This window comes from Paenibacillus sp. AGC31 (assembly GCF_057334655.1).
In genome coordinates this window covers 1-57,671 of the sequence record NZ_JBHFJH010000040.1, presented here as the reverse complement: position 1 = coordinate 57,671, position 57,671 = coordinate 1, and the positions used below count along the sequence as shown (strand labels likewise).

General features: G+C 44.8%; 53 protein-coding genes and 1 other annotated feature (1 of these 54 running past the window's edge). Of the genes, 15 read left to right on the top strand and 38 right to left on the bottom strand.

All coding sequences use genetic code 11. The annotated features are described in order from the left end of the window. From ACE04G_RS25170 to ACE04G_RS25135, 8 genes are all read right to left on the bottom strand, one after another. A protein-coding gene (locus ACE04G_RS25170) for a GntR family transcriptional regulator (protein ID WP_091020712.1) crosses the window boundary here: on the bottom strand, positions 1-342 show its 5' portion. The gene continues 333 nt to the left of window position 1, outside the view; 342 of the gene's 675 nt are visible here — the first part of the coding sequence; it begins with the start codon at positions 340-342; its stop codon lies off the left edge, out of view. A 102-nt stretch (positions 343-444) separates the two neighbouring features. Continuing rightward, positions 445-2,079 (bottom strand): ABC transporter substrate-binding protein, encoded by a 1,635-nt coding sequence (locus ACE04G_RS25165; protein WP_221821683.1) that lies wholly within the window; start codon positions 2,077-2,079, stop codon positions 445-447. Positions 2,080-2,126: 47 nt separating this feature from the next. Further along, complete coding sequence (locus ACE04G_RS25160; protein WP_036613592.1) at positions 2,127-2,999, bottom strand: carbohydrate ABC transporter permease; 873 nt, start codon at positions 2,997-2,999, stop codon at positions 2,127-2,129. Positions 3,000-3,011: 12 nt separating this feature from the next. After that, positions 3,012-3,941 carry an ABC transporter permease gene (locus ACE04G_RS25155; RefSeq protein WP_339177159.1) on the bottom strand — a complete coding sequence of 310 codons (930 nt, stop codon included), beginning with the start codon at positions 3,939-3,941 and terminating at the stop codon, positions 3,012-3,014. A 588-nt stretch (positions 3,942-4,529) separates the two neighbouring features. Continuing rightward, entirely contained in the window at positions 4,530-5,321 is a 792-nt protein-coding gene (locus ACE04G_RS25150) for an HAD family hydrolase (protein WP_221821684.1), read from the bottom strand. Positions 5,322-5,349: 28 nt separating this feature from the next. After that, on the bottom strand, positions 5,350-5,859 hold the full coding sequence (locus ACE04G_RS25145; protein ID WP_017688037.1) for a hypothetical protein: 510 nt from the start codon (positions 5,857-5,859) through the stop codon (positions 5,350-5,352). 125 nt (positions 5,860-5,984) lie between these two features. Further along, a complete protein-coding gene (locus ACE04G_RS25140; protein ID WP_017688036.1) occupies positions 5,985-6,194 on the bottom strand; it encodes a DUF896 domain-containing protein in 210 nt (69 codons plus the stop codon). Positions 6,195-6,289: 95 nt separating this feature from the next. Beyond that, positions 6,290-6,667 (bottom strand): LysM peptidoglycan-binding domain-containing protein, encoded by a 378-nt coding sequence (locus tag ACE04G_RS25135; protein ID WP_076210088.1) that lies wholly within the window; start codon positions 6,665-6,667, stop codon positions 6,290-6,292. Positions 6,668-6,963: 296 nt separating this feature from the next. Here ACE04G_RS25135 and lexA point away from each other — a divergent pair, with 296 nt between their 5' ends. Further along, complete coding sequence (lexA, locus tag ACE04G_RS25130; RefSeq protein WP_017688034.1) at positions 6,964-7,590, top strand: transcriptional repressor LexA; 627 nt, start codon at positions 6,964-6,966, stop codon at positions 7,588-7,590. A gap of 105 nt (positions 7,591-7,695) precedes the next feature. Here the strand turns inward: lexA and ACE04G_RS25125 are convergent, their stop codons facing one another. Continuing rightward, on the bottom strand, positions 7,696-8,997 hold the full coding sequence (locus ACE04G_RS25125) for an aldehyde dehydrogenase (protein WP_221821686.1): 1,302 nt from the start codon (positions 8,995-8,997) through the stop codon (positions 7,696-7,698). A 1,474-nt stretch (positions 8,998-10,471) separates the two neighbouring features. Here ACE04G_RS25125 and ACE04G_RS25120 point away from each other — a divergent pair. Continuing rightward, the gene (locus ACE04G_RS25120) at positions 10,472-10,939 is read left to right on the top strand and encodes a hypothetical protein (protein WP_221821687.1); all 468 of its coding nucleotides are present in this window, start codon (positions 10,472-10,474) and stop codon (positions 10,937-10,939) included. 297 nt (positions 10,940-11,236) lie between these two features. Next, positions 11,237-11,590 carry a tyrosine-type recombinase/integrase gene (locus tag ACE04G_RS25115; RefSeq protein ID WP_449003961.1) on the top strand — a complete coding sequence of 118 codons (354 nt, stop codon included), beginning with the start codon at positions 11,237-11,239 and terminating at the stop codon, positions 11,588-11,590. Positions 11,591-11,735: 145 nt separating this feature from the next. Here the strand turns inward: ACE04G_RS25115 and glnA are convergent, their stop codons facing one another. From glnA to ACE04G_RS25020, 19 genes are all read right to left on the bottom strand, one after another. After that, entirely contained in the window at positions 11,736-13,064 is a 1,329-nt protein-coding gene (gene glnA / locus ACE04G_RS25110) for a type I glutamate--ammonia ligase (RefSeq protein WP_076210082.1), read from the bottom strand. A gap of 129 nt (positions 13,065-13,193) precedes the next feature. Next, positions 13,194-13,607 (bottom strand): MerR family transcriptional regulator, encoded by a 414-nt coding sequence (locus ACE04G_RS25105; protein ID WP_017687924.1) that lies wholly within the window; start codon positions 13,605-13,607, stop codon positions 13,194-13,196. An 82-nt stretch (positions 13,608-13,689) separates the two neighbouring features. Further along, positions 13,690-14,943 (bottom strand): methionine gamma-lyase family protein, encoded by a 1,254-nt coding sequence (locus tag ACE04G_RS25100; protein WP_339177174.1) that lies wholly within the window; start codon positions 14,941-14,943, stop codon positions 13,690-13,692. A gap of 84 nt (positions 14,944-15,027) precedes the next feature. After that, entirely contained in the window at positions 15,028-16,314 is a 1,287-nt protein-coding gene (hflX, locus tag ACE04G_RS25095) for a GTPase HflX (RefSeq protein ID WP_076210080.1), read from the bottom strand. A gap of 119 nt (positions 16,315-16,433) precedes the next feature. Next, positions 16,434-17,405: an AAA family ATPase gene (locus tag ACE04G_RS25090; RefSeq protein WP_036613563.1), complete on the bottom strand. Its 972-nt coding sequence runs from the start codon at positions 17,403-17,405 to the stop codon at positions 16,434-16,436. A 113-nt stretch (positions 17,406-17,518) separates the two neighbouring features. Further along, positions 17,519-18,082 (bottom strand): ribonuclease FAU-1 family protein, encoded by a 564-nt coding sequence (locus ACE04G_RS25085; RefSeq protein WP_062835000.1) that lies wholly within the window; start codon positions 18,080-18,082, stop codon positions 17,519-17,521. Positions 18,083-18,369: 287 nt separating this feature from the next. Next, on the bottom strand, positions 18,370-21,051 hold the full coding sequence (locus tag ACE04G_RS25080) for a PBP1A family penicillin-binding protein (protein WP_449003960.1): 2,682 nt from the start codon (positions 21,049-21,051) through the stop codon (positions 18,370-18,372). Positions 21,052-21,222: 171 nt separating this feature from the next. Continuing rightward, positions 21,223-21,465 (bottom strand): RNA chaperone Hfq, encoded by a 243-nt coding sequence (hfq, locus tag ACE04G_RS25075; protein ID WP_017687918.1) that lies wholly within the window; start codon positions 21,463-21,465, stop codon positions 21,223-21,225. Between the two features lie 373 nt (positions 21,466-21,838). Beyond that, positions 21,839-22,807 carry a tRNA (adenosine(37)-N6)-dimethylallyltransferase MiaA gene (miaA, locus tag ACE04G_RS25070; RefSeq protein WP_449003959.1) on the bottom strand — a complete coding sequence of 323 codons (969 nt, stop codon included), beginning with the start codon at positions 22,805-22,807 and terminating at the stop codon, positions 21,839-21,841. Continuing rightward, positions 22,788-23,573 (bottom strand): class I SAM-dependent methyltransferase, encoded by a 786-nt coding sequence (locus tag ACE04G_RS25065; RefSeq protein ID WP_307411327.1) that lies wholly within the window; start codon positions 23,571-23,573, stop codon positions 22,788-22,790. Before ACE04G_RS25065 ends, miaA begins: the two co-directional genes overlap by 20 nt. A gap of 17 nt (positions 23,574-23,590) precedes the next feature. Then, a complete protein-coding gene (gene mutL, locus ACE04G_RS25060) occupies positions 23,591-25,807 on the bottom strand; it encodes a DNA mismatch repair endonuclease MutL (protein ID WP_221821697.1) in 2,217 nt (738 codons plus the stop codon). A gap of 21 nt (positions 25,808-25,828) precedes the next feature. Next, positions 25,829-28,630, bottom strand: coding sequence for a DNA mismatch repair protein MutS (mutS, locus tag ACE04G_RS25055; protein WP_221821699.1), 2,802 nt, complete (start codon positions 28,628-28,630; stop codon positions 25,829-25,831). 385 nt (positions 28,631-29,015) lie between these two features. Continuing rightward, complete coding sequence (locus ACE04G_RS25050) at positions 29,016-30,266, bottom strand: putative amidoligase domain-containing protein (protein ID WP_260632778.1); 1,251 nt, start codon at positions 30,264-30,266, stop codon at positions 29,016-29,018. 201 nt (positions 30,267-30,467) lie between these two features. Continuing rightward, the gene (locus tag ACE04G_RS25045; protein WP_017687912.1) at positions 30,468-31,028 is read right to left on the bottom strand and encodes an outer spore coat protein CotE; all 561 of its coding nucleotides are present in this window, start codon (positions 31,026-31,028) and stop codon (positions 30,468-30,470) included. Between the two features lie 75 nt (positions 31,029-31,103). Beyond that, complete coding sequence (locus ACE04G_RS25040) at positions 31,104-32,081, bottom strand: aromatic acid exporter family protein (RefSeq protein WP_221821701.1); 978 nt, start codon at positions 32,079-32,081, stop codon at positions 31,104-31,106. A gap of 346 nt (positions 32,082-32,427) precedes the next feature. Next, the gene (locus ACE04G_RS25035) at positions 32,428-33,219 is read right to left on the bottom strand and encodes an ABC transporter permease (RefSeq protein ID WP_370511416.1); all 792 of its coding nucleotides are present in this window, start codon (positions 33,217-33,219) and stop codon (positions 32,428-32,430) included. Positions 33,220-33,257: 38 nt separating this feature from the next. Beyond that, the gene (locus ACE04G_RS25030; RefSeq protein ID WP_221821705.1) at positions 33,258-34,052 is read right to left on the bottom strand and encodes an ABC transporter ATP-binding protein; all 795 of its coding nucleotides are present in this window, start codon (positions 34,050-34,052) and stop codon (positions 33,258-33,260) included. A gap of 29 nt (positions 34,053-34,081) precedes the next feature. Next, the gene (locus tag ACE04G_RS25025; protein ID WP_221821707.1) at positions 34,082-35,086 is read right to left on the bottom strand and encodes an ABC transporter substrate-binding protein; all 1,005 of its coding nucleotides are present in this window, start codon (positions 35,084-35,086) and stop codon (positions 34,082-34,084) included. Positions 35,087-35,245: 159 nt separating this feature from the next. Then, positions 35,246-36,760 (bottom strand): carboxypeptidase M32, encoded by a 1,515-nt coding sequence (locus tag ACE04G_RS25020; protein WP_221821709.1) that lies wholly within the window; start codon positions 36,758-36,760, stop codon positions 35,246-35,248. Positions 36,761-37,109: 349 nt separating this feature from the next. Between ACE04G_RS25020 and ACE04G_RS25015 the strand changes: the two genes are divergently transcribed. The 4 genes from ACE04G_RS25015 (at position 37,110) to ACE04G_RS25000 (ending at position 39,305) form a co-directional block, all read left to right on the top strand. Beyond that, positions 37,110-37,685, top strand: a complete 576-nt coding sequence (locus tag ACE04G_RS25015) for a beta-class carbonic anhydrase (RefSeq protein WP_036613541.1) — start codon at positions 37,110-37,112, stop codon at positions 37,683-37,685. 173 nt (positions 37,686-37,858) lie between these two features. After that, positions 37,859-38,425, top strand: coding sequence for a PadR family transcriptional regulator (locus ACE04G_RS25010; RefSeq protein WP_036613540.1), 567 nt, complete (start codon positions 37,859-37,861; stop codon positions 38,423-38,425). 98 nt (positions 38,426-38,523) lie between these two features. Then, the gene (locus tag ACE04G_RS25005; protein WP_221821710.1) at positions 38,524-39,021 is read left to right on the top strand and encodes a hypothetical protein; all 498 of its coding nucleotides are present in this window, start codon (positions 38,524-38,526) and stop codon (positions 39,019-39,021) included. 5 nt (positions 39,022-39,026) lie between these two features. Continuing rightward, positions 39,027-39,305, top strand: coding sequence for a YxcD family protein (locus ACE04G_RS25000; protein ID WP_017687903.1), 279 nt, complete (start codon positions 39,027-39,029; stop codon positions 39,303-39,305). A 156-nt stretch (positions 39,306-39,461) separates the two neighbouring features. On the opposite strand, the gene tyrS is transcribed toward ACE04G_RS25000, so the two are convergent. From tyrS to ACE04G_RS24960, 8 genes are all read right to left on the bottom strand, one after another. Beyond that, positions 39,462-40,724, bottom strand: coding sequence for a tyrosine--tRNA ligase (tyrS, locus tag ACE04G_RS24995; protein WP_036672932.1), 1,263 nt, complete (start codon positions 40,722-40,724; stop codon positions 39,462-39,464). A gap of 116 nt (positions 40,725-40,840) precedes the next feature. After that, positions 40,841-41,068 (bottom strand) — a binding site (T-box leader). A gap of 99 nt (positions 41,069-41,167) precedes the next feature. Beyond that, positions 41,168-41,617, bottom strand: a complete 450-nt coding sequence (locus tag ACE04G_RS24990) for a DMP19 family protein (RefSeq protein ID WP_221821711.1) — start codon at positions 41,615-41,617, stop codon at positions 41,168-41,170. A gap of 10 nt (positions 41,618-41,627) precedes the next feature. Next, entirely contained in the window at positions 41,628-42,080 is a 453-nt protein-coding gene (locus ACE04G_RS24985; RefSeq protein ID WP_221821712.1) for an Imm63 family immunity protein, read from the bottom strand. A gap of 91 nt (positions 42,081-42,171) precedes the next feature. After that, positions 42,172-43,641 carry a protein adenylyltransferase SelO gene (locus tag ACE04G_RS24980; protein WP_221821713.1) on the bottom strand — a complete coding sequence of 490 codons (1,470 nt, stop codon included), beginning with the start codon at positions 43,639-43,641 and terminating at the stop codon, positions 42,172-42,174. A 314-nt stretch (positions 43,642-43,955) separates the two neighbouring features. Beyond that, complete coding sequence (locus ACE04G_RS24975) at positions 43,956-45,272, bottom strand: nucleobase:cation symporter-2 family protein (protein ID WP_221821715.1); 1,317 nt, start codon at positions 45,270-45,272, stop codon at positions 43,956-43,958. A gap of 323 nt (positions 45,273-45,595) precedes the next feature. After that, positions 45,596-46,375, bottom strand: coding sequence for an NRDE family protein (locus tag ACE04G_RS24970; protein ID WP_221821716.1), 780 nt, complete (start codon positions 46,373-46,375; stop codon positions 45,596-45,598). Between the two features lie 45 nt (positions 46,376-46,420). Next, entirely contained in the window at positions 46,421-46,720 is a 300-nt protein-coding gene (locus ACE04G_RS24965) for a Dabb family protein (protein ID WP_221821719.1), read from the bottom strand. Between the two features lie 55 nt (positions 46,721-46,775). Further along, on the bottom strand, positions 46,776-47,357 hold the full coding sequence (locus tag ACE04G_RS24960) for a TetR/AcrR family transcriptional regulator (protein ID WP_221821720.1): 582 nt from the start codon (positions 47,355-47,357) through the stop codon (positions 46,776-46,778). A 223-nt stretch (positions 47,358-47,580) separates the two neighbouring features. On the opposite strand from ACE04G_RS24960, the gene ACE04G_RS24955 reads away from it, so the two are divergent. The 3 genes from ACE04G_RS24955 (at position 47,581) to ACE04G_RS24945 (ending at position 50,708) form a co-directional block, all read left to right on the top strand. Then, positions 47,581-48,696: an NADH:flavin oxidoreductase gene (locus ACE04G_RS24955; RefSeq protein WP_237174832.1), complete on the top strand. Its 1,116-nt coding sequence runs from the start codon at positions 47,581-47,583 to the stop codon at positions 48,694-48,696. A 225-nt stretch (positions 48,697-48,921) separates the two neighbouring features. Continuing rightward, on the top strand, positions 48,922-49,773 hold the full coding sequence (locus ACE04G_RS24950; protein ID WP_221821722.1) for an AraC family ligand binding domain-containing protein: 852 nt from the start codon (positions 48,922-48,924) through the stop codon (positions 49,771-49,773). After that, positions 49,770-50,708, top strand: coding sequence for a DMT family transporter (locus tag ACE04G_RS24945; protein WP_221821723.1), 939 nt, complete (start codon positions 49,770-49,772; stop codon positions 50,706-50,708). The genes ACE04G_RS24950 and ACE04G_RS24945 overlap by 4 nt, the downstream gene beginning before the upstream one ends. Positions 50,709-50,778: 70 nt before the next feature. Here the strand turns inward: ACE04G_RS24945 and ACE04G_RS24940 are convergent, their stop codons facing one another. Further along, on the bottom strand, positions 50,779-51,480 hold the full coding sequence (locus ACE04G_RS24940) for a pseudouridine synthase (RefSeq protein WP_221821724.1): 702 nt from the start codon (positions 51,478-51,480) through the stop codon (positions 50,779-50,781). Between the two features lie 204 nt (positions 51,481-51,684). On the opposite strand from ACE04G_RS24940, the gene ACE04G_RS24935 reads away from it, so the two are divergent. From ACE04G_RS24935 to ACE04G_RS24915, 5 genes are all read left to right on the top strand, one after another. Continuing rightward, positions 51,685-52,317: a DUF1963 domain-containing protein gene (locus tag ACE04G_RS24935; protein WP_221821726.1), complete on the top strand. Its 633-nt coding sequence runs from the start codon at positions 51,685-51,687 to the stop codon at positions 52,315-52,317. A 342-nt stretch (positions 52,318-52,659) separates the two neighbouring features. Continuing rightward, positions 52,660-53,868 carry an MFS transporter gene (locus ACE04G_RS24930; protein ID WP_221821727.1) on the top strand — a complete coding sequence of 403 codons (1,209 nt, stop codon included), beginning with the start codon at positions 52,660-52,662 and terminating at the stop codon, positions 53,866-53,868. Between the two features lie 92 nt (positions 53,869-53,960). Next, positions 53,961-55,199: an aspartate aminotransferase family protein gene (locus ACE04G_RS24925; RefSeq protein WP_221821729.1), complete on the top strand. Its 1,239-nt coding sequence runs from the start codon at positions 53,961-53,963 to the stop codon at positions 55,197-55,199. A gap of 236 nt (positions 55,200-55,435) precedes the next feature. After that, the gene (locus ACE04G_RS24920; RefSeq protein WP_221821730.1) at positions 55,436-56,485 is read left to right on the top strand and encodes a zinc-dependent alcohol dehydrogenase; all 1,050 of its coding nucleotides are present in this window, start codon (positions 55,436-55,438) and stop codon (positions 56,483-56,485) included. A gap of 70 nt (positions 56,486-56,555) precedes the next feature. Next, on the top strand, positions 56,556-57,293 hold the full coding sequence (locus ACE04G_RS24915; protein WP_449003958.1) for an HAD family hydrolase: 738 nt from the start codon (positions 56,556-56,558) through the stop codon (positions 57,291-57,293). A gap of 145 nt (positions 57,294-57,438) precedes the next feature. Here ACE04G_RS24915 and ACE04G_RS24910 read toward each other — a convergent pair whose 3' ends face one another. Next, complete coding sequence (locus ACE04G_RS24910; RefSeq protein WP_017687882.1) at positions 57,439-57,621, bottom strand: YjfB family protein; 183 nt, start codon at positions 57,619-57,621, stop codon at positions 57,439-57,441. Between the last annotated feature and the right edge of the window lie 50 nt (positions 57,622-57,671).

Below are 57,671 nucleotides of genomic sequence, written 5' to 3'. Positions count from 1 at the left end.
GTTGGTTTCAAGTCGAAATCTGAACTCTTCAGGAAAAGAAACACAAGCCAAAGTCACGATTTCCTTCTCCATCTTCTCCCGCATAAACCTGCCTTCTTCCACATGCTCCAGATTAATATGAGAGACAATTGTTCCACTCTGGGGAATAATGTCCAGCAGTTCTTCTTCAGCAAGCTTCATGAATGCTTCTCTAACGGGTGTTCTGCTCACCTGCAGTTCATCTGCAATCTCTTTCTCTGAAATCTTGGTACCCGGCTTAAGTTCCAGGTGAAGAATTCGTTCTTTTAACAGGTTATATGAATATGCCCGGGTCGAGCCTCTAATTTTTTGATTAAGTGACATGCCTTGACCTCTTTCTATCAGCCGTATTCATTCATCTTAGCACAAATTACCGTTCCACTTATATATCTGTGTGAAACGGTAATCTGGCCAACATCAACTATATTATTGCTTGTTTTCTTTGTAGGCTTTGTACGTATCATTTGCCAGCTTCAGATAATTAGATAACCCTTGACTCTCAAGCTCTTTGGCAAATGTATCGAATTCAGACAAGTCCCGCTCACCCAAGATAAATTTAAGTGTATTCTGATCAGAGTAGTCTTTCAGTGGTGTACTCAGAAGTGTCACCCGTTCACGGTCCTCTGAAGAGTAAGGAATCGGTGGTTCTGCCGGAATCACTTCCTTGGTATCCTTCATGTCTTGCTGGAATTTCAACTCTTCTTCACTAAACATGGATTGCAGCAGGTCTGTGGTACCCCCGTAGGCAAATACACCACCAGAGAAACCAAAGTCAATACGCAGATCCTTCGTGCCTTTTGGATTCAAACCATTGTAGTTCACATCTTCTACCAATTTGCGTTTTCCGCCCTCTTTGGTGAATGTTTCACCTTCAACGCCCCATTTGGCAAACTCTTGACCCTCATCACTGTAGTATAACCAATCCACAAATTGCATAATGGCTTTGAAGTTTTCGCTTTTTTGAATTTTCCCGGATATCATGACACCGTTTTCAAGTCTGGAGCCGGACATTAATTGCCCTTTTGGCCCACCAGGAACTGTAATTTTTGCAACTGAGTATTTACCTTCTCCCAGCGTTTTGTTCATATCATTTCGGTGCAGCACTACCGTTTGGGAATTACCATTAATCATGAATGATTTGCCGGATACAAATTTCTGTACAGCCTGATCATCATCCTGTGTAAAACTCTCCTTATCGAGTAATCCTTCGGATACCAACTTGTTAAAGTACGTTAGCATCTCTTTGTATTCTGGTGTTGTAGCCGTGTATACAAATTCATCCTGATCTTCCTTATACGTCAATCCGTTACCAAACCCCCATCCAGCCTTGGTTCCAAAACCAGTAGCAGCGATGTTCAACGTACTATTGAATTGGAAACGGTCCGAGAATGGAATGGAATCCGGGTAGATCTCTTTCAGCTTTTTGGCTGCATCATACAATTCGTCCCAAGTGGTTGGGATGGCGATGTTATTTTCTTCAAAGACATCCGTTCTTACGAGTAATGTGTAATCTGGCCATACTTCCTCATGCAGACCCGGGAGTACATAGTACTTTCCATCTTCCTGTCGCAGCCCTTCAAGTTCATCTTCCAATCCCCATTTTTCCACTTTATCCTTGAAGTTTGGCATCAAATCAATATAATCGCTAATCGGCAGTATCGCACCGGAGGACACAAATGCAGACTCTTCACCAGGATACGTTTTGGGAATAACCAGTGGTGCATCACCGGAGCTAATCAACAGAGATCTCTTCTGAGAGTAATCACTCATCGGTACAATCGTTGGCTCAAGCGTAACACCCGTCAGTTCGGTAATTTTATTAAAAAGTAACCAGTCTTTTTTATATGGATAACTAGGTTGATCACTATAGAGTATGGAGAGATTAAATGGCTCGGTCGCCTTGAATGTATCCCCTACATTGTACGTCTCCATCGCTGCCTTGGTTTGAACTTCAGTGACATCACCTCCAGGTCCGGTACCGCTGCTACATGCTGCCAGAACAACAGTCATCATTGTTGCCAACACCATTTTACCAACAAACTTACGTGGCTTTTGATTCATTTAGGTTATCCCCCTGAATTTGGTTTAGGTATTCTAGCTTCTACGTATTACTGTTTAACAGACCCTAACATGATACCGGTTACAAAGTATCTTTGGACAAATGGATAGATGGTGAGTATCGGCAAGATGGTTAATACCATCGTTACAGACTTAATATTGGCAGCAATCTGTGTCAGGTTATCAGCTGAGGTTGCACCGGCAGACGCCCCGCTGGTCGCTCCTGCAATCATATTGCGCAAATAAATGGTGACCGGGAACAGTTCTTTTTTGTCCAAATACAGAAAGGCTGGGAACCAGGAATTCCAATGACCTACTGCGTAGAACAGCACCATGGTTGCCATAACTGCTTTACTAAGCGGCAATATAATGCGTAACAAGATCCCGTAGGTGTTCAAACCGTCAATGGAGGCAGCTTCCTCCAGTTCTTCAGGCATATTTTCAAAAAATGACTTCATGATCAGCATGTTGTATATGCTAATTGCGCCAGGAACAACAAGTGCCCACATGGTGTTGTTGAACCCAAGGGAATTAATCAACACATAGTTTGGAATCAATCCACCACTAAAGAACATCGTGAATACGGCGAACATCGTCAGAAACTTGCGACCCATCAACCTCTTTTTGGACAGGGCATATGCGAAAATAGTCGTCATAAACATGGAGATTAATGTACCTACTACGGTGTAGATAATCGTGTTTTTATAGTTGGTCCAGAACATGCTGTCACGTGAGATTGTCTTGTATGTCTCTACATTGAATCCTCTTGGGAACAGACTTACCTTACCCGAATTAATATAGGACTCACTACTGAAGGATTGTGCCACGACATTTAAGAATGGATAGAGCGTTATAAATACCACGAACAGCAGAAAGATAACGTTGAATACTTTAAATACCTTGTAAGATCTGGATTCCTGCATGATGCTCCTCCTTTACCATAAGCTTCTTTGAGTCAGTCTGCGTGAGATGGCATTTACGGAGAACACCAGAATCAGACCGATCAGCGATTCGAACAAGCCAATTGCGGTAGCATAACTGAAGTTACTGGATTCCAGTCCAACCCGATACAGGTAAGTGGAGATCACATCAGATGTCTCGTAGATCAGCGGATTGTACAAGAGTAAGATTTTTTCAAATCCAACAGCCAGGAAATTACCCATGTTCAAAATCAATAAAGTCACAATCGTTGGCAAGATCCCTGGTAACGTTACATGAATCGTTTGCTTCCACCGATTGGCACCATCGATACGCGCAGCTTCATACAAAGAATCATCAATGGTTGTTAGGGCAGCCAGATAAAGAATTGCTCCCCAACCCATACCCTGCCATACCTCAGAAGTGATATAGATTGTTCTGAACCACTCAGCCCGCTGCATAAAAGGAATATTGTCTCCGGTGAAGAAAGCCACCAGTCCATTAATGGAACCATTCACTGCTGTCAGCTGCAGGATCATACCCGCAACGATAACGATCGACAGAAAATGAGGCAGATAAGACGCGGTCTGTACAAATTTTTTGAATCGTTTACTCTTCACTTCGTTAAGCATCAAGGCAAAAATGATTGGAACCGGGAATGTAAAGAGTAACGCAAGTCCGCCCAACATCAGCGTATTACCGAATACTCTCCAGAAGGTAGGGTCCTCAATGAACATTTTGAAGTACCTTAATCCAACCCACGTTTCTCCAAATATACTTCCCCCAGGAACAAAACGTCTGAACGCAATCACATTACCAATCATCGGCCCATATTTGAAAATAAGGAGATAAATGATGGGAAGGATTAACAGTGAATACAACTGCCAGTCTTTGCGGAACAAAGTTGCTGCCGTTCGTAATCTGCTCTCTTTACGTAAAGATGTCATGGTTAACGTTGTTTTAGCGGTTTCCGACTCCATTTGTTTTCACTCCGATCCAGGACTTGATAAGTAAGAGTAATTCATGTACAACTCCCATCGTTTCTCCTCTTGTAGAAGACAACAACTCCTTCAAATTCACCCCCACTACGAAATAGATAATTTCTAAATGTAAGCGATATCAATTTAATGTATTATGTAGAATCACACAATCCAAGGTGCTTCACATCATTAATTAGCACTTACTAAGTGGTGTGATCTCCAAATCCAAAGAAGCTTTCTCAAAATATTAAGCGCTTACAATCAATCGAAAATAATAAGCAATAACTCCCTGCTTCCATTTAATGAAGTAAGTCAAAAAGAAATTGCTTTAGGACAATCTAAATACTAGTCATACTAGTATGTTAGTTATATTCTAATCCAGCTTCCCCCTAATTTCAATAACTTTTAGTAAAAAAAATAGAGATCTCATTTAACAAGGTAATTTAGTCAACATGTTCAAATAAAAAAACATTGGTAACTTCAAGAACGACATCATCGTTCATTGAAGTTACCAATGTTTCAGGGTGCTGAGGAAAGATGTTATAGCTGATCTGCTTAGAAATTAGCAATAAGCTGATTTAATTCCGATAAATGCGTTATTTCATGGTCTGGCGCATACGTTTCATTGTTGGTCTTATGCTCACGGTTAATCCATACGGATTGGATGCCAGATGATAAAGCACCACGAATATCAGTCGTTAACTTATCCCCAACCATCATGCTCTCTTCGGGTTTAACACCCAGTTTACTCAAAGCATGTTCAAATATTGATGGATCCGGTTTTCCTTTTCCGAAGTTACCCGAGATAATAATCTCATCAAAGAAAGGAGTCAATTCAGGTACACCATCCAACTTCTCTTGTTGCAAAGCAGGACAACCGTTCGTTAACAACAACAGTTTGTACTTTCCTTGTAATTGACGCAAGGTATCCATCGTTTCTTCGTATACATGTGGTCTGGATCTCCGTTCTACTCCAAACTGTGCGGCCAGTTGTTCAGCAAGATCTTCCCGATCTATACCCAATTTCAACAAGCCACGACGCCAGGATTCTTTACGGTAAACTGGAGCAAGCTGTTCCAACTGACGGAACTCAGGCTGATCCCCACCAGTAAAGTTAGCCCATAGGCCTTCAAACGGATTGATTCCAATCATTTTAGTAAAAGAAAAGGTTTCATATGATTCATACAGTCCACGTGCCTCATTACGAACAGCTTCTTCAAGTTCTTCTGGTTTAACCCCAGTCTCTTTCGCTGCGATTAGACAAGTCTCATGAAAAGCTTCTCGAACACTACGCTCATCCCATAATAAAGTATCATCTAGGTCGAACAAAATCGCTTTTAACGCCATTCCGATCATCTACCCCTTTATGCAATAATTACTTTTCGACGGTTTCCACGGTGATCTGGTGTGCTTTTGCAAACTTCAGCAAACGTTCTGCAATCGCATCTGTATCGTAACGGTTCAATAACTTGGTAAACACCCATCTTTTCCCGCGACTGTTATGTTCGATAACAACTGTACCTGGTTCGATTCTGAATTTGACGATATCGTCAACCCCAATTGAACGTTCACGATTACCCTTCGTCGTTATAATCCGATTACTGCTAATCTTGATGTATGGACGACGAAGCATGAAGATGACTGCCAAAAATACGTAAAGCAGCATCGTCACCCAGTCCCAGGTTGTCATCGGAGCTTGCACAAGGAACGTGCTCATAAACAGATACAAAAAGGCGAGACCAATCAAAAATATAGGGAACAAAAGGCTGCGTCCCTTAAAGACTTCTTCGCCTGGTGTACCTGTGATTGGTTGACCACTTTTTTTGCGCTGCTGATTTAACTGCTTGGAATTTTTCTTAACCGTTCTCTCGAACGAACGCGACATGAGAATCCCCCTTATGTGTCTTTGTATCGGCTTACATAACTGTAAACCAACATTTCCCCCTATAAATTGCACACTCAAAATAACAGGAAGAAACCTAAATATCATAATGATATCATTAGGTTTCGTTAGTGTTTGAGTTTGCCTTGGTGGCCTTTGTCATTCTCATCATCAACAATCTCAATGGTATCCAGTTGTTGTCTGAAATTGCTGCGAATATTACTCAAATAAATCTCTCTTAGCTCGGCACGTTCGGCAAGTTCTTCCTCCGACAATCCAGTGGACTTTTGCTTACGAGCCAATTCGTTAATGCGTGCTACCAGACTATCTATATCCAAGCTTGTCCCCTCCAAAAATACAAAGTCATATTAACTTTGCCATTATAAAGGCAGCTTGTCAAGCTGACACGCGTTAACACTCATTGATGTGCATTTTATTCTGCAAATTGCGGTAGAGCTAGTACTTGTCCCACTTGGATGGAAGTCGTATGAAGTTGATTCACTTTCTTAATTGCTTCTATATAAATACGTGTATCCATATTCGTCGGTTTATGTTCCAAAGAAATACTCCATAATGTTTCCCCTTGTGAAACAGCTATCTTTCCTCCAGGCAGAACATCATTCTCATTGCCGGCAAATACAGTTAAAACAGTGCTGCATCCAATAAATATAATCATAGAGGTAATGGCTACCTTTAACATCCATGAAGAAATCTTGAAACGCGCTAAAACCTTCTTGTAGTTCCCTATGTTAGACTTCACCAGTTCCGAATTCATTGGTTCATAAATGCTTTGATAAGTAGAATATCTCATTAAATACCCGCCTCCAAACGTTTGTTCCTATCTGTTGAAATCAATATAACACGAACACTTGTTTTGTTCAATATATTTTTAGAACAATTGTTCGCTTCTTTTTAGAAGGAGCAATATCTTATTTCAAGTACTTTTTCAAAACATTTGCAGTATTATGCTCTGACTTTTGGCCAATTTCTGTTCTATAAGTTAAAAAACACTGATTTAAAGCTATTTTATTTAGAACTTATGTTTGTACGAACGGAGGTTCTATGTTATAATTTTCCCAAACGTTACTAAAATGGGGTTGATACGGTATGTCGAAGATATCCAGCAGGCAGCAGGCTATTCTGGAGTTTATACGAAATGAAGTCCGGTTGAAGGGGTATCCTCCTTCCGTACGGGAAATTGGTGAAGCGGTTGGACTTGCTTCCAGCTCAACAGTACATGGACATTTGGATCGTTTGGAGAAAAAAGGTTTGATCCGACGCGACCCTACCAAGCCAAGAGCCATTGAGCTTTTGAGCCAGGAAGAATCTGAGCATTCTCATCAATTTGCTCATAGCGTTGCACGTATTCCTGTTGTTGGTAAGGTTACAGCCGGGGTTCCAATCACTGCAACCGAGAACATTGAAGACTACTTCCCTCTTCCTACACACTATGTAGGCGAACAGAAAGTGTTTATGCTTTCAGTAGTGGGAGATAGTATGGTGGAAGCTGGAATCGTTAATGGAGATTACGTTATTGTCCGTCAACAGCAAACTGCTGATAACGGTGATATCGTCGTTGCAATGACTGAAGACGATGAAGCTACAGTGAAAACGTTCTATAAAGAGAAAGATCATATTCGCCTTCAACCGGAGAATGCGACCTTCGAACCTTTACGTTTGAAACATGTTAGTATTCTGGGTAAAGTCATTGGCCTTTTCCGAGATATTCATTAATATTTAACTTGAGTAACAAAATTAGATGTAATGAAATACGAAAGAGGTTGCCCTGATCAACAGGACAACCTCTTTTTTTCATGTTTATGTTATTTTTGCGGCTAATTATTCACTGCGTTTCAGAACACTCTTGTGATGCGAGAACACATCAAAGCTCTGTTGTCCGTGATATGAGCCCATACCGCTCTCTCCTACACCACCAAACGGTAGATAATGTGAAGTCATATGAGAAAGTGTGTCATTAATACATCCCCCACCGAAGGATACTTGATTCAGAACCTGATCCTGCAGTTGCTCATCCTGTGTGAAAAGATATAGCGCCAATGGTTTTGGCCGGCGAACAATCTCATCCAGCATAGGATCAAGGTCACTGTACGTAAATACAGGAAGAATCGGACCGAAGATCTCTTCTTGCATGACAGCTGATTCCCAGTTCACATCGCCAAGTACAGTCGGCTCAATGAACAACTGCTCACGTACAGAACGTCCACCAATCAGCGTTTTGCCATCTGTGAGGAATTTCGACAACCGATCAAAGTTACGCGCGTTGACAATGTGCGGGAAATCAGCATTCTGTAACACATCATCCCCAAATTTATCTTTGATCTCAGCGCCAATCAGATTGATCAATTCATCATGAACTTGTTCATGTACAAGCAAGTAATCCGGAGCAACGCATGTTTGGCCTGCATTCAAGAACTTACCACGAACAATACGCTGGGCCACCAGCTTCAGATCTGCATCGCTATGGACAATAGCAGGACTCTTACCACCCAACTCAAGAGTTACAGGAGTCAAATGCTCCGCAGCTGCCTTCATAACAATGCGACCAACACCTGTGCTGCCTGTGAAGAAAATATAATCAAACTTCTCTTTCAACAATGCTGTGCTTGCCTCAACTTCACCTTCCATAACGGCAATATACTCCTCAGGGAAGATCTCCTTAATCAGATCATACGTCAGACGAGATACGGCTGGTGTTAATTCAGAAGGCTTGATAACTGCACAGTTACCGGCTGCAATTGCTCCAATCAGTGGACCAAAGGCCAGTTGGAAAGGATAGTTCCAAGGTGCAATAATAAGAGCCACTCCGTATGGTTCAGGGTAAATGGTGCTCACCCCATCCGGCATATTCGAATTGGTTGGAACTTGTTTTGGTGCAGCCCATTCCTGCAGGTGTTCTAATGCAAAATCCAGTTCACCCAAAACAATGCGAATCTCGGAACCGTAAGCTTCCGCCTCAGATTTGTTCAGATCCGCCCGAAGTGCATCTTGAATCCGTTGCTGATACTTTTCAATTCCTTTTCTAAGCTGTTGAAGCGCATTAATCCGATATTCGATATTTTTAGTTTGTCCTGTATAAAAAAATGTACGTTGTTCTGTCACAAGTTGTTTTGCCTGATCCATATCAACATCTCCAATTAATTATTTAAAATTTAATTGTTCAAAATTTAATTAAAGTACACCTCTTCTATATGAAACTTTCAACATACTAATGAAACATCCATTTGTATGTAATCGACGATGGTTGGAATTTTGAAAGAGTGATTGTAAGTATACTTTATATTTCGTGACTATCAGAATTTCTAAGGAAGCATTATTAAAATCTTTTGCCTCCGACAGTTTAATCCATTATAGAAAGAATTCTAATTTCAGTTTCTCTTCAATAGCTTAGTTGATAAATAATAATGGTATTGTTCTATTACTAACATGAATTGATACAATTCTTTAAATAAAGAGAGTTTTACGGTTTACCATTATCTTAATCGACGAACAAACGTGTTTTGTTATATAAATGTAAGCCTTGGTTACAGATAAACACAGGAATGTTACGTGAGATGATGAAGAAGAATTCAGGGGACATTTGTGGCCAATTTGCTTTCAGATGATTTATCCGTTCCCGGCCACAATTTTTACAGCAGCAGATTATAATCCAACAACTACTCCTAAGAGCATTCTTTGAAGAAAGTGTTAAATAATATCAAATCAACCGCACTACTTCTATTATATGAGTCATCTAGTATCTCACTGATCCGATACATTTCATGCTGATCCAAATCTGTTAGAGTGGATATATTCTTAATAGTTGGAGGAATTTTTGGGAGGTCGTTAGTAGATTTGTAGGGTGAGAAATACAAATCACAACGTTATATATGTCATAATTTACATATAATTATATGGTATTTTTAGTTTTATAATTCATTAATTTAGGAGGTATTTACATAAAAAAAGAAACTAGCCACCATTGGAGCGCTCACTGCTATTGTAGCAAGTATTGCTGTTCCAGCATCACTTGCCACTCCCTCATCTTCTGTTCAAGGTTCTGTAACTGCACAAAGTGTAACGATTCAGGCGACGCAAAAATATGTGAGATATTCAGATGCTAACAATAAGTATGAAGATGCGAAGTATGTTCCAAAGACATATACTTATGCTGATGGAGTTTGGTATGGAGTACTCAACCTAGCATCGACTACCTATTCAAACGGATTATATTACGGAAACTATGAAGGTTACGTAACGAAAATCGAGTAATTTTATCATCATAATAATATTTACGTATATTAAATACAATAATAAAAGAAGGCTTCTGAATTCAATCAGAAGCCTTCTTTTATTACAGGGACATCTATAATTTAACAATTAGATTTTTTTAAAAATAACTTGTTTCTATCAATTCAATAAACAAAACATTTTAAAATAATAATTGCAAACCCAACATTTTACAATATTATTATTTACAAACAACAATTACATATGGTATATTTATCCATGGTTGGCCAACCTAATTGCGAGAGTCTCTTCGATATTTTTAATTTCAAATAATAACTTAAAACAGAATCTTACTCTATTGGTTCTAGTATATTTGGGAGGTTTGAAAATGAAAAGATTAAGAAAATTCTCTATTTCTGTTATGGCAACTGCTTGTTTATTGGCATTCGGTTCAAGTTCTGCATTCGCTAAAACAGGTTGGGCTGATTCCTTTCAGACAGCAGAAGTGATGTATTCAAGTGTTAGCCAGTCTTCCGGATTTAGCGCAACACAGTATTTAGATAGCATGAGCGACAACGATTTTTATGTAGTCGACAATACAAACGGTTCATCCGAAATCACATATTCTGTTATAGCCACTCCACCAGCGAACTTCGACATTGTTATGGGTGTTATTAAAATGAATGCAAGCGGTGCAATCTTATCCATTCAAATGGATAACTGGAATGGACGGGGATACCCAGAGGCAATTAGTTGGAATGCTAAACCTGGTGAGAAGGTTTACTTCAGAATCATGGATAACGGCATTAACAACTACAACGAACCTTATACAATTCAATTCACAAAAACCAGCTAGATAATATTGTCGTAGATGTTCAAATGGGTCCCCCGCAAAATTTGCAGGAGGGCCTTTTTTTATTTGGAGTACTTTGAAGGTATGGTTCATAGACTACCCGTGGCTCCATGCCAGTGTTTTTTCTGTAAGCATCTAGCAAACAACTCTATCAATTTGCTAATAGAGTCCTGTTTTTTCTTCTTTGTACTACTTTACCAATCTCCTCCTCCGGAGCTTTCACAAATGATTAGCTATCTTCCACTGAAATAAAAAGAAGAATTATACAATGACACCAAGACAGAGAATCCAGGAAGAAAAATAAAAATTACTACACATCTAGTAAATGACATCAAATTTCACAGAGAGTGGCAGGAACATAACAAAGGGATACTTGGGGATAGATACCACCATGACCTTGATCTGGTTCTATGTAGGGAAGATGGAAACTTCTTGCCCAATTCATTATTCAATGCCTTCTCCCGCATCTTACAACGTTGTGATCTCCCATCACGCCCCTTTCACTCTCTCCGACATACCTGCGCGGTTCTTTTTCCTGAGTCCGGGGCAGATATGAAATTCGTTCAAGAACAATTAAGTCACGGAAGTATTCAGATCACATCAGATGTATATGCCCACATCTCTGGCAAGATCCAGAAAAAGCAATATAGATAGATTTGAGAAATTCACTGAAGAAATTTTCGATTAGAAAAATGTTTTGTTGGCATTTTGTGGGCAATTTGATTTTTCTTTAAATATATAGGTACTTGCCCACAAAAAGAAAAACCCCTCAGCGCTAGAGCGCCAAGGGATTGAGCTATTAGTACAACGTAATATATTGATCGCGTTCCCATTGGTGGACTTGTGTGCGGTACATATCCCACTCAATTTCTTTCAGCTCATAGAAGTGAGCCAAGGCGTGGTCGCCGAGAGCGTCACAGATGACTTCGCTGCGGATCAATTCATTCAATGCTTCTTTCAGGTCAGCTGGCAAGCTTGGAATGCCTTCTTCCACACGCTCTTCTTCTGACATGATGTAGATGTTACGGTCAATTGGAGCTGGTAAGGAAAGCTCACGTTTGATTCCGTCCAGACCTGCTTTCAACAGAACAGACAGAGCCAGGTAAGGGTTAGCAGCCGGATCCGGGTTACGAACCTCAACACGTGTACTCAGACCACGGGAAGCTGGAATACGAATCATTGGGCTACGGTTACTAGCAGACCATGCTACATAACAAGGTGCTTCATAACCTGGTACAAGACGTTTGTATGAGTTCACAGTTGGGTTAGTAATTGCTGCAAACGCACGTGCGTGCTTCAGAGTTCCAGCCATGAAGTGACGAGCAGTTTTGCTCAGACCCAACTCGTCCGACTCATCAACAAATGCGTTCTCATTGCCTTTAAACAAGGATTGGTTACAGTGCATACCGGATCCGTTCATACCAAACAGCGGTTTCGGCATGAATGTCGCATGTAAACCATGCTGACGTGCAATCGTTTTAACAACGAGTTTGAACGTTTGGATCTGGTCAGCCGCTTTCAGAGCATCAGCATATTTGAAGTCGATCTCATGCTGACCTGGAGCTACCTCATGGTGGGAAGCTTCGATCTCAAAGCCCATTTCTTCAAGTGTGATAACGATGTCACGACGACAGTTTTCACCAAGATCCGTAGGCGCAAGGTCGAAATAACCACCTTGGTCATTCAGTTCGTTAGTTGGGTTTCCTTTTTCGTCTGTTTTGAACAAGAAGAACTCGGGTTCAGGACCAACGTTAAAGGAAGTGAATCCCATATCTTGGGCTTCCTTCAGGTTTCGTTTCAAGATGCCACGTGGATCTCCTGGGAACGGATTACCATCCGGAAGATATACGTCGCAAATCAGACGTGCAACACGGTTCTCTGCAACCCATGGGAAAATAAGCCAAGAATCTAGATCTGGATAGAGGTACATGTCAGACTCTTCAATACGTACATAACCTTCAATGGAAGATCCATCAAACATCATTTTGTTATCCAGAGCTTTAGTCAACTGACTCACAGGAATCTCAACGTTTTTGATAGCTCCAAGCAAATCAGTAAATTGCAATCGAATGAATCGTACGTTTTCTTCTTTCGAAATGCGGAGAATGTCTTCTTTTGTATAACTCACTATAACCTCTCCCTTTCTTATCTGCGTATTTGGCTTGCCTGTTATATTTGTACATTAGAAAGTTCCACGGGTCAAGGAGTCTCACACCAAAAGTGCATGTTTTCCCCTCACTCGCCAAGTTATGCGAATTTAGTTTTTATTAAAGAATCGGGAAAGCTCTCCCTGAATGAGAGATACTTGTCCTGGTCTCTTACCTGATACAAGCTGTTGCTTCAGCAAGCGGTGCAACTGCGTATCGGACAGCTCTCTGCGTTTAACTTCAGTATCCGGCGTGATAACTGTAGCTTCCTCGGATTCTTTTGAAACAGGATTCATCACTTGTTTGATCCCCGCGATGTTAACTCCTTTTTCAATCAAAGCCTTGATCTCTAGCAATCTCTCTACGTCATTAAAAGAGAATAACCGTTGATTACCTGACGTTCTCGCAGGAACGATCAAGCTGTGCTGCTCATAGTAACGAATCTGACGTGCAGACAGATCCGTAAGTTTCATTACAATACCAATCGGGAATAAGGCCATATTTCTGCGGATTTCATCACCCATGTTCATCAACCTTCCAGTCATCTATTCTTCACCCTATTGTACATTTAGTTATTACCAAGTGTCAATGACGTGTTAGATAAACTCACAATAATTTACGATCTTTCATAGTCTGTAACGCCATCAAAACGCCATATTTGACATGAGAGTACGTTAATCCGCCTTGCATATACCCGATATACGGCTCCCGAATAGGCGCATCGGCTGATAATTCCAGACTTCCACCCTGAATGAACGTACCTGCCGCCATAATGACAGGGTGCTCATAACCAGGCATATCCCAGGGTTCAGGAACCACATGACTATCCACAGCTGCTGCACGCTGAATCCCCTGCACGAAGGCGATCAGATGCTCAGCAGAGCTAAACTTAACAGCCTGGATCAGATCTGTGCGAGCTTCATTCCAGGCGGGTTTGGTTACAAATCCGGATTCAGCAAACATCGCAGCAGCAAACGTACTTCCTTTGATAGCTTGTCCTACAATTGTCGGTGCCATGTAAAGTCCTTGGTAGATGCCACGTGTTGTGCCCAGCATTGCTCCAACCTCTCCCCCAATTCCAGGGGCTGTCAGACGATAAGCTGCCAGCTGTACGTATTGTTCCTTCCCACATATGTATCCACCGGTTTCCGCAATACCTCCACCAGGATTCTTGATCAGTGACCCGGCCATCAGATCAACTCCGACTTCTGTCGGTTCATGTTCCTCTGTGAATTCACCGTAACAATTATCTACGAATACGATAACATCTTCCTTCAGTGCTTTAACACGCGTAACCATCTCAGCAATCTCAGCAACACAGAAGGAGGAGCGCCAGTCATAACCACGTGAACGTTGAATCCCAATGACTTTTGTAGCCGGTGTAATGTTTTTTTCAACTGCTGCCCAGTCCACTCCACCTTCATCAGTTAAGGCCGTCTCACGGTAACCGATACCAAAATCGCGTAATGAACCTGTGCCATCACCGGGTTTGCCAATAACTTTATGCAATGTGTCATAAGGCTTACCCGTGATGTACAATAATTCGTCCCCTGGGCGCAGCACTCCAAAAAGAGCTGTACTAATCGTATGTGTACCTGAAGCAAAATGAGGACGTACCAACGCGGCTTCCGCGCCGAAAACATCAGCATATACTTCATCAAGCACTTCACGCCCACGATCGTTATAGGCATAACCTGTTGAACCTGCAAAGTGAAAATCACTTACTTTTCGCTGTTGGAAAGCATTAATCACCTTCCATTGATTGTGATCTGTAATCCGATCAATCTGTTGCAGTTTTCCTTCAATCTGACGCTCCACTTGATGTTGAAGTTCAGATATTTCTGAATCAAAGCTTACCATCTTACTTCATTCCCCTTCATAGCACGAATCTGACGTTAAATATCTATTATCGTGTCAACTTATCACATCAATATGTCATGAGTATTACAATTCGATGAAATCTTCAAGCATATGACCAAATTTCTCATATTCACCTTTTTGTAATTCCACTTCATAAATTACATCATTTTCTTCAAAGCTGGTATCTACTACATCACCAATTTTGTAGAGGACGGACGTAAGATCACCACGTTCTGCCGGAATCCGGAAGCGCTTCGTGTCACCTGTAAGCTCTGTCTGGATCAATTCACGGATTTTAAGCAAATCGTCTGCGTCTAATGCGCTTACTTTGATATGGTCTTTATCCAATGGAAGCATCTCAAGCTGCTCTGGTGTGCACGCATCTTTTTTGTTATACAGGACTAACTGCGGCTTGTCCCCTGAACCAAGTTCTTGCAAAATTGTATTAACCGTCCGCATCTGATCTTCACGCATAGCTGATGAGGCGTCTACAACATGCAGGATCAGGTCTGCTTCATTCACTTCCTCCAGCGTTGCACGGAACGCTGCAATCAGATCATGCGGTAGATTTTGAATAAATCCAACCGTGTCGGTAAGGACGATTTCTTTTCCACTTGGAAGTTCCATCGTACGTGATGTTGGATCCAGAGTAGCGAATAGCTGATCTTGAATATACACATCTGCAGCCGTCAACTGCTTGAGTAAGGTTGATTTGCCAGCATTGGTATAACCAACAAGGGCCACCTGAACAATACCTGTTTTTTTACGGCGTTCACGATGCAACTTGCGATGACGAGTCAATTCTTCCAGATGACGCTTCAGATCATCGATACGACCACGAATGTGACGGCGGTCTGTCTCCAGCTTGCTTTCACCTGGACCCCTTGTTCCGATTCCGCCACCAAGTCTGGACAGGTTCTTGCCATGACCCGACAAACGTGGCAGCAAGTAGCTATGTTGAGCCAATTCCACTTGAATGATACCTTCTCTAGTGTTGGCACGTTGTGCAAAGATGTCCAAAATTAATTGGGTACGGTCAATAATTTTGAGATCGAGGGTTTCTTCCAGATTCCGAACCTGTGCCCCTGACAATTCCTGATCAAAAATAGCTGTAGTTGCTCCGAGTTCCTCTGCAATCGCACGGAGCTCTTCCACCTTACCTTTACCAATGAACCATTTGGTATCACGTTTTTCCCTGTTCTGAGAAAGTACACTTAGCACTTCCACTCCAGCTGTCTCGGCAAGTTTCACCAGTTCCTCTAAAGAGTACTCAGGATTGATACCTGTACGTTTTACATCATCCGTAACAAGACTAACCAAGACGGCGCGATCTTTTTTGACCATATCTGTATCATGTGTGCCATTTGTCATGTATATGTTCACTCCTTCTAATTACTAATCCATTAGTATTCATTACCACGAATATGCCATGGCATGCCTTAAGCCGAACCGGTTGGCCCGGCCGGCTGTTGTAAAAACTATATTATCGCTTACTTTCGCTCAAAGTTCAAATCCTCTGTACGGATTGTCATCAGCTCCAGTTTTCCTGGACTGCCTTCCGAATATTGTTCCAACAAACGAACCGCCTGATGCCTGATCGAACGCTCAATGGCATTACGAACGTATCTGGCGTTACTGAACGCATGCAGCGAATCATTTTTTTCCTGAAGCAAATGCTGCTTTAGTTTGAGTATGGTCTGAGGCATTAAAATATAATCACGCTCTTTGGCCATAATCTCAGAGATTTGAATCAACTGATCAATACTGTAGTCTGGAAACTCCACTTGAATGGGAAAGCGGGAAGGTAATCCAGGGTTCGTCTGAAGAAAAAAATCAATCTCATCTGAATAACCAGCCAATATGAGGATAAATTGGTTTTTATTATCTTCCATTGATTTTACAAGCGTATCAATGGCTTCCTTTCCAAAATCCTTCTCTCCACCGCGGGCCAAACTGTAAGCTTCGTCAATGAACAATATTCCACCGAGTGCCTTCTTGACCAGATCTCTTGTTTTCTGCGCCGTGTGACCAATATATTCTCCAACCAGATCCGCACGCTCTACTTCAATAAGATGCCCTTTACTTAACACACCCATCTTCTGAAAGAGTTTGGCAACGATTCTCGCAACGGTGGTCTTACCAGTCCCCGGATTGCCTTTGAAGATCATATGATACACGTGCGCACCACTAAGTAAACCTGCTTCAGTGCGCATCTGAGCAATCTGTAGGAAAGCATAAATCTCAAATACCAAGTCTTTGATATTTTCAAGTCCAACCAGTTGCTCCAGTTCACCCTGTATCTCCTGGAAGTGAGCATGTTTGGTTATACTCTTGGCTGCCTGTACTGCCGCTGCTTCATCTTTGACCAACATCTGAGGTTCCTGGTTACGCAACACAATATTAATTTGTCTGGATGGTCTGCCTCCTGGTTGCTCTCCTGCAGCCATGACCCGTCCGTTCATTCGCCATCACCTCTATTTTATCGGGCTGAACTCTCCTGATTATTAATGTATTCTATCAGGTGCTCCAATATTAGAAGGATCATGAAGAAGAATTCTACGGCGAAGTACATGCCTCAAATCTGAATGTTTTTTCGAAACTCTCCGTTCTCAAACAAACTCTGCCTATGCTTCAGCGATAACTGAAAGTATGGAAATACATGTGCATCAATGGCATGCAGCAGTTCCTTTGCCGTCTTGTTAGCCAAGTCATAATCACCTGTAGTAATATGCTTCCGTGACAATGCATCTTCAAGCTCATCTTCATCCAGCAAAAATACTTCTCCATCTTTCAGCACAACGACATCCAGATACAGGTCATCAAACCAAGGAACACCCTGATCGGTTATCCCCTGACTACGACATGTATCAATGTACCACTCTACAATCCGTTCCTGATCGTCAAACATCGCTGTAACAACAAAATGCTCTCCCTTCGGATAGTATTGCAGCCAGGAATACCCTTTATCTGCGATACAGAAGGTACTGCCTCCATAAGTTTTCCACAGAGGTTCTTTCAAATCCTGTATGGTGTACAACGTAATATAACCTGTGAAAATTTTGGATTGAACGAACCGGCATGTGAATTGTCGGTTCGTAATCCGGCGCCAGTTCGCGCGGTCCCCGAATTTCCGTTTCATACGAACCCCTCTTTGCCGACTACAGGTCCGTGACCTGCTCTGATGTTATTGGTGAACAATGTAATAACGTCCGCCTGATGGATTCCAGCGCTCTGGGCCCGCCCTTGCACAACGTATTACGAATAGTTACAGCTTACCATATTTAAGGTTTACACTCAAAATCAAGCTTTGTCCCACCTATTCATCAAATCAGCTTCCATTACAGTTGGTTCCGTATACCAAAAAACTGCTTCACCGGTTTTCCGGGAAGCAGTTTTTTCAATGTAGCTATTTAGTGATTCATTGGCTTAGCCGCCGGTTCCAGCTTGAGAATCTGCAGGTGCATCTGTCCCTCCAGTATCCCCACTTGTTCCGCTGTCCGGAGTTACTACCTCACCTGGCGTTGTTACGGCTCCATCATCGGAACCTTCACCGGTACCGCCCGGATCTGTTGTCCCCTGACCAGGCGGGGTCGTATTTCCTTCCCCAGGTTGACCGTTTCCTTGGCCAGCTCCGCCGTTGTTACCGTTGTTTCCGTTGTTACCATTGTTTCCGTTATTACCATTACCATTTCCGTTGTTGCCATTTTCATTCCCATTACCATTATTACCGTTCGAGTTGCCATTATCCGGTGAACCAATGTCCGGATTCTCTGTACCTGGCTGCTCAGGATCTATCTCTGTTCCAGGGTCTATACCAGGATCAGGTTCCTCCGGCGGCATTTCCTGCGCTTCAATCATCAAGGAAATGGTGTTGGAAGGATCCGTCTCAAGTCCTGATGCCAAGTCGTAAGCTGTCACATAGTACTCATAGGTTAGACCAGGCAATGCACTTAAATCTTGTGCATTGGTCGCTCCTATTGCATCAATGAGATGAGTGAACTGGGCTTCCGATGTTTCTTTCCGATAAATCCGATATTGCGTACTCGCGTCACCCGTTCCAGTCCAACTCAGGGAGACGGTTTGTGCATTTGGATCGTATGATCCACTCAGCCCACTAACGGACAGAGCCGGCTTTTCTGGTTCTTCTACTGGCGGAGGTGCCTGCCCTCCAGCTGGTGCTTTGAATTGCTTCACTGGAACGCCTTTTAAAGCATCTCCCATGACTTTGGCAAAGAAAGCTGCTGACAGCTTACTGCTGTTCTTAAGCATATGATTGGCATCCGGATTGTCATAGCCCATCCAGACTGCGGCAGTCCATTCTGGTGTGTATCCAACAAACCATACATCACGGTTGGCACTGTTGCCAGAGATACCACTTTGAACTGTTCCTGTTTTACCCGCTACCGGACGATCCAGACGTGCTGAACGTCCCGTACCGTCATTAACGACGTTCTGCAGCATCTGTGTAAGCTGATACGCATTTTGCTCACTCATGACACGCGTTGTGTCCGAGTTATCGTGTTTGTAGGTGGTTTTGCCTGCGTTATCCTTGATTTCCTTAATCGCATAGGCTTGTCGGTACTCTCCGAGGTTGGCAAATGCACTATAGGCTTGCGCCATTTCCAGTGTATTTGTACCTTTACTTAGACCACCGAGGGCAATCGCCAAGTTTTTGTCCTCATCTGTCAGCTGTATACCCACACTCTTGGCAAAATTAATGCCTGTGTTAACGCCTATTTTATCAAGCAGCCAAACCGCAGGAATATTTTCCGACTTCGTGATGGCATCCGTCATACTGATTGTTGAAGAATATCCATGCAAGTTACCAGGACAGTAGTTACCAAAACATTGCTTCGCATTACTCAGCGAGGAATTGGCACTGTAATTTCCTGATTCAAGCGCCGGTGCATAAGACACAATCGGTTTAAAAGCTGAACCTGGTTGTCTTCGACTCTGCGTTACACGGCTGTAGCCTTTGGTCTGATAATCCCGTCCACCCAGGAGGGCAACGAGGCTACCATTCTCATGGTTCATGATAACCATGGAGCCTTGGACCTGTTGATCGTCTTTACTTGCCTCGAACAGACTGTCATCTGTGAAGGCCGTTTCCATCGCTGTTTGAGCCTGAGCATCCATAGTTGTATAGATTTTGTATCCGCCGATATTCAGATCATCTTCCGTTTTGCCTGTTACACGTTCAGCTTCACGGAGCACATAATCAATAAAGGCTTGATATTTCTGGTCTTTCTCTGGTCGCTTGTAGTTATAGTTAACCTCTTTTGCTTCGTCCATCTCCGCCTTGGTAATGTAGCCTTGTTCATACATCAGCTGCAATACCACACCTCGACGTGCTTTTGAGTCGTTTGGATTGCTCACCGGATTATAGGCAGAAGGCCCTTTCGGCATAGCTGCCAATGTAGCAATTTGCCACAACTTCAACCTCTTGAGATCAGTAACTCCAAAGTAAAATTCAGATGCCGCTTTAATCCCGTAACGCTGATGTCCGAAGAAAATCCGGTTCAGATACATCGTCAGGATTTCGTCTTTTGTGTACTTGCGCTCTAATGCCATGGCAATCGATACTTCCGTTGCTTTACGAAAGAACGTTTTGTCACGGGACAAGAACATGTTCTTGGCAAGCTGTTGGGTTAGTGTACTACCACCTTCCACCATGGAACGAGCCATGACATCCTTAACGGCTGCACGCCCAATGGACCAGATATCCACGCCTTGATGATCGTAGAATCGCTTATCCTCCGTTGCAACAAAGGCTTGCTTCACCAGTTCAGGAATATCATCTTCTTTGACGGGTTCCAGCTTCTGAATGGATAGCTCCCCCATTAATTGGCCATTGCGATCATATACTTTTGAAGTTTCATTAATTGTGGTTTTGTCCTTGTTGGCTTTGAGCAGATTTTCACCACTCACCATAATAAATAAATATCCGCCAAGTGCACAGAATATGGCGATTGCCATCGTGAAAAACAGTGTCCATCCAACGCGTTTACCCGTAATTTTTTTCTTTTTAGAGGTCTTTGGCTTCGCTTTTTTGGGTGACTTGTTATTGTTGTTGCGATTGTTAGACCTCGACAACGGATCGTTTGGCATGTTAACCTCCTGACTCCCTTTCGGTTGCATAATTTCTATTCGTCTATAGGCTCAGGCATATATTAAACATATTTTGCCCGGAATGAAAAGAACAACCCTTTATTCAGGTTGCTCTGTTTCAATACCTATACTTGTAGACGAAATGGTTGGTGAAAAGGTTTCGTAATTTTTTTAAGCTTCGCCGCTGTTATCTTGCTGCATCAGCGATACGCTGCGTTGCGGCGTGAACGTGGAGATGGCATGCTTGTAGACCATTTGCTGGCGTCCGTCGCTGTCAATGACGATCGTAAAATTGTCAAATGCCTTGATCGTCCCGCGGATTTGGAAGCCGTTGGTCAGATAGACCGTAGCAGGAATATTTTCTTTCCGCAGTTGGTTCAAGAACGTATCTTGGATGTTGATGGACTTGTTCATTAGCCGTACCCCCATTGGTTCATTTGAATTCGTGTTCAAGTAATATTCAATATCGCTGAGTAGCTTTCGTGCTATTATATCATGAACAGTTTCATATAATCCACAAAAACCCCTTGTCTGCTATTTTACCCCCATTCTTGGCGAGGTGAAAAAATAGAAGACTTACCCATTATACACCGCTTGTCTGTTTTGCAAAAGAGGGACTAAATCTTCATTTTAAAGCACGTTTATTCGTTGTTTAGCGAATGCTCAATCTCTACCATCTGTTCTAGTGATAAGTAAAAACCTCTATCCTTTTGATAACTAAAAGGTAGAGGTTTACATATCTTGATCTAATCGATGCATGTCAGAAGAATACTAATAATCGCTCAAATCAATCAAATTTTCGTGTAATCAATTCACTTATCTGCTTGTATTTCCCTTCCAAATCCTGGGTATCCGTCATGTCCACCCATTCAATATCCTTCATATGGCGGAACCAGGAAAGCTGCCGTTTGGCAAACCGACGTGTATCCCTCTTCAACCACTCAACCGCAGCTTCCCAACTCACTTCCCCTTGCAGGAACGCTGCAATCTCCTTATACCCCAGTCCTTGCATGGAAATATGACCTCTGGCCACTCCGCGTTCCAACAGGGACTTCACTTCATCCACCAGACCTTGTTCGATCATCAGATCAATCCGCTCTTCTACCCGGGCGTACAACTTCTGCCGATCCATTGTCAAACCAACAATAAGAAGGTCATAAGGCGACTCTTTCTTCTGTACTGCCAGCTGATCAGACCACTTCTCGCCTGTGAGATGATGGATCTCAAGCGCACGTACAATTCGCCGCTGGTCATTCGGATGCAGACGATCCGCACTAACGGGGTCAACTTCCCTCAATCGATCATGTAGGGCCTGTGCTCCGTGTTGCTCCGCATAGCTGAATTGTTCCTCTCTGAACGCTTCATCTGAACCACTATCCGAAAATTGGAAGCCGTAACATACTGATTCCACATATAGACCGGTGCCACCTACAATAAAAGGCATTTTACCACGTTCGTGGATTTCACTAATCAATCGTGTGCAACTCTCCTGAAACTCGGCCACAGAATACGGATACTCCGGTTCATGGATATCAATGAGATGATGGGGTACACCCTTCATTTCTTCAGAGGTAATCTTGGCAGTTCCGATATCCATTTCACGATATACCTGCATCGAATCGCCTGAGATAATCTCACAATTGAAAGCTTGGGCAAGCTCGATGCTCATTCTTGTTTTGCCTACTGCTGTTGGTCCAACCAGCACAAGTAGTTTAGGTTTTGGTTTAGGTTTTGGTTTAACTTCCACTTTCAACATTAATCACTCCGTACAGGGTTTTTGCATTCGCCCGATCAAGTATTTCAAATCCGAGCCTGTCAAACTCCGCGCTGCCGCGCTTTTCTTTCATGACTACCCGTTTACGGGCGACACGTTTTGCTTCCATAATGCTCTGTTCATCCAGCGCGTGAGCATTTGCATAATCTCGTAAGGGCTGTATAGCACTTGAATCCATCATCGGTTCCCGGAACATGGGGTCAAAATATACGGTATCACAGCTTCGATCCGGCATGGACCGCAGTAACTCAAGATGATCCACATGCCGCAGATCTATGCGCCGGAAAGCCTCATCCACCAAGGGCTGGTTGCTTTTATAATGGGACATGCCCTCCAGCAGCAGGGTATAGAGCGGTTGAGAACTTTCACAGGCGATGACTTGTCCACTCTTCCCAGCTGCCACCGAAAATACCAGCGCGTCTGAACCGAGTCCAGCGGTGCAATCAACAATGGTGTCTCCTTCGAGTACCGCACCAGCTTCCAGCATGGGATCGGCTTCCCCTCTTAGAACACGTTTAGCGCGAACAAATCCCATACTGGGGTGAAACTCAAGCTCCGTTGCATCCTTGCGAAACAAGCGTGCTCTGCCATTGAGCACGACCAGTATTTCGTTGATACCATAATGTTCAATCAGTTTGGGTAAAGACGTTCTATTGCGCGGTACGTAGGTACCTCCTGTCGTTTCGGCGAGCTTACGCGCACGCTCCACCTGAGAGGCAATCTCCTTGTCACCGGTTGTAATGTACATAATGTCCCCCTAAATAGCTACATCACTCGTTTAAATAATTTTTCCAGATCATACGTTGAAAATGAAACCACAATCGGCCGCCCATGTGGACAAGTGTAGGGCTGACGACATGAACCCAGACGCTGAATTAACACTTCTGCTTCCTGATCCGTCAGCTTCTGGTTCGCTTTGATGGACGCCTTGCAGGAGCACATAATGGATGCAGCTTCTCGCATCTTGGCCACATCTATGCTGCGTTCACTAAGAACCCACTCGGACATTTCTTCGATAATGTCTTTCTCGTCCCCTTTGGGGAACCAGAACGGGTGGGAACGCACACGAAACGTCTGTCCACCGAAATGCTCCAAATATACACCCGCCTGCTCGAACCAGGCCAGTCTTGTTTTCAGCTTTTCCGTCTCCGAAGGTGTAAATTCGAGCGTAATAGGCAGCAGTAACTCTTGTGAGGCCTGGGCAGGGTTACCAAACTTCTCGTAATAGTATTCATAATTCACGCGTTCATGAGCAGCATGCTGATCAATCAAATATAAACCTTGGTCATTTTGCGCGATCAAATACGTACCATGATGCTGTCCGATCAGACTCAGCTCCGGAAATGCGGGCATGGATGCATCTGATTTAATGGCAGCAGCAAGTTTAGTGGCATCAGGCAGACCTGAAGTTTTCCACGTCCGTTCACTTCTCGGAACTGAAGACGGATTATACGATGAACGTGCTTCCCTAACCGGTGAATTTACGGAATCGGAACGATACGTAGCTGGTTTGCCTTCAGCCAGCGGTTTTTCTATTGCTACACGACCTCCACCATCTTGAGAAGACAGGTCAGTTTTGGGAAAAGCCTCGGTAGAACTAGCACTTACATCCTTAGTACCTTCCTGCACGTCAGCGGATGTCTGCACCCCGTCATGACTAGCAATCTTCTGCAAAATATCTCTGTTCCAACTTTCTAACTGCTCCGGGGGGAGTGTAATCTCAGGTGGAGCTTCGGGTAATGGCACTGAGTGACCCTGTTCAGATACCGGCTGTCCTGTGGCCACATCCGCCGGAGCATCCAAATCCAGATCATCATCTTCCGTAGTCAACTTCAGCGATGCACTAGCAGGTTTCCCGAGTGGACCTTGTTGTCCATATCCTTCTGCATCAGATGCATCTTTCAGCGGACCACGTGGAAAGAGGAATTGCTCCTGAATAAAGGAGCTATCGTCCCCACGTCGAATCTGCTGTTTTTTGACCTGTGGAATCAATACCTCCTGCCGGAGTATCCCCCGCAACGTCGTCTCTATGAATTCATATAGTTCTGGTTCCTTGCTGAAGCGAACCTCCAACTTGGCCGGATGCACGTTCACATCCACGAGAGAGGGGTGCATCTCCAACTGCACCACGACAAGTGGGAAGCGATTGATGGGCAGCAAGGTATGGTAGGCTTTGAGAATCGCCTGATTGAGACCGTAATTGCGAACAAATCGCCCATTAACAATCGTCGACATACCACCACGGTTCGCTCGTGTCCATTCTGGCAGGCTGATCAGCCCACTCACCCGGTAATCCAGACTTTCTCCCTGAATGGGAAGCATCGCTTTGGCAGCACTTGTACCATAGATCGCTGCAACCACTTGCAGCAGATCACCGTTGCCCAACGTCTGAAGCAACACATTCTCATTATGGCGCAGTCGGAACGAAATGTTTGGATGAGACATCGCCATCCGGTATAGGACATCTGATATATGTCCCAGTTCCGTCTGGATCGTTTTCATATATTTGAGTCTGGCTGGTGTATTGTAAAATAGTTCTCTCACTGCAAAATCTGTACCTTGGGGTGAGGTTGCATCTTCATGAGAGACAAGGTTCCCGCCTTCAATCACGATGCGGCGCCCCCGCCCATCATTGTCACTTGCCGACAGTACCTCTACCTTGGATACTGCAGCAATACTCGCCAAGGCTTCTCCACGGAATCCAAGACTTGTGATCTGGAACAGATCTCGGCCATGGGCTATTTTGCTGGTCGCATGACGATAAAAGGCCGTTTCCATATCCTCTGGCTCGATACCTGAACCATTGTCTTTGACACGAATACTGAGGAGTCCGCCCTCTTCCACCGTCACTTCAATCTTGGTGGCGCCTGCATCCACCGAGTTTTCGAGCAACTCCTTGACAACTGAAGCAGGCCGTTCGACCACTTCACCCGCCGCGATCTGGTTGGCAATATGTTCATCAAGCACATGTATTTTCGCCACAGGTTTTCCCCTCCCTTATACTCAGGATAATTGCTGTGCCTTCAATTTGAGATCATTCAATATCTGCATCGCCTGAAGAGGCGTCATATTCATGACATCGATATCTTTCATCGTACGGATGAATTCTCGCGCTGGTTTATCCACCGCAACTACATCCGGTTTCGTTGCCACATTCGGCTCATCATCCCCAAAGATGGACAGTTGAACCACATCCGATTGGCTTGCACTGGACTGTCCTTTGCTGTTTGATTTCTTGGTATGTTGCTTCCCGGCCGACTCTTCAATAGAAGGTGTGTACTCTGCACTCTCCACAATCTCGTGTTCCCGGATCAATGGTGCTGAATCCGTGTGTTGAAATTCTACACCTTTTACATTCAGGCCTGTTTCCTGCTTTTCGCTTCCGATATATTCACTGCCCACAGCTACTTGCGCGGCCGCATGTTCGAACCCATGCAAAAGTCCATTCGCCCGCTCAATAATGCTATCAGGCAGACCTGCAAGGCGTGCACAATAGATACCATAACTGCTGCTGGCTGCCCCGGCAATCAATTTGCGCAGGAAATTAACTTTGTCACCGCTCTCTTGTACCGCCATCGAGTAGTTGGCCAGCTTGTCCAGACTCTCCTCCAGATGAGCTAGCTCATGGAAATGAGTTGATACAAGAGCTTTACAGCCGATAATATCGTGTACATATTCAATAACAGACTGAGCAATGGCCATACCTTCACTGGTCGACGTTCCCCGTCCCAATTCATCGATAATAATCAGACTGCGTGGTGTGGCTTTGTCCGTCATGACCTGAATGTCGGCCATCTCCACCATGAATGTGCTTTGTCCGCCAATGAGATCATCCGCGGCACCTATCCGTGTGAAAATACGATCCATTATCGGCACTTCCGCCTGACCTGCAGGTACAAAACAACCCACTTGCGCCAAAATGGAGATTAAAGCGACCTGTCGCATATACGTACTCTTACCAGCCATATTTGGACCGGTAATCAGCAGAATACGTGCCTCTTCCTTGGTCATTGCCGTGTGATTGGCAATAAATGCGCCATCTCGCATGACCGCCTCAACGACCGGATGGCGTCCTTCTTCCACAACCAGATCATAACCGTCGGTCAACGTAGGACGTACAAAGTTTCGCTCAGCACTAATCACCGCAAAAGATTGATACACATCAATTTCGGCTACCTGTTCGGCCAGCTTCTGCAATCTTGCAATCTCATTGTTCAGCCGCTCGCGCAGCTCTGCGAACAGTCCATACTCAATATCAACCATTTTGTCCTGAGCTTCGAGAATCAGCGTCTCTTTTTCCTTCAACTCCTGCGTAATGTAACGTTCTGCATTGGCAAGTGTCTGTTTACGTTCATAACGTCCCTCTGGCAACGCGGACAGATTGGACTTGGTGATCTCGATATAATAACCAAACACTTTGTTATATCCAATCTTCAGTGATCGAATGCCTGTCGCCTCACGCTCTCTCGCTTCCAGCTCCGCAATCCATTGTTTCCCGTTAACCGAAGCCTCACGCAATTCATCCAGACGTTCATGGTACCCTTCACGAATCAGGCCACCGTCCCTTACCGATACCGGCGGCTCGTCCACAATAGCTTGCCCGATGGCTTCACGCAGATCATTGCAATCATCCATCGTTTCGGCAATATGCTGCAATGTTGCGGAAGATGATCCTGCGCAATGTTGACGAAGTCCTGGAATTTTCTCCAGCGATGACTTGAGCGCATTCAGGTCACGACCATTGGCATTGCCAAACGCAATCCGACCTACCAAACGCTCCAGATCGTAGATGTCTTTGAGTTCTGCCCGCAGGTCTTCACGCAATATAAACTGGTTGTATAGCGTATCCACTGCTTCAAGACGCTCATTAATCTTCCCTTTTTGCAACAATGGCTTATCAACCCAGCGGCGCAGCATTCTTGCACCCATGGACGTCTCGGTACGATCAAGCAACCAGAGTAATGAACCTTTTTTGGAGCGTTCACGCACGGTTTCCACCAATTCCAGGTTCCGGCGGGTAAACGGGTCCAAGATCATATAATGATCTGGTTCATACGTTGAGATTTGTGTTAATTGTCCCAGAGAACGTTTCTGTGTCTCACTCAGATAGGAGAAAAGACGTGCAATGCACGCTTGACGTTCAGGCTCTAATCTTGCCCACACAGCCTCGCCAAACTGCTGACGGACCAAATCTTCCTTATTCTTTGTCCAGGACGTGTAGACCACAGGGCGACCGATTGGAGACGCCTCGGCTTCTACCGTTTCAAGCAGCGCTGCATCCCCCACCAGCTCCGATGGTTCGTAGATGCCGATTTCATCTTTAAGCCATTCCTTGGAATAGGGCACCGATGTCACATACAACTCACCCGTTGACAGATCACAGGCCGCCAGCGCCAACGTATTTTGATTACCTGTAAGACAGACCATGTAGTTGTTGGACTTATCCCCCAGCGTTTTGCCTTCCATCACCGTTCCGGGTGTAACCACACGTACAATTTCACGTCGTACCATGCCTTTCGTTACACTTGCATCTTCCATCTGTTCACATATCGCAACTTTATATCCTTTTTCAATCAGACGCTGTATGTAATTGTCAGCCGAATGATAAGGTACACCGCACATCGGAATTTTATCATCCGTGCCTCCGTTACGTGCAGTCAGCGTGATCTCTAGTTCACGGGAAGCATTAATTGCATCCTCAAAGAACAGTTCATAGAAGTCACCCAGTCTAAAAAATAGAAAAGCATCCTGTGCTTCGGCCTTCACTTGCAAATATTGTTGAATCATTGGCGTATACTGAGCCATGATGAATATCCTCCATCCCGTTCCTATAATGTCAGGAAGAAACGCGTCCTGGAAGGACAATAAGACGGTCAGGCACTGTGTTTGCGCCTCCGCCTTATGTGTTGGCTATTCGCCACTTCCTTCAAGGGTTGCTGCTCCATATCTTCCGTAGCTATCATTTAAAAAGGTTGTTCAAAAAGTCCGCTTTTGATTACGAAAAATGCCTAGTGGCATCATCAGCGTCGAATATGGCATTCAGCCGAAATGTCCGTTGCTCACGTAGTTTTCCTACGCTCCGCTACTCCATTTCTAGCTTCATCCCATCTTCTCGGTACTGAAAACCGTTCTTTTTGAACACGTACTTAAACAGACTTGTTTCTTATTATATCAAAAAAACGTCCGTACTTCATGAACCTGCCCGAATATTCCAGAGTTTGCGAATATCGCGGCTCTCATCCCATGTTCTTCCCAGTTTTAATTGAAGTATCAACGGAGACGCATACCGTTCATAACGTGCATATCCATCCAACCTCTTCAGATCATCTACGAGAGCTGGAATGTGTTCCTTGATCACTTCCCGCTTTCCTTCATAAAAAGCGGCATGAACCTCAGCTTTTGCCAACGGACGCTGCCGTAATTGAGTATACTCGCTCGCGATCAGACCTGCCAAGGCCACAACACCTTTCGCAACAAGGGGTGACACAAGAAAGCTGGGTAACGTACGATACTCAAACCCACCATAGGATTTCAGACGAAAATCACCAAGTGCTCCATAACGGGGCCGTCTTCCTGATCCACGGGGGTCTTGAAGAAATGCCAGTGGCAATGCCAGATAATTGTCCAGTGCACGAAGCAGTTCCCCGGTAAGATTCACCCCGCTAAAATGAATATGACCACCCAAAGGTAACCCCCGTTGTGGCATCCCTCCTGCCTGCCAGATGAGCGAGTGATCACTGATGCTGCGGGAAGCTGCTGCGAACGCCCTCATCAGATGGGCCAGCAGTTCTCGTGGTTCGGAGCTGGGAGCCGGTCTCAGTTCGGCAACCGGATATATGCGCCGTCCACCAATCGTCACGGAATCACAGCCTGCCATTCCGGTACGTTCAAGAAATTTGGAGGCGGGTACGATTTTAGATTCTGGCATCTGAACCAGAAGGAACTCGGGGTCCATGCCGAGTATTGGAATGGGTCTGTGACTCACTTCCTCATCCAGCAGCTCCTGATGCTGCTTCCAGCTTTCCCTATAGGTAGCAGCAAGGTTGGTCACCCCTTTCCAGGGACACGGGTCGATCGAAATCACTGCACATCCGCCATTCTCTGAAGATTCCATTCGAACAGCTCCATGATCCAGTCCTAGCGTATACAGCGTTTTGATCGCAAGTCGTTCTATGCGCTTGAACAAGGTTGAACTCGCTTCACGCTCCAACAGAGTTTCCTGTGCTCCTCCCATACCACTAGTATCCTTGCGCTTGATCCGGATTGCCTGCAGACAACTTATCTCTACGTCATAACGTACACGCAAGCCTGGTTCACGTTTGCGCCGATCGTGCAGTGACAGTACTTCAATGCCTGCCTGTTTCAACCGTTCTGCACGTTCTCCAGAAGTCATCCTTTCATATCGGCGCAGCGCTTCCTCCGCTTGTTCCATCACATTCATCACGTCCCCCCTCCCGGATCATGCAACTAAAATAAAAATAACCCCGCAATGCGGAGCCTTCCCGTGAAAGGTATTCCAGGCACATTGCGAGGCTCGTTACCACCCATTTTTCAATATTTAAGAAGAAAGAGGGCTTACGCCCTCTTCACCGCGCCTTCTGGCGCATATGATACCTTAGGTTATCAAATACAGGCGTCAAACTCACAGCTCATCGTCGAGCAGATCCGGATCGAGATCGTCATAATCTCCATCGGCACTGCCAAAGTCATAGTCCTTGTCTTCGTAGTCACCGCAACCATCTGTGCAGACCTTCACACAAACTTTGGTTTCGGCAACGAGTTCCACAGCGAATTCCCGTTCTACCCGGATAATTACACTGCTTCCACCTGCTGATACTGTGGCTTCCACACAGCTAGGTTCCTGCGTTGCATCCGCAGATACCTCCACTGTGGAAGTCCGGTGTTTCGGGTCCAGATAGGACAAAGGCACATGTTCTACATACGAGACCGTTTCTTTGGCTACATCCGTCTGAGAATTCTTGTCGTAGGAATACCAAATGTTGATATCGTAAGTACCAATAACTTCAATTCCGTCACCCGCTGATACGGCTTCATATTGGTGGTTGATAATCCAAGCCCCCAAAATACTTGTCGGACCATTTGGCGGAGTCACGGTATGTGTTACGGTAGAGAACTTACGACCTTTGCCGCAGATCGCCTTCGTGATAATCTCTCTACATTGATGTTTATGACTCAATGACATCTTTAAACCTCCTCCATACAATCATTCACTACAAGTGTATGCAGGGCATTCGTCTAGGGTGACAACTATTTTCTATTATTCGTTTGTAGATTGGGACCGGTCCGAGATTGGGGACGGCGCTTTGTCCTTCTTCGCGACTTTCAGATACAGCGCGAGTTCACGGCACAGCTGGAGAATTGCAGAACGAATCTCGAATTCTTCCCTTGTATCCGGCAGCTCCATACGTTTGAATTCTTCTTGCACATCCGCAAGAAGTTTTTCAGTTCGTCCGGTGTAGGATTCAGTAAGTACATCCTGACTAAGCTGATCGAACAGCTCCGATACCATTTCCGCATGAGGCATCTTCTGATAGATCTGGGACACCAGATGCATCATGTGCTGAATAGAGTCCAACTGCGTTTTGCGCATATAGAAGTAGACACTCCATTCCTCATTCGGATGAATCACCTGATTCTCCAGAGAACGCTTGGCCGCATCGATACCGCCAAGGATCGCTTGATCTGCTTCAATCAGCTCTCTCCCCGCCCATGCTTCATTGGGATTACGCAGCGTGGCAGCAAATTCCTTGAAAATTTTCGAGAAAAGTTCATCAATTCGTTTGCGAATGCGCAGCATCTGTGGATCTGCTGCCGGCATATAGGCCAGGTTAACCGCCATTGCGGAACCAAGACCAATTAACAGCAAAGCAATTTGTACGAGGATGACATGCATGTCCATCTCCCCGCCGCCGAACACCCGAAACACCACAACTGAACCTGTAACAATACCTTCTTTGAAGCCTACCCGGACAATAGCCGGGAATGCGATCAATATGTATACCGCCAGCACCCAATAATGGAAGCCTAGAAAGTGAAAAAGTACACTTGCAAATAAAAGTCCAACTACGGAAGCAAAGAACCGCGCCGATATGGTGCGAATACTTCGTTTTCTCGTTACATCCACGCCAAGAATGGCAAGCAATCCCGCTGATGTTGGCCCCGGCAAGCGACACCAGTCTGCAATCAATACGGCCATTAATGCGGCGATTGCAGTTTTAATTACTCTAAAACCCATTTAACATTCCATCTCCTCTAAGCTGCAAAAAAATTCTTAGCCAGCTCGTCGCCTCTTTCATTATCAGGACTAGTATGTCTCATCCAAAAGTAAACTAGACGACATCAACCGACATGCGCATGCATGCCGGTCACAGCAACACGCCCCGAATGAGGGACGCTGGCAAGTTAGATCGTTGCGACAGAACCTCAAGGCCCTCTTCTCCAATCATCGCATTCATTCCGGATCTGCGCGGCATAATCATACTAAATATGGTACTTGATTTTACGGTATCGGGCAACGTGACACCCATTGTGAAATTGTATAAATATCATCCCCGGTCACATTACGAGTAAAACACTCCGAATCACCTGCGGCCAGCCAGCATTTTGCGTTCTGCATAGACAACAAGTTGGTACATGGCTGTTGCAACTGCCGCAATAATTAACAGACTTGATAATACAAGCGTGAAGTTGAATACCTGGAATCCGTAGATAATCAGATAACCGAGCCCTTGTTTGGCGACCAGAAACTCACCTACAATTACACCAACCCAAGCCATGCCAACGTTCACTTTCAAGGTCGATACAATCGCCGGAAAAGAAGCAGGTAATACAACTTTCGTAAAAATCTCGGAACGGTCTCCACCAAACGTACGAATAACTTTAATATAATTGGGATCCACTTCATTGAAGCTGTTATACACGACCAATGTCGTGATAATGACCGTGATGGACAATGTGGTCATAACAATCGCTGTAAAACCCGCGCCGAACATCACAATAAAGATTGGGCCAAGTGCTACCTTTGGCATACTGTTGAACACAACCATATAGGGGTCCAACACTTTGGACAAAAAAGGAGACCACCAAATTAAAACCGCAAGCAAGGTTCCCACCAGTGTTCCCAGTAAAAAACCAACTGCCGTTTCCCCTACGGTTACCCCAACATGTGCCCACAACTCGCCACTAGCGATGTCCTTGCCAATCTGGGCAAAAACCTTACTCGGATAACTGAATAATAGTACATCAATCCAACGGAGTCTGCCTGCCACTTCCCATAGCAAAAACATACATACTAACATAGATAACTGTACGGCAAGCACTTGATGTCGCCATCTGGCCACCTGCTGAATATGATTCCGATGCAGCTGCCCCATCCATTCGTCACGCTTTTCCTGCTTCGGATTCATTGGATTCACGCGTCTTCCTCACCTCCCCCGGGCTGATCCAGTTCACTCCATAACGCCTGAAACAACGCATTGAATCCTTCTTGCTCCCTGGCATGAAACGGCTGAGCCTTCCGAATTCCATCGGGGATAATAAACTCACGACGGATACGGCCGGGATTACGATCAAGCACAATGACGCGGTCACTAACCGCAATGGCTTCAGACAAATCATGGGTGACGAGAACAGATGTTTTGCCAAACTGTTTTAACGTGTCCGAGACCAGATCCTCCAATTGCAGCTTGGTTTGATAATCAAGTGCGGAGAATGGTTCATCCAACAATAAAATCCCTGGGTCGGTTGCGAGCGTGCGCACCAGGGCTACTCGCTGTCTCATGCCTCCTGAAAGCTCTGAAGGGTACTGATTCTCCGTTCCGGCCAACCCCATACTTACCAGCAGTTCCCGTACACGCTCACGGCTCCGTTCATCCATTCTGCCTGTCAGTTCAAGACCAATCAATGCATTATCCAGAATAGTCCGCCATGGAAACAGATAGTCCTGTTGAAGCATATAACCAATCTGTGCTGAAGGGCCGCCAACGAGTTTGCCTTTAACCTTAACCTCTCCTCGGGTGGGTGTGAGCAGCCCGGCGATGATCGACAACAATGTCGTTTTACCGCATCCACTCGGTCCAACCAGACTGACGAACTCTCCTTTTTGGATCTCCAGACTCAAGTCCTCAATCACCAAGGAAGCTTCCCGCTCGCTGACGTATACTTGAGAGATCCCCTCCAGTCGGATCACACTTTCGGATTCAGGCATTCTGCTCACTTCCTTTCCTGAATACCCCATTACTTTGATTTCGTAGCTTCTTCCGCATAGGCATTATCCACAATAGCATTCAAATCCACGCGTTCTTTCAACTCTCCGGCGGAACTCATGACATCAAGCAGATTGTTCCACTCTTCCTCATCAATGATCGGATCCGTTGCATAGCTGCCCTGTTCCTTATAACGGTTCACACTGCTTACCAAAATGGTTGGATCGATGTCTTTGAAAAAAGGAGAAATGACTTCAGCAATCTCTTCAGCCGTATGGGAATCCACCCATGCCTGCGCTTTGTGTAGACCATTCGTAAACTTCTGTACGATATCCTTATTGTCGTTAAGATAACTCTGTTTCGTCATGAAGCCGGTGTAAGGCAGAAGACCACTTTCTGTTCCAAAAGATGCAACAACCTTGCCCCGACCTTCTTGTTCAAAGATCGATGCCTGGGGTTCAAACAGTTGAACATAATCTCCCGTGCCTGAGGCAAAAGCAGACGCAATGTTGGCAAAATCCACATTTTGAATCAGCTCCAGATCACTTTGCGGATCAATGCCATGTTTGTTCAGTGCGAACTCCCCTGCCATTTGCGGCATGCCGCCTTTGCGTTGACCGAGAAATGTGGAATCCCTCAGTTGCTCCCAATCGAAGCTATCTTCTGTGTTACGAGCGAACAGAAATGTACCATCCGTCTGGGTGAGCTGGGCAAAATTAATGACCGGATCTTCCGCCCCCTGCTGATAGACGTATATGGACGTCTCTGCTCCTACCAGTGCGATATCCACCGAACCTGCGAGTAATGCCGCCATCGTTTTGTCACCACCAGCAGTCGTTTGGATATCCACCTCAAGTCCCTGCTCCTCAAAAAAACCTTGAGCCACAGCCACATATTCCGGTGCGTAAAATACCGAACGAGTCACTTCGCCAATCGTAATCTTGGCTTCATTCTCTTCCTTATTACAGCTGGTGAGCGCCACAATGATAATCAGCAGAATAACGATGCCCCGGACGAACCATGGCGTGTATTTCATGTTGTTTCCCTCCTTCACTGGTTTCAGCAGTTTCTCTCTATTATGGATATGCCGATGCCCAACAAAAGGTTAAGAACTTAAATGCAAAAAAGAGCCGGGCAATAATGCCCGACTCTTCAGCTCTTCGAAATGTTATTCAATATGGTATATATGGGATACCTACAGCTTGTAAATCTCGGCGTATTTGGCTTCCAGATAATCGGCCAGATAATCCGGGTTCAATTCTTCACCCGTTACGGCAACAATCAATTCGGAAGGTGTGCGACTTCTACCATACTGGTAGATCTTGTCTGTAAGCCATTCCTTAATTGGAATCAGATTACCTTCGGCAATGAAGGTATCAAATTCCGGCATTTCCTTGCGCAATGTATGTAGAATTTGAGCTGCATACATATTACCCAGAGAATACGAAGCAAAGTAACCAAAGTCACCACCAGACCAGTGAACATCCTGAAGAACGCCGTCTCCATCATTCGTTGGCATAATACCGAGGTATTCCTTGTATTTTGCATTCCAGGTCTCCGGCAGGTCTTTCACTTCCAGACCATCGTTGAATAACATTTTCTCAATCTCATATCGGATAATAATATGCAGGTTATAGGTCAGTTCATCCGCTTCAATCCGAATGAGTGAACTCTCCACCCGGTTGATTGCACGATAGAAATCTTCCAGTTCAACCTCGCTCAGTTGCGGGAAATGCTGCTGCAAATCTTTGTAATAACGTGTCCAGAATGGCAGGCTGCGACCAATCATGTTTTCCCAAAGACGGGACTGGGACTCATGAATCCCCATGGACGTTCCTTCGGCAAGTAGGGTACCCGCCAGACTGTCATCAATATTTTGCTCGTACAGGGCATGTCCGCCCTCATGCAGTGAACTGAAGACTGCGCTTGCTACATCATCTTGCAGATAATGTGTTGTGATCCGCACATCACCCGGGTTAAGACCCGTTGCAAAAGGATGAACACTCTCGTCCAATCGTCCAGCTTCAAAGTCATAGCCCATTTGTTCCAGGATGAACAGACTGAATTTTTCCTGCTGTTTGGTGTCAAACAACTGATTCAGGAACGCTGTATTGGGCTTGTTTTCTGAAGCATTAATCTTCTCTTGTAGAGGCACCAAACGTGCTTTGAGGCGGGCGAACACAGCATCCACTTTCTCAACCGTCAGATCCGGTTCATACATATCAAGCAGCGTATCATAACGTGTATCCTTCACACCCCAATAATCAATAAACTCCTGTTTGAGCTTAACGATATCTGTCAGATATGGGGAGAACCCTGCAAAATCACTGTTATGCTTGGCATCTTCCCATGCAGTTTCGGACTTGGCCGTGAGCACGGTATAGGCTTGTACTTTCTCAGGTGGTACAGACTGACTGCGATCATATTCTTTCTTGCAATCTTCAACCAGACGACGATCTATATCTTCGAGCTGTTCCAATACTGCTGGAGTCGTTAATGCATCCAGGTAAGTCTTCATGTCAGCCGAGGTTTGCAGCTTGAATGCTTCGGTGGACAACATACCCAGCGTCTCCGAACGAGTCGGAACGCCTTTTTTCGGCGCACCTGTGCGCAGATCCCAGTGAAGCAAACCAATGGCTTCATGATAGCTCTTAATTTTACGAGCCAGATTACGGAAGGATTCCAAATGTTCCTGTGTTTGTTTATCCATTGTTATCGTTCACCTCTTCAAAAAAAATGTTATACCCTATTGATGATACTTTTTGCATTGCGTATAATCAACTTTTAACAGATGAAAATTGCATTGTTCTCCTTAAGATACGTGTTCAAAAAGTCTGATTTTCATTACCGAGAAGATAGAAATGGCGTTCAACTTCGATGCTGATGATGCCCTCAGGCATGATTCGTAATCAAAAGTGGACTTTTTGAACAACCTCTAAAGGGTTGGAGTAATGCCATCTGCTGACCGTGAAATACTATTAAAGCAAAGGCGCGTAGGACAAGCTGCATCATATGCAAGTGGCCGTGCTCGTCGTATTGGATAACAGGAGGCAATGGACATGAACAACATTCAAGAGATTTTGACTTACAACAAATCATTTGTCGAGACCAAAGAATACGAAAAGTATACGGCTGGCAAGTTTCCAACCAAAAAGATGGTTATCATCACTTGTATGGATACACGTCTGGTGGAATTGCTGCCCAAGGCTATGAACTTGAAAAACGGCGATGTGAAAATCATCAAAAACGCAGGCGCAATTATCTCTCAGCCTTTCGGGAGTGTAATGCGTAGTGTACTTGTCGCCATCTATGAATTGGGTGCAGATGAAGTCCTGGTAGTGGGACATACGGAATGTGGTATGGCTTCCCTTCACGCTGAGACCATGATTGGACATATGGTAGAGCGTGGTGTATCGGAAGAAGTCATGACTACTCTGGAGAATTCGGGCATCCGTTTACAAAAATGGTTGCGTGGGTTTGACAGCGTTGAAGAAGGGGTAAAACATACTGTGGAAGTGATCAAAAAGCATCCATTACTTCCTCCCAATGTACCCGTCCACGGCATGGTTATCGATTCTGCCACAGGTGAGCTTGATCTTGTCGCTGAGGGGTATGGACAACAGGCATCTCTCTAAATGGTTTGGAGTGCGGACCTTATGGTTCGCACTTTTTTTGTCTAAATTAAGGCAGTTGTTCTGTCAGGTTGTCAAACCATACAGTTTCAGTGTACACTTTTTATGAAAGCGGTCAAAGAAAGTAAAAACGATTGTTCTCTCTGACCTAGCCCTAATATTAAGGAGACATGTGCATGAACATACTTTCCTACGGATTGCTCGGGCTGCTCACCCGCGAGGAGTCATCGGGCTATGATCTGATGCTGAAAATCCAGCCACATTGGCAGGCGAAACACAGCCAGATCTACCCACTCCTGTCCAAGATGGAAAACGATGAGTTATTGGCCTCCCGCTGGGTACAACAGTCTGACAAACCGGACAAGAAAATGTACGCAGTTACGGAAAAAGGCATTGAAAAGCTCTTGGAATGGATGATTACTCCTGTTACCGCACCTGTTACACGCGATGAATTTAATTTGCGTATTTTGTGTGTTGGCATAGCGGAAGACGGAAGCATGAGACGCATTCTTAACGAGCGTAAAAGCTGGTTTATGGAACGCATACGTTATTTCGAGGATCTGAAGTCACGTATACCTCAGGATAATCTTCGTGTAGGCAACCGAGACTTTGGAAGCTACATCCTGGTACAAAAAGGGTTGATGCACGCACAAACAGGCCTGGAATGGTGTCATTGGGTTACCCAATTGCTTGATGGCCAAGCTGCAATTCAAGACCCAAGTCCAAGCGTTTCAGAAATTTAATAAAATTTGAAACGTTGCTGCAAGTTGACCGTATTACATGAGTAAGGTCCATTTTTGGGCGATTCAAACAAATTAATCGGGGGGTTACGATCTTTACAATGAAGAAAAAATTCGGAGTTAAACATCTAATGATGGTATTTATGGCCTTTACATTATTGTTCGCAACAGTGGGAGTAGCGAATCCGGATTCTGCAGATGCAAGACGCGGTGGCGGATTCAAATCCGGTACAAAAAGTTATAGCAATACACCTAAGAAATCCGACAGCAATGTAAGCAAATCGAATACGAATAACAATTCCAGCAATGGAGCAGCTACAACGAACCGTGGCGGATTCTTCGGCGGTGGCGGCGGATTCATGAAAGGCATGATGCTTGGTGGTCTTGCTGGTATGATGTTTGGCGGATTGTTCGGTGGCATGGGCGCTCTGGGTAACATCCTTGGATTGCTCGTGAACGTTGCAGCAATTATGTTGATTGTTATGCTGGCTATGGCACTCTTCAGAGCCATCTCCAATCGTCGCAAACCTGCAGCGGATGGTCGTTATGACCGTCGCAATGATCGTGATGATGACCATAACAGAAATGGACGGTACTAATCTCTATGGTTCTGAGCATGGATGAAATTGTGAATGCAATCTGTATTCATATGGCAGAACGTAAAGGTGTACGTCCAACCGATGTGAATGTAGAACTGAGTTGGGAAGAAGATACAGGTTATTCCGCTGAAGTTTGGATTCAAGGCCGTAGTCAATATCTGGTGGAGTCCAATATGATTGAAGCGATTCTTCGTTACCTGCACAGTGAATACAACATCCGGGCGTACCGTGAGAATGTACGACTTGATCTGGATGAAGAAATCACAGCGATCGTTAATCAATAAGATAGGTCACTCACTGGCCTGATATACGAAAGGCCGCCTCCCCTCTGTCGCCTGACAGAGATGGAAGGCGGTCTTTTTGTTTCTGTATTTGTAGCTCTATTTGTGCGTCTATTGTAGTCTCTATACGTCTCTGTGTTACGTTCTAATTCTTGGAAACTACGATTGAAGTTTAACCAGGCTGTAGTTCTTCTTACCTTTACGGATAATGATGAATTTACCGCCAATGGCATGCTCTGCCGACACTGTGAATTCAAGCTCCGTGATTTTCTCACCGTTCATGGAGATCGCGCCTTTAGTGACATCCTCACGCGCCTGGCGTTTGGATGGCTCCAACCCCAGATCTACGAGCCAGTCGACGATATTTTTCGCTTCCCCGTCCGTTTCGAATGTTGGCATTTCCTTGAAACCCTGCTCGATTTCATCTGCTGTCAGGGAACGGATATCACCACTGAACAGCGCCGCTGTAATACGCTTAGCCTGTTCGAGCATTTCTTCGCCGTGAACGAATTTTGTCATTTCTTCCGCGAGTGCTTTCTGTGCTTCACGTCTGTGCGGCTCTGTCTCTACCTTTTCAGCCAAAGCTTCGATTTGTTCTTTGCTGAGGAAAGTAAAGTATTTCAAGTATTTAATGACATCACGGTCATCTGTATTCGCCCAGAACTGGTAGAACTCAAATGGTGTTGTTTTGTTCGGGTCAAGCCAGATTGCGCCGCCAGCTGTTTTACCAAATTTGGTACCGTCGGATTTGAGCATGAGTGGAATGGTCAGACCGTACGCCTTCGCTTCAGATCCTTCTTTTTTACGAATCAGATCAAGACCACTTGTGATGTTACCCCATTGATCCGAACCACCGATTTGAAGCTGTACATCTTCGTTCTGGAACAGGTGCAGGTAGTCGAGTGATTGAAGGATCTGGTAGGAAAACTCGGTGAACGAGATTCCGCCTTCCAATCTGCTCGCAACCACATCCTTAGCCAACATTGTGTTAAGGTTAAAGTTTTTGCCGTAGTCACGCAAGAATTCAATCACATTGATTTTGTGTGTCCAATCGTAGTTGTTCACCATGCGAACCTGATTATCACCGTCTGTTACGAACAACTTCTTCATCTGCGCTGTCAGTGCATCCACATTCTCCTGCACTTGCTCCATCGTTTGCAAAGAACGCTCAGCCTGCCGACCACTTGGATCACCAATCGTTCCTGTAGCTCCACCAATCAGAATGACTGGACGGTGTCCTGCCAGTTGAAAACGTTTCAGCATCATGAATGGAATGAGATGTCCGATATGCATGCTGTCCCCCGTAGGGTCAACGCCGCAGTACAATGAGATTGATTTGGTTTCGGTCAACTCACGCAGTCCCTCTGCATCTGTCTGCTGGTTAATGGCGTCACGCCACTGTAGTTCATCAATAATATTCATGTGTATAACCCCTTTTCTATCCTCAAGATTCAGTCATGATCTACGTTAAAATACGAAATTACACGCTGGAACGGCTTTTTTGGACACAAAAAAATCGCCTCCTTGTCTTCATTAGACACAGGGACGATTATCATAACCGTGGTACCACCCAAATTGCATGGACAACACGTGAGCTTAACACGTTATCCATACCACTTTTGGCAATATATCGTTTGCCCATCCGCTTGGCATTACCCAAGTACTCCAGAGTGTAATTCGCAGCCCTTGTATGTATCAGGTTCCATCAACCCCTGACTTTCTGTAACAGGGACAAAGCCGCTACTGCGCTCTATCAACGTGATTCATGTATTCAATTTATAGCAAGTATAGCCGAACGTTTCAGTCATTGCAAGACCAAGTATACAATCTTTGAACTGAACCACGGATGCACAGTTGAAACCAGATTATATAATCATCATGTTCAATTTTCCGTGATAATAACCATACGCTTTCTCCGCGACCTGATCCTCATTGTTCCAAAACTGCAGATCTAACGCATCTAACTGCTGCTCTTGTTCCTTTGTCAGGAATTTAGGTATATCCCATAGTTCAGTAAGCCTTTCATCCTCTTTCAAGTGCTCAATGCAGCCATATGCTGACGTTATAATCTCCACGACTTGAGTCGCATCAATGATATGTAATGCCCGCAACGCGTAACGGTATACCTCTTCCCCCCAGTTGCAGAAAAACTGTATAAAACCGCCATTAAAGACATCCGCCTCTAACAGCCATAAAGCAGCAATGTCCTGCTCGTTCGAAGTCAACGAAGCCCAGCCCTGTTCAAATTCATTCTTTTTTTCGACAAATAACACAGCAAAGTCATACCATACATCATTAATATCTTGCTCGCTCATGTAACACACCTCACTTTTCTTTATGCATGCTCTCCAACTCCTGACGTTTACCCGCCTGATGCCAATGTGAATACGGATCACCGATCTGCTGGAAGGCTTCCTGAACACCCCTGTTCAGGTCCTTCATCACTTCATTTGTATAGTTCAAATGCGTCTCTTTATTATCCACGCCATTTCGTTCCAACAATCCTACATGCGTCGCGGTGAAAATAATATCCTCCAGCACCCAATAGATGACTTCATCCGGCTGTTTCACCCGTTTCTCCAATGAAACGAGACCACGTTCGTATATTCGAACGATATACGCATCTTCTTCAGCCTCTACATAAGGCACCCCATCCCACTTAAAGCTCTCAAACAAGCGGTTAACATAGTTCTGCATCTGTTCCCTAGGGAAAGATGTACGCTCTAAAAGCTGTAAAAGGATGTCTGCCAATTGTTGTTTGCTTAACATGTTGGACATGAATGCACCTGCCTCTATAAAGTAACGTCGATGACAGAATGAAAAAATGAAAAAGCTGCCCAAGGCAGCCTCTTCATTCCATACTGTTCAATCAGGTCCCACAAAAAGTCTGATACGAAGTATTGCATTGTGCAGGTAGTTCGGCATATTCAGCCTGCTCAGGTGAGTGCGCAAACGGATCTGAAAGAACTGCCAAAAGCTTCTGCATCACGCTAAGATCTCCGTGGTTCTCCGCTTGCTCAAGGGCTTCCTCAACCCGATGATTGCGGGGAATGACGGCTGGATTGTTCGTTCTCATCAACTCCCGAGAGACTTCCTTCGCCCCTTGCTGTCTGTCCAATCTTGCTTGCCACCGCTCATTCCATTCAGCAAATTCTGCCGTGCCAAACAAAGCTGTCCCTTCCAACCTATCAAAGGTCAATGCCAGGAACGTATTGGTGTAATCTGCACTATGCTTTTCCATGAGTTCAAGAAGCTCCTTGATCAACGCTTCATCTTCGGCCTCTTCATCGGACAAGCCCAGTTTGGCACGCATTCCCTTGAGCCAATGATGATGGTACAATTCAGAAAATTGTGCGATAGCATCCTGAGCGAGTTGCACGGCCTGTTCTTCATCTTCATGCAGCAACGGCAGAAGCGTCTCGGCAAAACGAGCCAAATTCCACCCCGCAATATACGGTTGATTACCATAAGCATAGCGACCTTGCCTGTCAATGGAGCTAAATACGGTTGAAGGATTGTAAGCATCCATAAAGGCGCACGGACCATAATCGATGGTCTCACCACTGATCGCCATGTTATCCGTGTTCATCACGCCATGAATGAAACCAACACGCTGCCATTGGGCAATGAGTGCCGCCTGCCGTTTAATTACTTCCTGAAGGAGCAAAAGATAGCGATTCTCAGCTTGGGCAACATCAGGAAAATGTCGATGCAACGTATAATCAGCCAACGCCCGAAGATCGTCGATAGATCCCCATCTGGCTGCATACTGGAAGGTTGCTACCCGGATATGACTGGAAGCCACCCGGGTTAAAATGGCACCCGGCCGCTCTGTTTCACGGATAATGTTTTCTCCTGTTGATACCACCGCCAGACTGCGTGTCGTTGGAATACCCAGTGCATACATCGCTTCACTAATAATATACTCACGCAACATGGGCCCTACAGCAGCACGTCCATCTCCCCCACGGGAGTAGGGTGTTCTTCCTGATCCTTTGAGCTGGATATCCACTCGCTCGCCCTGTGGCGTAATCTGTTCACCCAGCAGCAAAGCACGTCCATCTCCAAGCATGTTAAAATTGCCAAATTGATGTCCTGCATAGGCCTGAGCCAAAGGCTCGGCTCCTTCCGGAATCGAATTACCTGCAAAAATTTGCGCTCCTTCATCACTGTCAAGAGACTCCACATCCAGTCCTAGGCTGGATGCAAGCAGTCGATTGAAAATGATCAGCTTTGGTGATTCAACAGGCACTGCGCCCTGACTTGTAAAAAAGGGTTGCGGTAACTTCGCATAACTATTCTCCAAGTTCCACCCTTTGTTCAATGTTTCTTGTTGCATGGTGATCACAACTCCTTTTCTGTACCCCAGGGATATCCCTTGGTTATATTGTAGCCTTGTGAACCAATGCTCATTTATGTAGTCGCATGGAAATTCAATGTAAGATGTTGTTGACTTAAACGAACATCTAAAATGTTCTTGATGAAACTTTAGCATATTTGCATGCCTTTTGCATTCCTCATGAATCGTAAGCACAAAAAAAATCCAAGAGATTTCTTTGCCAAGTGGAATCAGTGTCTTTCACTCCACTTCCCAGAAAACCCTCTTGGATCTATTCCTCTTACTACCAGATGACACATCTGTTATTACAAAGATTACGTGTGTGCTTCTTGAGCCTGTACAGGCTGTACTGGCAAGCTCTCTTTTTTCAAAGCAAGGTTAAAGAAGACATTAAGCAGGATCGCTGACAGGCTTCCCGTGATAATACCATCGCTAACAATAATCCGAATACTTTGAGGAAGCTGGGCAAACAGGTCGGGTACAGCAGTAACGCCGAGCCCAAGTGAAACGGAGCAAGCCACGATCAATAGATTGGATTGTTTGCCAAAGTCGACGTTTTGTAGCATTTTGATCCCGGATGAGACGACCATTCCAAACAGGACAACAGTCGCTCCTCCGAGGACAGCACTTGGAATAATGGTTGCAAAAGCAGCTACCTTCGGAATGAGTCCCAGAAAGATTAGAATACCTCCGGCTGCAACCACCACATTGGTCGTTTTCACCTTGGAGAGCTGAACCAAACCGACATTCTGAGCAAATGTATTGTATGGAAAGGCATTGAATATGCCACCTAGAACAAACGCGAGACCTTCTGCGCGATATCCCCGTGCCAGATCTTTTTCGTTGATTGGTTGATCACAGATTTTGCTCAAAGCCATAAATACACCTGTTGATTCGATGATAACCACCGTACCTACAATAATCATTGTAATGATTGGGCCGATTTCGAAGGTAGGCCATCCAAAGTAAAAGGGTTGAGGCAAATGGAACCAGGAGGCTTCCTGTACAGAGGCAAAATTCACTTTTCCCATGATAGCTGCGATGAGGGTTCCCACAATAATACCAAGGAGAACAGCCAGGGATTTAACAAAACCACGAGCATATCGATTCAGGATTAGAATGAACAGTAATACACCAAATGAAAGCGCCAAATTGTCCAAACTTCCGAAATTCTCGCTGTTTGCTCCACCCGCCATGTTTTTAATGCCGGTTGGGATTAGCGCAAGACCGATAATGGTTACCACTGTACCGATCACAACTGGCGGAAACAATTTGACGATTTTGCTAAAAAATACGGCAAAGATGACGATAAATAACCCGGCTGCGATGATAGACCCATAAATGGCGGGAATTCCGTACTGCGATCCAATCGCAATCATCGGTGTCACCGCTACAAAAGAACTTCCGAGCACCGCTGGTAAACCAATACCCAAGTACTTCCCTTTTCGAGCCTGAAGCCATGTTGCAATCCCACACGTTAACAGATCAATGGATACCAGATACGCCAACTGCTCTGCAGTCAGATTTAATGCTCTGCCCACAAGCAAAGGCACCAGAATTGCTCCCGCATACATCGCGAGTACGTGCTGAATACCCAGTGAAAAAACTCTCATCTTTTTGGTTTCTTTCATTCCCAAGTTGCCCCCCTGAAATTAGAATCAACAGAACCGCTGCAAAATCATGTTATGTTGATTCACATTATATAAACTATTCAGGGAAGTTCCATGATTCATAACATAGAATTGTGATAAGAGATAAAGAACCCAACTAAAATTGGGCGTGTTATACAAAAGGTCTCTCAAACCGTTTATTTCGCGTTATATTAGTTGACACAGAGAAACGAAAATACTCTTTACACTCAGAAAAAAAGAAACATCAACTTTGGATTTAACCTCAGTGATTCATGCAAATTCATTTAAATGCATAATGTCTGAACATCACTTCTTTCATATTCTCAGCTTGTCGAGTTAAGAGGTTTGATGTTAAAACGTTGCTCCATTACCTCTCCGTTCTGGTGAACCCTCTCCGTAAAAAACACTTCTTCTCTGTTCATCAGAACAACGGATGAAGCTCTGGTCCCATAGTCGAATTTCTCACTTCTAACAAAGATGGGAGAAAGCAAACGTTCCCATTCCAATGGAACACCTGTATGGGGTAAAAGCTCATCCACTGAAGGGTCTGCCATTTGCAGCAAACCTAATATTTGTTCTGTCAGGGTTGCTTCGTCCTCCCCTTGGATGATTTTCTCCAGTCCTTCTTTCCCACGTTTCACCTTGGGCCAATCTGTATTAATCAAGTGATTACTAATCCCGTATATTCCAGGTTTCAACTTCATCACAACATTACCCACATTAGAATAATAATAGAGGTCGTCAGGATCACCCACTAACAAATTGTAGCCAGGATAATCATTGCGACTTCTCTCCGCGTGTTGTATATATTGCTCAGGTGTGGACGTTCCCTTTAAAAAATCAGCAACCAGATCTCCTCTTGAGCCCTTGGCATGTATATCTTCATTTGGATCACGATAATTCGTAACAGCAGCCAGACGCCCACCTTTGGTTACGCCCATCCAGGTTCCCATTTTCGACAAATCCCGGCCAGCCAATATATGAGGATGGTCTTCCCAATAGTGTGCTTGAGCCGTAGGTCTGTGATAGAATTCATCCCTATTTGACCCCAATATAAACGGATACTTTGGATGAATGTTATAAGCAAATAAAATTAAACACATGGGAATCTTCAACTCCTATATTCGTTAACCTCTAATTTCGCGCCTTTATATCGCATAATCAACTACAATGACATCTTCCACCCAACCATCGAGGGAAGCTACAAATGCCTGATGAGCAGGATGTGGACCATAGGCGCGCAATGCCCCCTGATCTTCAAATGTCACTCTCAATCCAATGGTATAACCTTGAATACGGTCCGTTTCTTCCGTTGCATTAATTCCTGCGGTCAGCCCGACAATCCCCGGTATTTGTTCCTGTAACGCGAGTAATTGATCCACCCATTCCTGCTGTTTGGCTAACGTGGTTTTATTGTTAAATTTAAAAACAACCAAATGTTCAAACATCTTGTTATTCCTCCCATGTCCATTCGAATAGTAAGGCAATTTCGTTAAATGAAGTTTAATTCAACAATTCCAATCCGCCCATCATATAGGGTACCACTCTGTTGGCTAATTCAGCCGGGGATTCCTGCCCGCCTTCAATATTCCATCGATATGTCATCCCATAGATCGACCAGCTTAGCATGGTTGCCGTAATTTTCAGTGTTTTGGGATCTACATCTCCCGCTACTTTGCTCATTAATTCAAGAAGGAATTGCTCCAGCTGTGTCTTGATGTTTTCTTCAATAATTGGCGCAACTGTCTCATATTTTTTGATGCAACCATTACTTGAGACGTGATAATCACATAATGAAAATATAAGCTGCTGTATGGTTTCGGCTGATAACCGGGCATCCGGTTCCACCCTTTTCGTTACATATTCCATAAAAGCATCCGATAACAAGGCTTCAAGCAATGCATATTTATCCTGAAAATGGGCGTAGAATGTAGCCCTGTTAATTGTGGCTTGTTCCGTAATGTTTTGAATCGTAATGCTGTTGAAATTTTTAAGATTCAATTGGTTTAAAAACGCATCAAGAATTAATTGACGCGTGCGGATTACACGCGGATCATTCGAGTTTGGAGACAATACACCAGACATGCCCCAATCCTCCTTTGTACACAAAATATTTGGTTAGACTCCTTCATTATAGATAAGTGTTATTTGTTCAACAAGTGAAAGTAAGTGCAAAGACACCATACAATAATCCATGTCTTTCGCTTAAGCAACAAAATGCTCCGATTGTTGGTTGAGCATGCCTATAGACCTTGTTAAGATTGCACTCGTACCCGCTTGAAGGTGCAACATAATGGAGGTGCTTAGTTTGAGTGATCAACAACATAACGTTATTTCTACGGAGTTTCTGTTCCAACCATACACCGTTTCAAAGTTAACCCTGTCCTCGCGCATCGTCATGTCCCCCATGGCTCGTGCCTTCTCCCCGGATGGTATCCCGGGCCCCGATGTAGCTGCATATTATCGTCGGCGTGCCGAGCATGGTGTTGGACTCATTATTACCGAAGGTGCGACCATTGAGCATCCATCTGCATCAAGTGAGCCTAGAATCCCTCATATGTATGGAGAAGCAGCTCTTCAAGGCTGGGCTGAAGTGGTCGAACATGTCCATGAAGCGGGCGGCAAGATTTTTCCGCAGATTTTACACATGGGAATCGTTCGTCCTTCAGGATCTAACCCACACCCGGAAGCTGCCTCACTGAGTCCATCGGGAGTTGATATGGAAGGTACTCAAGTAGGTGAGCCCATGACGGAGGCGGAGATCGCAACTGTGATTCAAGCTTATGCAGATGCAGCAGCCAATGCGCAAAGTATTGGTTTTGACGGAATTGAACTTCACGGTGCACATGGTTTTCTAATCGATCAGTTTTTCTGGAAAACAACGAATAGGAGAACGGACCGCTATGGTGGTGACCTTCAGAAACGAACTCAATTCGCGGTTGAACTTGTAATGGCAGTTCGGGCTGCGGTAGGTCCTGATTTCCCTATTGCGATGCGGATCTCCCAATGGAAGATGAATGATTATCAAGCCAGACTGTTCGACACACCCGAACAACTGGGACAATTCCTCAGCTTGTTGGTTGACGCAGGTGTAGATATCTTCCACTGCTCGACACGACGCTTCTGGGAGCCCGAGTTCGAAGGATCTAATCTTGGATTTGCAGGTTGGGTAAGAAAACTGAGTGGCCAAACCACAATTACCGTTGGTTCTGTGGGTATGCCAGATGAGTCTGAAGCAGGAGCAGATAAAGCAACACATCCAGGTATGGGCGAACTCATGAAGCGATATGAGCAACAGGAATTTGATCTGGTAGCTGTGGGACGTGCACTCCTTGGTGATCCGGCATGGGCTGCCAAAATACGCGAAGGACGTGTATCCGAGATACAGGCTTTTACACCTGAAGCACTCGCTACGTTACACTAAGAACAATTACTAATTGTTCAAGACATTTTTTCTCCCATATATATAGGCTTGAACTCATGAATCAACTATACTTAGCAAAGGGCTCGCTTTCCTTCCGGGATTGCGGGTATTTTGTTTTTAGAGATATCTGTCCGTTCAAACACTTCGAGCAATAGCAATATCGTTCAAGAAAATTCCTTCTTTGCAACCTATAATGATCTTAACTTACCAGAAAGAAGGTGCATCATGACACGGGAAGTCCGGACTGTAGTATTTGATACCGACTTACAGCTAGAAGCTTATCAATTTGAAGGCATTATGCAGAAGTTTCCCAATCATTTTCATGACTATTACGTCATTGGATTCATTGAACAAGGCAAGCGACACCTCGTCTGCAACAACGAAGAATACATTCTGAATAGCGGAGACATGATTGTTTTTAATCCACATGATCCTCATGCCTGCGAACAGGTGGATGGAAGAACCCTCGATTATCGCTGTATCAATGTCCAGCCTGAGGTTATGCGAGAGTATGCGAGAGAGATTACTGGACAAGCTTACTTGCCACGGTTTACATCCCCCGTTCTCTACCAAAGTGAACTTGTGGGTTCCCTGCACGAGCTGCATCAGATGATTCTAGAGGAGCAATCGGATTTCTGCAAAGAAGAATTGTTACTCTTACTACTGGATCAATTGCTGCGAGATTATTCGGATGCTGAACCGCCTGTTTCCACACAGGATGTTACCTTGGAGATCAGACGCATATGTGATTACATAGAATCTCATTACATGGAGATCATCTCGCTGAACGATTTAACCGATTTGACGGAGATGAGCAAATACCACCTGCTGCGTTTATTCACCCGCCAGAAAGGGATATCACCTTACCGTTATCTGGAGACGATTCGTATTAATCAAGCCAAACGTCTGCTGGAACAAGGTCTGCTTCCGATTGAAGTAGCCGCACAGACAGGATTCAGTGACCAGAGCCATTTCACGAATTTTTTCAAAAAACTGATCGGCCTGACACCCAAGCAATATAGACGTATCTTCAATCATGATTCGGAGTTGAAACGTACCACCACTAACATCGTATGACAAGTCATCTTGATCATCAAAACACTAGAGCCTCTACCAGACATTTACTCGCTTTGTTTACTATACTGATCTGGGGAACTACCTTTGTCTCTACGAAGGTTCTGTTGACTGATTTCACTCCTGTGGAAATTCTATTTTTCCGTTTCCTGATCGGATATTTGGTACTATTATTGATCTATCCACGTTCACTGCGGATCGCCTCATTCAGAGAAGAATGGTTATTTATCGGAGCAGGACTATGTGGGGTGACGTTATATTTTCTTATTGAAAATATAGCTCTGGTGTACACAACAGCTTCCAACGTGGGTGTTATTGTCTCCATTGCCCCGTTCTTCACTGCTGTACTCGCACACTTCTTCTTAGATGGCGAGAAGTTAACTCGCCGCTTCATTATCGGATTCGGGATTGCCTTGAGCGGCATCCTACTCATCGCACTGAACGGCAGTTTCATTCTGCAACTGAATCCGATAGGTGATCTGCTTGCTTTCATAGCACCTGCGGTATGGGCGATCTACTCTGTGCTAATGCGAAAAATTGGCGAGCTTCGTTATCACACCATTGGTGCGACCCGCAAGGTGTTCTTCTATGGCCTGATCTTCATGCTACCAGCTCTATTCTTGTTTGAATTCCATTGGGAACTCGGACGCTTCATGAACATGACCAATCTCTCCAATATTCTCTACCTCGGTCTGGGTGCCTCCGCGTTGTGTTTCGTGACCTGGAACCGGGCCATGAATCTTCTCGGAGCTATCCAAACGAGCATATATATCTATCTTGTGCCGGTCATTACTGTTGTGTCATCTGCACTGATTCTTCAAGAGCAGATAACCTGGGTGATTGTACTCGGTGCGTTCTTAACCCTATTTGGCTCTTACATTTCAGAACAAAAAGGACACAAGCTTAATAACAAAAACACTAATCCGCATAGGGGTTAGTGTTTGCTTCATTTTTCACTGATATAACTGGACATCGTGGTTGGCCACCGTTGACATGAGCAGAAGTCATTCATTTTATCTCATTTAATTGAGACAGCAGAATCCCTAGTTCCTCTTGCTCCAGATGACGCCATTGCCCCCGCTCCAGTTGATCCAGCGTAATATTCATAATTCGCACACGCTCCAGCTTGAGGACTCGGTACCCCAAGGCTTTGCACATTCTCCGGATTTGCAGGTTGAGACCCTGTGTCAGAATAATACGAAATACATTTTCACTTTGCCTATACACTTCGCAGGGCTTGGTCACTACGTCCAGAATTTCAACGCCTTCAGACATGGATTTTACAAATTCGTTGGTTACGGGTTTGTCTACTGTCACTACATATTCTTTATCATGATTATGCTCCGAACGCATCATCTTGTTCACAATGCCTCCGTCATTCGTAAGCAAAATCAACCCCTCAGATGCCTTATCCAGCCTGCCTATCGCAAATATGCGAGAAGGATAATTCATATATTGAATGATGTTCCCCTCCACATGTTCTGCTGCTGTGCAGACAATACCGATGGGTTTGTTCAAAGCAATATAGACAGGTTCGCTGTCATTACGAGGGATCTCCTTCCCATCAATGAGTACCACATCGCGAGTTTCAATTTCCGCCCCTTTTTCACATACCCTGCCATTGATCGTTATGCGCCCAGCTGCAATTAAACGGTTCGTTTCCCTGCGGGAGCAGAATCCCGTTTCACTTATGTATTTGTTAATTAGCATATGTCACCACTTCTCATCTATAGTATTGCCACTGGTTCTTAGAGTGCTGGTACGTTCATTCGCATCGTGCAATGAGTTAGTACCTTGTACTGATTTTCATTCCACATCATCTCATTTATACTGAAACGAAGCAATGAATGGTTATATAAAAACACATACACCGTTACATAGGAAAGCCCAAATACACTCTGGAAGGAGTTTCTCATGTACAAAGTTACTCGATTTACAGTTGACCCCGATGATCCCAACCAAGACTCTGGCATGTGGATTGGTGGAGACACTGCATACGTTTCCGACTGGCCACTCAACCCTGATGGTCAGCCTTTATTGCATCTGTTCTCCATCAATTGTAATACACTTTCACAGCAGGTCCATATCCCATCTTTACCACAAGATAAATATATCTCGGTCTTCTCGACCTACTCCGCCTCCGAATATTTTCTGGATCAGGTAATCTATACGGGAGATGAGCTGGAATGGAACGAGAATATTCTTGCCGGAAGCACTTATGTCTCGGTATCTTCGCATCCACTTACTTCCGTATGTCCCGTTCCACCCATTCCGTTAAGCGGCGTATGTTTGATTGAAACGGAGTTAGACGATGAGGCGTTCCCTGCATTTTCATTTTTCTCTCCCACTTTACCAAACGGTGTGAAAGGAATTGACCATTTGCTAGAGGAACATCAACTGGTGTGTCAAATATATTCCGGAGATTTTCCTGAGCCTTATCGGGATATATTGGGTCTTCCCGATGCAAATGGTTATTTATTTTTGCGAAAGGGTCCCGCGTCTGCTCACGCACCATTCGATGGAATTTTCTTTGTACAGACTGCTTAATAGCGATACGTGGAAGTCAGGTATCATCATATAAAACGGTTAATCAGAACGTTTCCCGTCTACTCAGACAGGGAACTTTTTTTATATATGCACGTTTTACTATTCTCGATCAATACAGATGCCAAACCCTGTTAAACGGTCATATGAATTGGATCATATTTATCCTTTCGACACGAAATCGTTTTAGATGAAACTTAGCACGAGAAATATTTCTCTTCATCAAAATTTAACATTATTTTACAACAAAAAGCATGTACATTTGTTCATTTATGGTATAAGTTATATATGAAATAAACATTAATTACATAATATAAAATTTTTATCCAACTAGGAGGCGGGCTTTTGAAAAGAATATTCGCTCTAAGCTGCGGTTTTTATCTGTTAATCGGCATAACCAGCGTTGTGCTCGGTGCACTTCTCCCTGTTTTATTGTCACATTATGAGCGCGGTTACAGTGATGGCGGATTTTTGTTATTTCTGCAGTTTCTTGGATTTCTTGTCGGTGTAATCGCAGCTCCTGCCCTGACAGCCCGTATCGGAAGAAAAGCGATGCTGACCCTTGCACTGATCTGTATTGTAACCGCCTATATATTACTCGGTTTTCTGCCATCCTGGTCTGTAGTTCTTCTTCTAACGATTATCGTAGGTTTCGGTTCAGGTATCATCGAACCCTCTGTAGGTGCTTTCACGATCGAATTCACTGAGAATCAGAAGGCGGTCGCCATGTCCAAGCTGGATGTCTTCTTTGCTCTTGGAGCACTTCTCATCCCGGCTGTTGCTGCTTTATTCATCTGGATGGAGCTGTGGCATCTTACTTTTTATACGGTCGCCGTGTTGTCACTGATTCTCATGTTGCTGTGGATCACAATGCCCCGGCCAGCCGCACTGTATCTGGAACAGGCTGGCGAGAATACAGTGGCACATGCAGCAGGTAAAGCCCAATATTCGAGAAAACATCTGGGTCTGCTGACAATCTTCGTCATCTTCTTTTTCATCTACATGGGATTGGAACTGGGATTGATGAACTTCCTGCCCTCCATTCTCGTAGAACGACTGCACCTTCAGGAATCTGTTGCATCGCTGAGTGTCTCCATCCTGTGGATTGCGATGATCATCGGTCGTCTTTTCTCCGGAAAAATAGCCGAATCCGTCAACTATATGCCTTTCCTGATCTGGAGTACGGTTGGCACGCTTTTGTTTACGGTCGCTATGGTATTTGTAACTGGACAGTGGGCAACGTATGTGCTCATCTTCGGAACCGGTCTGTTCATGTCAGGGCTGTTCTGTATCGCACTTGTCTATGCAAATGTTCTGATTCCCGGCATGACCGAGCGGACAACCAGTATCCTGATCGCATCGGGGGGGATTGGAGGTGCCATCTTGCAGTATGTGACTGGATGGAGTATGAGCACAGGTCCTGTCGTGAATACGATCTGGATTTTGGCCGGATTCTGTCTGATCTTGCTTGTTACTTTGATGGTCTCTCATCTATGGACTGTAAAAAACAATGCAGTACGTGCTGCTCTCGCACAACATAGCAAGGAAATATAAACATCGTTTCTTAAGGGAGGTGATGCCCGCATCATCCGGGATTTTTTGAGCTTCGTTCGAGCTAGTACACCATTACAATTGGAGGAAATCGTATGCAAACTTTAACCAACAACCGCTTCATAGCCGGAAAAGGGATTAAGTTGATTGACGATTCAGGTGTTGAATACCTGGACGGCGTGTCGGGAACATTCAATCTGTCACTGGGCTATAATCACCCACATGTAGTCAGCAAAATTCAGGAACAAGTCGGCAATCTGACGCATATGTCTTCCTCCTTCACTGAACCGTACGTAAATGAAGTACTTGATCACTTAATCGAATATGCTCCAAACGACATTAATGCCGGATGGATGCGGGATATCACTGGTTCAACTGCCAACGAATGTGCAACCAAAATTGCACAGAAGTATACCGAATCGACAGACATCATCAGCCTGTATCTATCCCATCATGGGCAGACCCAATTTGCCACCGGGATTTCAGGGAATGCCTTCCGGCGGAAACGCTTCCCCAATTCGGCTGTGGCTAACGCGGTCCATGTACCTGCCCCATACTGTTTTCGTTGCCCATTCAAATCCTCAAATGGAGACTGCGCCTATCAATGCGTTGAAGCTATATCTGATGCGATAGAATATGCAAGTTCCGGCTCAGTCGCCTGCATGATCATCGAGCCCATTCTCGGGAATGGCGGCAATATCATTCCTCCTGCCGGATATTTCAAACGTCTGCGTAAACTGTGTGATGAGTACAATATTATTCTTATTGCCGACGAAGTGCAGACAGGAATCGGTCGTACCGGAACCATGTTTGCCAGCGAACTGTTTGATATCCAGCCTGACATGATTACCCTTGCGAAAGGTCTTGGCGGGATCGGCGTACCTGTTGCTGCGGTATTAATGCAATCCCGGCTGAACGTGCTCGAAAAGCACGAACACTCCTTCACCTCAGGAAGCAATCTGATCTCCGTAACCGCTGCCAAATCCACATTGGAAGTGGTATCCGAACCCGGCTTCCTGGATGCGGTGAAACGCAAAGGTGAAATTTTGGGTGAATTGCTGCATGAATTGGCTATGAAATACCCAAGTATCGGTGAAGCTCGTGGTGTCGGGTTAATGTGGGGGCTCGAGATTGTAGGTGACGGTAATGAACCGGATACGCTCAAAACCAATGCCATTGTTGACCGTGCTTTTACAGATGAGCATCTAATCTTGAGAAGTTCAAGATATGGATTTGGCAACGTTGTTAAGGTCCGGCCTTCCCTTACCACAACCGAAGACGAACTGGTAGAGATCGTGGAGCGACTGGATTCGGTGCTTGCCACCGTTCATTAAAACATTTCAATGCAACTGTTCGAAGTGGTCGTTTCGGTTACGAATCGTTCTTATGATCGCTGTTATCCACGGATTTTCTTGATTTCCCTTTCCCAAGGGAAAAATCCGTTGATAAAGGCGCACGCTTCGCTTCTCCAGAATCGATTTCGTCCCCTTCACTACTTTCGTATCTTGAAAAAACTGTTTAAGATGAATCGCTATATTTATATTTTATATAATTATAAGGAGGTTATATCATGCTTGCATTGGTATACAAATCGGCTTGGGATGTGGCGCTTGAGGAACGGCCTGTCCCGGAAATTACAAGAGATAATCAGGTGTTGGTTCGTATTCGGGCGACAGGTGTATGTGGTACCGATCTCGGTATTGTCAGCGGCAAGTATCATGCAGTTCCTTCTGTCATTCTCGGTCATGAGTCTACCGGGGAAATCATTGATGTTGGCTCTGCGGTAACGACATTACAAGCGGGCGACCGTGTTGTGATCGATCCTACCTACTATTGCGGACAGTGTGACATGTGCAGAACAGGCAGACAAAATCATTGCACACACAAGTCTGTTACCGAGACAGGTGTGAGTGCTGACGGGACATTTACAGATTATTATGTGACCGAGGATCGTTTTTTGTACAAATTGAAGGACCATGTGAGCTATGAAGAAGCAACTTTGACGGAACCACTCAGCTGTATGCTGACGGGGATTAATCAGATTCATCTACTGCCGAATTTCAGAACAATCATCCTTGGTGCAGGCCCGATTGGCATTCTGTACAGCTACGCGCTCGCTTCCAAAGGGGTTACCGGCTGTCTGGTCGACATCTCCGAAGAACGCTTAGCTATTGCCGGTTCCATTGCACCAGACCGTTGGGAGGTTCATTCATCCTTCGAAAATGCCATAGAATCACTGTCACCCGCAACCCATCAGGTCGATATGATTGTAGATACAACTGGCGTTGTGGGCACACAAGTGCTATCCCAGCTCGCCAGCGGCGGTTACCTGATGCTGGTTGGTCTGAGAGATGGAAACACATCCTTCAATCCCAAGGAAGTTGTGGACCGCAGTCTAAAAATTATTGGTTCCATTGATTCTCTGGGAACATTTGCAACCGCACATTATATGATTGAACAAGGGATTATTCCGGCAAAAAAAATCATCACCCACTCCTTCCCGTTGGAGGATTACGAAGAAGCATTCCGCACACTTGGCTGCGATATTCAGGGACGCACACTTCAAGCCTCTTCACATGCCATTAAAGTTGTGCTGCAATCCAGCGGTTCCAGTTTCTAAAGTGGAACGTCAAGCATGAATGGACTACATTAGAGATATATGTATACACAATCCTGGAGGAGGAATACACATGGCAACGAACAAAGAATCTAACGGACTGGGAGCCCCCAATGATGACATCATTCAAGCGGTCATTTTTGACATGGATGGTGTACTGATTGACAGCGAACCGATTTATTTTGAGATTGAGCGCAGCTCTTTTGCCCATTTTGGCGCTGTGGTAACTGATGAAGAACATCATACCTATGTTGGAGTTACACTGGAATCCATGTGGCAGCAGGTATTGGACAAACATCAGCTGACAGCTACGCTGGAAGAAATATTTACTTATCATCAGCATAATGTGATGCAAACCATGCTTGCCCATCCGAATCTGACGGCGATGCCTTCCGTGGAACGCTGGTTAAGTTGGCTGCATGAGCAGCACATACCCATAGCTGTAGCTTCTTCCTCTCCACGTGCACTGATCGATCTGATCATGGACAAAACCGGACTTGGGCAATACTTTGAGGTGCGAATGACAGGTGAGGAAGTTACGAACGGCAAGCCGGCACCAGATATTTTCCTGACCACAGCTGAGATGATTGGTGCGTCCCCTTCGAATTGTCTGGTGATCGAGGACTCGCGCAATGGTGTTCAGGCTGCCAAAAGTGCAGGCATGCGCTGTATCGGATATCGCAATCCGGGATCAGGCAACCAGGACTTGTCCAAAGCCGATCTTCAGATTTCCAGTTACGATGAGTTATGGACATTGAAGAATACACTGCCCTTTGAAGGCCGATTGCCAAGCTTGTCAAAGCTTCGCTGAGAAGATCGTAATAAAAAGATCGTAATTTCGGAATGAATATTCAGAAAAAAAACGACCCAAACGGCTTCAATTCATTCGAATTGGAGCTGTTTGGGTTTTGCTTGCTGCAATGGGTGTTACATGAGGACACATGCTGTAATTTCAACTAAACCGAAAGATCGAGACTTCCACCCAGATTGGGGTGAGGAGCAGGCACTGACTTCAACATTTCCGCCATCTGCTGGCCTTGCTGCTGTGCCATGTCTTTTGTAATCGACATCACTTGCAAGCTTGCCGACTGCACTACTGAAGCTTGGCTCATCGCCATTGATAATGCTGCAATATCCATGTTCTACACTCCTTTCACTTTCTGGTTACATAGATGTACTTATTATATAT

What these genes read in the sequence shown, in the direction of transcription:
- ACE04G_RS25165 (WP_221821683.1), bottom strand. Translation starts at nt 2,079, where the DNA reads ATGAATCAAAAGCCACGTAAGTTTGTTGGTAAAATGGTGTTGGCAACA.
- ACE04G_RS25160 (WP_036613592.1), bottom strand. Translation starts at nt 2,999, where the DNA reads ATGCAGGAATCCAGATCTTACAAGGTATTTAAAGTATTCAACGTTATC.
- ACE04G_RS25155 (WP_339177159.1), bottom strand. Translation starts at nt 3,941, where the DNA reads ATGACATCTTTACGTAAAGAGAGCAGATTACGAACGGCAGCAACTTTG.
- ACE04G_RS25150 (WP_221821684.1), bottom strand. Translation starts at nt 5,321, where the DNA reads ATGGCGTTAAAAGCGATTTTGTTCGACCTAGATGATACTTTATTATGG.
- ACE04G_RS25145 (WP_017688037.1), bottom strand. Translation starts at nt 5,859, where the DNA reads ATGTCGCGTTCGTTCGAGAGAACGGTTAAGAAAAATTCCAAGCAGTTA.
- ACE04G_RS25135 (WP_076210088.1), bottom strand. Translation starts at nt 6,667, where the DNA reads ATGAGATATTCTACTTATCAAAGCATTTATGAACCAATGAATTCGGAA.
- lexA (WP_017688034.1), top strand. Translation starts at nt 6,964, where the DNA reads ATGTCGAAGATATCCAGCAGGCAGCAGGCTATTCTGGAGTTTATACGA.
- ACE04G_RS25125 (WP_221821686.1), bottom strand. Translation starts at nt 8,997, where the DNA reads ATGGATCAGGCAAAACAACTTGTGACAGAACAACGTACATTTTTTTAT.
- ACE04G_RS25120 (WP_221821687.1), top strand. Translation starts at nt 10,472, where the DNA reads ATGAAAAGATTAAGAAAATTCTCTATTTCTGTTATGGCAACTGCTTGT.
- ACE04G_RS25105 (WP_017687924.1), bottom strand. Translation starts at nt 13,607, where the DNA reads ATGGGTGATGAAATCCGCAGAAATATGGCCTTATTCCCGATTGGTATT.
- ACE04G_RS25100 (WP_339177174.1), bottom strand. Translation starts at nt 14,943, where the DNA reads ATGGTAAGCTTTGATTCAGAAATATCTGAACTTCAACATCAAGTGGAG.
- hflX (WP_076210080.1), bottom strand. Translation starts at nt 16,314, where the DNA reads ATGACAAATGGCACACATGATACAGATATGGTCAAAAAAGATCGCGCC.
- ACE04G_RS25090 (WP_036613563.1), bottom strand. Translation starts at nt 17,405, where the DNA reads ATGAACGGACGGGTCATGGCTGCAGGAGAGCAACCAGGAGGCAGACCA.
- ACE04G_RS25085 (WP_062835000.1), bottom strand. Translation starts at nt 18,082, where the DNA reads ATGAAACGGAAATTCGGGGACCGCGCGAACTGGCGCCGGATTACGAAC.
- ACE04G_RS25080 (WP_449003960.1), bottom strand. Translation starts at nt 21,051, where the DNA reads ATGCCAAACGATCCGTTGTCGAGGTCTAACAATCGCAACAACAATAAC.
- hfq (WP_017687918.1), bottom strand. Translation starts at nt 21,465, where the DNA reads ATGAACAAGTCCATCAACATCCAAGATACGTTCTTGAACCAACTGCGG.
- miaA (WP_449003959.1), bottom strand. Translation starts at nt 22,807, where the DNA reads ATGTTGAAAGTGGAAGTTAAACCAAAACCTAAACCAAAACCTAAACTA.
- ACE04G_RS25065 (WP_307411327.1), bottom strand. Translation starts at nt 23,573, where the DNA reads ATGTACATTACAACCGGTGACAAGGAGATTGCCTCTCAGGTGGAGCGT.
- mutS (WP_221821699.1), bottom strand. Translation starts at nt 28,630, where the DNA reads ATGGCTCAGTATACGCCAATGATTCAACAATATTTGCAAGTGAAGGCC.
- ACE04G_RS25050 (WP_260632778.1), bottom strand. Translation starts at nt 30,266, where the DNA reads ATGAATGTGATGGAACAAGCGGAGGAAGCGCTGCGCCGATATGAAAGG.
- ACE04G_RS25045 (WP_017687912.1), bottom strand. Translation starts at nt 31,028, where the DNA reads ATGTCATTGAGTCATAAACATCAATGTAGAGAGATTATCACGAAGGCG.
- ACE04G_RS25040 (WP_221821701.1), bottom strand. Translation starts at nt 32,081, where the DNA reads ATGGGTTTTAGAGTAATTAAAACTGCAATCGCCGCATTAATGGCCGTA.
- ACE04G_RS25035 (WP_370511416.1), bottom strand. Translation starts at nt 33,219, where the DNA reads ATGGGGCAGCTGCATCGGAATCATATTCAGCAGGTGGCCAGATGGCGA.
- ACE04G_RS25030 (WP_221821705.1), bottom strand. Translation starts at nt 34,052, where the DNA reads ATGCCTGAATCCGAAAGTGTGATCCGACTGGAGGGGATCTCTCAAGTA.
- ACE04G_RS25025 (WP_221821707.1), bottom strand. Translation starts at nt 35,086, where the DNA reads ATGAAATACACGCCATGGTTCGTCCGGGGCATCGTTATTCTGCTGATT.
- ACE04G_RS25020 (WP_221821709.1), bottom strand. Translation starts at nt 36,760, where the DNA reads ATGGATAAACAAACACAGGAACATTTGGAATCCTTCCGTAATCTGGCT.
- ACE04G_RS25015 (WP_036613541.1), top strand. Translation starts at nt 37,110, where the DNA reads ATGAACAACATTCAAGAGATTTTGACTTACAACAAATCATTTGTCGAG.
- ACE04G_RS25010 (WP_036613540.1), top strand. Translation starts at nt 37,859, where the DNA reads ATGAACATACTTTCCTACGGATTGCTCGGGCTGCTCACCCGCGAGGAG.
- ACE04G_RS25005 (WP_221821710.1), top strand. Translation starts at nt 38,524, where the DNA reads ATGAAGAAAAAATTCGGAGTTAAACATCTAATGATGGTATTTATGGCC.
- ACE04G_RS25000 (WP_017687903.1), top strand. Translation starts at nt 39,027, where the DNA reads ATGGTTCTGAGCATGGATGAAATTGTGAATGCAATCTGTATTCATATG.
- tyrS (WP_036672932.1), bottom strand. Translation starts at nt 40,724, where the DNA reads ATGAATATTATTGATGAACTACAGTGGCGTGACGCCATTAACCAGCAG.
- ACE04G_RS24990 (WP_221821711.1), bottom strand. Translation starts at nt 41,617, where the DNA reads ATGAGCGAGCAAGATATTAATGATGTATGGTATGACTTTGCTGTGTTA.
- ACE04G_RS24985 (WP_221821712.1), bottom strand. Translation starts at nt 42,080, where the DNA reads ATGTCCAACATGTTAAGCAAACAACAATTGGCAGACATCCTTTTACAG.
- ACE04G_RS24980 (WP_221821713.1), bottom strand. Translation starts at nt 43,641, where the DNA reads ATGCAACAAGAAACATTGAACAAAGGGTGGAACTTGGAGAATAGTTAT.
- ACE04G_RS24975 (WP_221821715.1), bottom strand. Translation starts at nt 45,272, where the DNA reads ATGAAAGAAACCAAAAAGATGAGAGTTTTTTCACTGGGTATTCAGCAC.
- ACE04G_RS24970 (WP_221821716.1), bottom strand. Translation starts at nt 46,375, where the DNA reads ATGTGTTTAATTTTATTTGCTTATAACATTCATCCAAAGTATCCGTTT.
- ACE04G_RS24965 (WP_221821719.1), bottom strand. Translation starts at nt 46,720, where the DNA reads ATGTTTGAACATTTGGTTGTTTTTAAATTTAACAATAAAACCACGTTA.
- ACE04G_RS24960 (WP_221821720.1), bottom strand. Translation starts at nt 47,357, where the DNA reads ATGTCTGGTGTATTGTCTCCAAACTCGAATGATCCGCGTGTAATCCGC.
- ACE04G_RS24950 (WP_221821722.1), top strand. Translation starts at nt 48,922, where the DNA reads ATGACACGGGAAGTCCGGACTGTAGTATTTGATACCGACTTACAGCTA.
- ACE04G_RS24945 (WP_221821723.1), top strand. Translation starts at nt 49,770, where the DNA reads ATGACAAGTCATCTTGATCATCAAAACACTAGAGCCTCTACCAGACAT.
- ACE04G_RS24940 (WP_221821724.1), bottom strand. Translation starts at nt 51,480, where the DNA reads ATGCTAATTAACAAATACATAAGTGAAACGGGATTCTGCTCCCGCAGG.
- ACE04G_RS24935 (WP_221821726.1), top strand. Translation starts at nt 51,685, where the DNA reads ATGTACAAAGTTACTCGATTTACAGTTGACCCCGATGATCCCAACCAA.
- ACE04G_RS24925 (WP_221821729.1), top strand. Translation starts at nt 53,961, where the DNA reads ATGCAAACTTTAACCAACAACCGCTTCATAGCCGGAAAAGGGATTAAG.
- ACE04G_RS24920 (WP_221821730.1), top strand. Translation starts at nt 55,436, where the DNA reads ATGCTTGCATTGGTATACAAATCGGCTTGGGATGTGGCGCTTGAGGAA.
- ACE04G_RS24915 (WP_449003958.1), top strand. Translation starts at nt 56,556, where the DNA reads ATGGCAACGAACAAAGAATCTAACGGACTGGGAGCCCCCAATGATGAC.
- ACE04G_RS24910 (WP_017687882.1), bottom strand. Translation starts at nt 57,621, where the DNA reads ATGGATATTGCAGCATTATCAATGGCGATGAGCCAAGCTTCAGTAGTG.